The sequence below is a fragment of the Bartonella sp. CB10SXKL genome (genome assembly GCF_042195515.1).
GTDB lineage: Bacteria > Pseudomonadota > Alphaproteobacteria > Rhizobiales > Rhizobiaceae > Bartonella.
The window spans coordinates 57,672-115,342 of the sequence record NZ_JBHION010000004.1 but is presented as its reverse complement, the minus strand read 5'-3'; the positions used below and the strand labels follow the sequence as shown (position 1 = coordinate 115,342).

Genomic DNA, 57,671 nt, shown 5'->3' with positions numbered 1-57,671 from the left:
TGTATGCCTTTGAAGCAGTATGAATAGAGTTAATAGAGCGATTGTTAAATTTGTCTGTTTGGTCTCGCAATATTGAATCATTGTGTTAAACTCAGGCATTTCGTTACGATGGAAGAGGGTTATGGCTTATTTATTGAGCTCTTACTTACCAGTCTTGATTTTCATTATTGTGTCAGCGGTTATTGCTGGAGTTTTGTTGATTACACCTTACATTGTAGCATATCGTTCCCCCGATCCTGAAAAGTTATCGGCTTATGAATGTGGGTTTAATTCATTTAGTGATGCACGCATGAAGTTTGATATTCGTTTCTATTTGGTATCAATTTTATTTATTATTTTTGATCTTGAAGTTGCTTTTCTTTTTCCTTGGGCTGTTTCATTCGAATCAATAGGTATGTTTGGCTTTTGGTCGATGATTGTATTTTTAGCGATTTTGACTATTGGATTTATATATGAATGGAAAAAAGGAGCTCTTGAATGGAATTAAGATCTAATAATTCAACGATTACAGCTCCAAAACCAAAAGGAATCATTGATCTAAATACTGGTGGGCTGATAGGATCTGATGATAAGTTTTTTCGTGATATCAATGCTGAATTATCAGATAAGGGTTTTTTAGTTACCTCGGCAGATGCTTTGATTACTTGGGCACGTACCGGTTCTTTAATGTGGATGAGTTTTGGTTTGGCTTGTTGTGCTATCGAAATGATGCAATGCTCAATGCCTCATTATGATAATGAGCGTTTTGGATATGCACCACGAGCTTCACCCCGCCAGTCCGATGTGATGGTGGTTGCTGGTACGCTCACAAATAAGATGGCGCCTGCTTTAAGGAAGGTTTATGATCAGATGCCTGAGCCACGTTATGTGATTTCTATGGGGTCATGTGCAAACGGTGGGGGATATTATCATTATTCCTATTCAGTAGTGCGGGGATGTGATCGTATCGTGCCTGTCGATATATATGTTCCAGGGTGTCCACCTACAGCAGAGGCATTATTATACGGCATATTGTTGTTACAGAAAAAAATCCGTCGTACCGGATCCATAGAGCGATAGAGAGTTTTCTTGTCATGGTGGATGAAACATTGGTTGAACTTGCTGCTTATTTGGAAAACAAGTTAAAAAATAAGCTTGAAGAGACTGTTCTTGCTTTTGGTGAATTGACCATTGTGGCACGTCTTGATGCAATTATCGATGTCTTAATGTTTGTTCGAGATGATTCTCGCTGTCAATTTATTAATCTTACAGACATTAGTGGTGTGGATTATCCTTCTCGCGATAAGCGCTTTGATGTTTCTTACCAATTGTTATCTCCTCGTGAGAATTTACGCTTACGTGTAAAGGTTCGTACTGATGAAAATACTCCTGTTGCTTCAGCTTGTACGGTTTATCCTGGTGCAGAGTGGTATGAACGAGAAACGTATGATATGTATGGGATTTTATTTTCAGGACATCCGGATTTGAGACGGATTTTAACAGATTATGGGTTTGAAGGATATCCTTTACGCAAAGACTTTCCTGTGACAGGATTTGTTGAATGCCGTTATGATAATGAAGCAAAGAGGGTGATTTATGAGCCTGTTGTTTTGCGCCAAGAGATGCGTAATTTTGATTTTCTGTCTCCTTGGGAAGGAGGACAGTATACTTTGCCACGTGATGGAAAAGCAGATGAAAAAAAATAATATTGGTTTTGATAAGGCATTATATTAGAGTACTGTATTTCTTAAATAATTAAATATTTTTTAGCGTGATAGATTTTTTTGATATTTGATATGAAGTTTTTTAAAAAGCAAGGGGTTGATTGTGGCTGAGGTCAATGTTCGAAACTTTAATATCAATTTTGGTCCGCAGCATCCTGCCGCGCATGGGGTTTTGCGCATGGTTCTGGAGTTGGACGGTGAAGTTGTTGAGCGTGTAGATCCACATATTGGGTTGTTGCATCGCGGTACTGAAAAATTAATGGAAACAAAGACTTATCTTCAAGCGGGTCCTTATCTGGATCGTTTGGATTATGTTGCTCCTATGAATCAGGAACATGCCTTTGTTCTTGCTATTGAAAAGTTATTAGATATTAAAGTTCCTAAAAGAGGGCAATTAATACGTGTTTTGTTTTCTGAAATTGGGCGTATTCTTAATCATTTGCTTAATGTAACGACACAGGCAATGGATGTTGGCGCTTTAACACCACCGCTTTGGGGGTTTGAGCAACGTGAAAGGTTGATGATTTTTTATGAGCGTGCCTGTGGTGCTCGTCTTCATGCAAATTATTTTCGTCCCGGTGGCGTGCATCAAGATTTACCAGAATCTTTAGTTGAAGATATTGGTGATTTTATTGATCCATTTCTTGTTTCTCTCGGAAAACTTGATGCGCTTGTGACCCCAAATCGGATTTTTAAGCAGCGTAATGTGGATATTGGCGTTGTAAGTATTGATGAAGCTTGGGCACGCGGTTTTTCTGGGGTTATGATTCGTGGAGCTGGTGTTCCATGGGATTTGCGTAAAAGTCAGCCTTATGAATGTTACGATGAAATGGAATTCGATATTCCTGTAGGTAAAAATAGCGATTGTTATGATCGCTATCTTATTCGTATGGAAGAAATGCGTCAATCAGCGAAAATCATGCGCCAATGTGTGGAGCGTTTACTGAGTACTGAAAAAAATGGACCGATTTCGAGCTTGGATCGCAAAATCGTACCACCGACGCGGAGTGAAATGAAAAGCTCGATGGAAGCACTGATTCATCACTTTAAACTCTATACGGAAGGTTTTCATACACCTCCTGGAGAAGTATATGTTGCTGTGGAAGCTCCGAAGGGTGAGTTTGGTGTTTATCTTGTTTCTGATGGGACCAATAAGCCTTATCGTGTCAAGTTGCGTGCTCCTGGGTTTGCTCATCTCCAAGCTATGGATTTTTTAACCAGAGGTCATATGTTGGCAGATGCTACAGCTATTTTGGGTTCGATTGATATTGTTTTTGGGGAGGTTGATCGCTAATGTCCGTACGCCGTCTTGCAGATGATGTTTATCAGCCGGCTGAGTTTTCTTTTACAAAAGAAAATCAGATATGGGTACAAAATACCATAAAAAAATATCCTGTAGGGCGTCAGCAGTCTGCTGTAATTCCATTATTAATGCGCGCTCAAGAGCAAGATGGTTGGGTGACACGTGCTGCGATTGAGCATATTGCTCAGATTCTTTCCATGGCTTATATCCGTGTCTTAGAAGTTGCTACTTTTTATACTCAGTTTCAGCTTAAGCCTGTTGGAACAAAAGCGCATATTCAAGTTTGTGGTACAACGCCTTGTATGTTACGTGGTTCTGATGAATTGATTAAAGTTTGTCAGAAAAAAATTCATCATGAACCTTTTGCGACCAATCAGGATGGAACCTTATCATGGGAAGAGGTAGAGTGTCTTGGTGCTTGTGTTAATGCTCCGATGGTTATGATTTTTAAAGATACTTATGAAGATCTTACAGCTGAACGCCTTGAAGAAATTATTGATGCATTTGAAGCAGGTGAAAGTTCTGAGATAGCGGTTGGTCCACAAAATAGTCGTAAATCGTCGGAACCGATTAGTGGTTTAACTTCTCTTATTGATGATGAGAAAGAAAAAAAGATCTCTCAAGTCTTCACCAAAAAAGGATAAGGAAAGAATGGGAACATAATTAAGTATTTTTCTTGAAAAAATATTTTATTATTCTACCCATGATGGCAACATTTAACGAAAAGTAAGAAGTCTTGAAAAGATATTTAAAAATTGCATTTGAGGAAAAGCGGAAAATGCTATGGGTAATAGAAAAAAGGTGAGGTATGCTAGCTGATAAAGATCGTATCTTCACCAATATTTATGGCTTAAAAGACAAATCATTAAAGGCTGCGATGTTGCGTGGGCATTGGAATGGTCTGAAAGAGATGATTGACAAAGGTCGTGATTGGATCATTGACGAAGTGAAGGCATCGGGTTTACGCGGTCGTGGTGGTGCTGGTTTTCCTACTGGTATGAAGTGGTCCTTTATGCCAAAGCAGAATGATGGGCGTCCTCATTATTTGGTTGTCAATGCCGATGAATCTGAACCTGGAACTTGTAAAGACCGTGATATTTTACGTCATGACCCCCATACTTTGATTGAAGGATGTGTAATCGCTACTTTTGCTATGGGAGCCAATGTTGCTTTTATTTATATTCGTGGTGAATATATTCGTGAACGTGAAGCGCTTCAAGCTGCCGTTGATGAGTGCTATGATGCGGGGTTACTTGGCAAAAAAACGAAATATGGGCATGCTTGTGATATTGTTATTCATCATGGAGCTGGTGCTTATATTTGTGGTGAAGAAACGGCTCTTCTTGAAAGTCTTGAAGGAAAAAAGGGGCAACCTCGGCTTAAGCCACCATTTCCTGCCAATATGGGGGTTTATGGCTGTCCAACAACAGTAAATAATGTAGAGTCTATTGCCGTTGTTCCAACGATTTTGCGGCGGGGTGCTTCGTGGTTTTCATCAATTGGACGAGCAAATAATGTTGGAACGAAATTATTTATGGTTTCAGGGCATGTTAATGCACCTTGTACATTTGAAGACGCTCTTGGTGTTTCATTCCGTGAATTAATTGAAAAACATACGGGTGGTGTTCGTGGTGGATGGAATAATCTTTTAGCGGTTATTCCAGGGGGGGCTTCTTGTCCAGTCGTTCGTGGTGAGGATATGATCGATGCGATCATGGATTTTGATGGGATGAGAGATGTCGGGTCTTCTTTTGGCACAGGGGGAATGATTGTTATGGATAAATCAACCGATATTATCAAGGCAATTTGGCGTATAGCTGCTTTTTTCAAGCACGAGAGTTGTGGACAGTGTACACCGTGTCGTGAGGGGACGGGGTGGATGATGCGTCTTTTAGGGCGTATGGTTGAAGGAAGAGCGCAAAAACGCGAGATTGATCTTTTGTTTGAAGTGTCTAAACAGGTTGAAGGACACACTATTTGTGCGCTTGGTGATGCTGCCGCATGGCCTGTACAGGGGTTGATACGTAATTTTCGTCCGGAAATCGAGCGTAGAATTGATGAATACACGCGAAATGTAGTCCAAAGCAAAAATATTGCTTTAGGAGCGGTTTAATAACGGATTTTGTTCTAAGAGCAACCGAATGCAAATTTTAAGTGGGTTATCCGCAGGTTGGATGGGTGATGATAAATATCAAAGTTGATGGCAAAGAGATTGAAGTTCCTGATTACTACACGTTGCTTCAGGCTGCTGAGGCGGCGGGTGTTGAAGTGCCACGTTTTTGTTTTCATGAATCTTTATCAATTGCTGGAAATTGTCGTATGTGTTTAGTTGAGGTTAAGGGGGGTCCTCCAAAACCTCAGGCTTCTTGTGCTATGGGGGTTCGTGATTTACGAGTAGGGCCTAACGGTGAAGCACCTGAAATTTTTACCAATACGGCGATGGTAAAAAAAGCACGTGAAGGTGTTATGGAATTTCTTCTCATTAATCATCCTTTGGATTGTCCAGTGTGTGATCAAGGGGGAGAGTGTGATCTTCAAGATCAAGCAATGCTTTATGGACGAGATTGTTCTCGTTATACAGAAAATAAACGTGCTGTAGAAGATAAATATATTGGACCTCTTGTCAAAACTGTTATGACACGATGTATTCATTGTACACGGTGTGTTCGTTTTACAACGGAAGTTGCAGGTATTTCTGAGCTTGGTTTGATCGGTCGTGGTGAAGATGCTGAAATTACGACGTATCTTGAAAAAGCTATGACATCTGAGTTACAGGGAAATGTTATTGATCTTTGTCCAGTGGGAGCTTTAACTTCAAAACCTTATGCGTTTCATGCCCGTCCGTGGGAATTGGTAAAAACGGAATCGATTGATGTGATGGATGCGCTTGGTAGTGCTATCCGTATTGATAGCCGCGGCCGTGAAGTTATGCGGATTATGCCGCGTACGAATGAAGATGTAAATGAGGAATGGATCTCTGATAAAACGCGTTTTATTTGGGATGGATTACGGACTCAGCGGCTTGATAAGCCATATGTACGCAAAGATGGAAAGCTTCAACCTGTCAGTTGGACAGAAGCTTTTGCAAAAATTAAAATGGTGATCTCTAAAATTTTTCCAGAAAAAATTGGAGCCATTGCTGGAGATCTTGCTTCTGTTGAAGAAATGTATGCCCTTAAAACATTATTGAGCTCTTTGGGCTCAACGCTTTTTGATTGTCGTCAAAGAGGGGGGGCTTTATCGCCAGAGTTTGGACGCTCGAGTTATATTTTTAATCCTACAATTGTAGGTATTGAACAGGCTGATGCACTGCTTATTGTGGGATCTAATCCACGTCATGAAGCAGCTGTTTTAAATGCGCGTATTTTAAAGCGCCAACGGATGGGCAATTTTCCTATTGCATTAATTGGAGAGAAAGTCGATTTACGTTATCCTTATTCTTACCTTGGATCTGGGAGTGATACATTAACGACACTTATTCGTGGAGAGGATGTTTTTTTTAATGTCTTAAAAGAAGCGAAGAGGCCCCTTATTCTTATCGGAGAGGGGGCTGTTTCAGGAAATGAAGGTTTATCTGTTTTAAAAAGTCTTGCTAAATTAGCTGATAATATTGGTGCTCTTAGTGAGACATGGAATGGGTTTGGGGTTCTTCATAATGCAGCATCGATTGTTGGAGGGTTAGACATAGGTTTTACTTCTAAGCTTGGGGTTGCAAATATACTTAAAACCTGTGAAGTTCTATTTTTGCTTGGTGCTGATGAAGTAGAATTAGCCAATACAAAAGCTTTTACAGTTTATATTGGGAGCCATGGTGATAATGGTGCACATGCTGCTGATGTTATTTTGCCTGCATCTGCTTACACTGAAAAATCAGGGCTTTATGTGAATACAGAAGGACGTGTTCAAATGACAAATCGGGCTGGTTTTGCTCCAGGTGAAGCAAAAGAAGATTGGGCTATTTTGCGTGCTTTATCGGATATTTTAGGGCAAAAACTCCCTTTTGATTCTCTTCCTCAATTAAGGCAATGCTTGTTTAATGATTATCCACACCTTTGTGCTGTTGATGATATAGTGCCTTCTGATATAAGTGGTCTTAAGGCGCTTGGTTCAAAAATGGTTTCTCTCGAGAGTCAAACATTTACTTCTATGGTTAAAGACTTTTATTTAACAAATCCGATAGCACGTGCTTCTGCTGTTATGGCTAAATGTTCATCTCTTGCAAAAAATCGTTCTACGCAAACTGTACTGTAAAGTAAGGGCAAAGGAAAAAGAATAATGATGTATGATTTCTTTATGACTTGGCTGTTGCCATTACTCATTATAATCGGAAAAACACTTCTTCTTTTGGTCGTTCTTTTGGTCTTAGTTGCTTACCTTCTTTACGCAGATAGAAAAATTTGGGCTGCGGTACAATTGCGTCGTGGACCAAACGTTGTTGGTCCATGGGGATTGTTACAGTCTTTTGCAGATTTAATTAAATTTGTTGTGAAAGAACCTATTATCCCAGCAGGTGCAAATAAGGGGGTTTTTCTTTTGGCTCCTTTTGTTTCAGCGACACTTGCTTTATCAACTTGGGCTGTTATTCCTGTCAATGAGGGTTGGGAGGTTGCGAAGATTAATGTTGGCTTGCTTTATATTTTAGCTATTTCATCTCTTGAAGTTTATGGTGTTATTATGGGGGGATGGGCATCAAATTCAAAATATCCTTTCTTAGGAGCTCTTCGTTCGGCGGCACAAATGGTTTCTTATGAAGTTTCCATTGGTTTTGTGCTTGTGACCGTTATTTTAGTGAGTGGTTCGTTGGATCTTACAACAATTGTTCTTAAACAAAGTCATGGTTTTGGTACAACTCTTGGTCTTCCTTTTAACAGTTTTCTCGATTGGAATTGGTTGGTCCTTTTTCCAATGTTTATTATATTTTTTATTTCTGCGCTTGCAGAGACAAACCGTCCTCCATTCGATTTGGTGGAAGCAGAATCTGAACTTGTTGCTGGTCATATGGTAGAATATTCTTCAACGCCTTACATGCTCTTCTTTTTAGGTGAATATGTTGCGATTGTTTTAATGTGCGCATTAACAACCATTCTATTTTTAGGCGGTTGGCTGCCTCCTTTAGATGTTTGGTGGCTTAATTGGGTTCCTGGTATCATTTGGTTTGTTTTAAAAGTCTGTTTTGTATTTTTTTGGTTTGCTATGGTTAAAGCATTTGTTCCACGTTATCGCTATGATCAGCTCATGCGGCTTGGTTGGAAGGTTTTTCTTCCTCTCTCACTAGCAATGGTTGTGATAACTGCTGCTTTTTTAAAGTTTACGGATTTCGTTTAAGAGGAGATTTTACGATGTCAGGTTTCATTCAGGCGGCAAAGTCACTTCTTCTATTGGAATTTGTGAGTGCTTTTTTCTTAGCTATGCGCCAATTTTTTTCACCAAAGCCCACGATTAATTATCCTTATGAAAAAGGTTTTGTATCTCAGCGTTTTCGCGGTGAGCATGCATTGCGTCGCTATCCAAATGGTGAAGAACGGTGTATTGCTTGTAAATTATGTGAAGCGATTTGTCCTGCTCAAGCGATTACAATTGAAGCTGGGCCACGGCGCAATGATGGTACACGTAGAACTGTCCGTTATGATATCGATATGGTTAAATGTATTTACTGTGGTTTTTGTCAAGAAGCTTGTCCGGTTGAGGCTATTGTCGAAGGTCCAAATTTTGAGTTTGCGACGGAAACACGTGAAGAACTTTATTATGATAAAGAAAAGCTTTTATTGAATGGAGATCGCTGGGAGCGAGAAATTGCTCGAAATATATTGATGGATGCGCCTTATCGTTAAGTGTATCGTTAAATGAGGTGTCGGATATTTTTCCGATAAATTGTAATCTGGTATGAAGTTTATACCAATTGTTTGAATAATTAAGGAGAAGCCTATGCTAACAGATCTAGCGGCGGCATTTTTCTATTTGTTTGCTTTTATTATGCTAACAAGTGCAGTTATTGTTATTACAGCACGCAATCCAGTGCATTCTGTTTTATTTTTAATCCTCGCATTTTTTAATGCAGCAGCTTTGTTTTTACTTGCAGGGGCAGAGTTTTTAGGGCTTATTCTGCTTGTTGTGTATGTTGGAGCTGTCGCTGTTTTATTTTTATTTGTCGTTATGATGCTTGACGTTGATTTTGCTGAGTTAAAGAATGGAACTCTTCGGTATGCTCCTATTGGAGCTCTTATTGGTGTTATTATCGCTGTAGAATTGATTGTTGTTTTTATGAGTAGCTATTTTTCTCCAATCTTGAGAACGCATGTTACGCAACCAATGCCAGATTTAGCCCAGCGAACAAATACACAAGCATTAGGTGATATTCTCTATACGGATTATGTTTTCTATTTTCAAATTGCTGGAATGATTTTATTGGTTGCAATGATTGGAGCTATTGTTCTAACACTTCGTCATAAATTAGGAGTAAAGCGGCAATCTATTGCGGAGCAAGTTTCTAGAACGGTAGAAAGTGCTATTGAAATCAAACAAGTTGAATCAGGCAAAGGTATATAAGGGGGCTATGTAGATGTATATTGATATTACACATTATCTCACTGTTTCTGCTTTGATGTTTACAATTGGTATTGCTGGAATTTTTCTCAACAGAAAAAACGTGATTATTATCTTGATGTCCATTGAGCTTATATTGCTTTCAGTTAATCTCAATTTTGTTGCATTTTCAGCATTTCTTCATGATCTCGTTGGTCAGGTATTTGCTTTATTTGTCTTAACCGTAGCAGCTGCTGAAGCTGCCATTGGTTTAGCAATTCTGGTCGTTTTTTTCCGTAATCGTGGTTCCATTGCGGTTGAAGATGTTAATGTAATGAAAGGCTAACCAGTGATGTATTATACGATTGTCTTTCTTCCGCTTTTGGGTTTTTTAATTGCTGCACTAGGTGGAAAAACGATAGGAGATCGTGCGAGTGAATTGATAACATGTAGCTTTATGGTTGTTGTTGCCATATTATCGTGGATAGCATTTTTCAGTACTGCACTTGGTCATATTCCAGCGATTGATGTATCGGTATTACATTGGATGACTGTTGGTGACTTAAGCTTTAATTGGGCTTTACATGTTGATGCATTAACAGCTGTCATGCTTATTGTTGTAAACAGTGTTTCGGCATTGGTGCATATTTATTCAATTGGTTATATGCATCATGATCCTTCAAGGTCTCGTTTTTTTTCTTATCTTTCTTTATTTACATTTATGATGCTTATGTTGGTCACATCCAATAATTTGATTCAGATGTTTTTTGGATGGGAAGGTGTCGGACTTGCTTCTTATTTACTCATCGGTTTTTGGTTTCAGCGCGATTCTGCTAATAAGGCCGCAATGAAAGCTTTTGTAGTTAACCGTGTTGGAGACTTTGGTTTTCTCTTAGGAATCTTTAGTATTTTTGTTTTGTTCCAATCAGTTGATTTTGCCTCTATTTTTGCAAAAGCTGCCGACAAGAGCTTTATACAAAATGTGACATTTTTAGATTGGCAATTTGATGGGCAGACGGCAATTACCATTACATGTCTTTTATTATTTATTGGTGCGATGGGAAAATCCGCACAATTTCTTTTACATACTTGGCTGCCTGATGCAATGGAAGGGCCAACCCCTGTATCAGCGCTTATTCATGCCGCTACAATGGTAACGGCTGGTGTTTTTATGGTTGCGCGTATGTCGCCAATTTTTGAACTTTCTTCGACTGCTTTGACCGTGATTATTATTGTTGGTGCAACAACAGCGTTTTTTGCAGCAACTGTGGGGTTGGTGCAGAATGATATTAAGCGTGTTATTGCTTATTCTACATGCTCTCAACTTGGTTATATGTTTGTGGCATTAGGTGTTGGAGCTTATGGCGCTGCTGTCTTTCATCTTTTTACGCATGCTTTTTTTAAAGCCTTATTGTTTCTTGGTGCAGGTTCTGTGATTCATGCTGTATCTGATGAACAAGATATGCGAAAAATGGGTGGGTTACGCAAACATATAAAGGTCACCTATTGGATGATGATGGTCGGGACCATTGCCTTGACCGGTGTTGGAATTCCAGGAACACTTTTCGGGACTGCAGGTTTTTTCTCAAAAGATGCGATTATAGAGTCTGCTTTTGCATCTCATAATATTGCTTCAGGATATGCTTTTTATCTTCTTGTTTTTGCTGCCTTTTTAACAAGTTTCTATTCATGGCGGCTTATCTTTATGACATTCCATGGTAAACCACGGGCAACAGTTGATGTGATGCATCATGTTCATGAATCGCCTCCAGTTATGTTGATTCCACTCTTTCTTTTATCTATTGGAGCAATATTTTCTGGTGTCGTTTTCCAACCTTACTTTTTTGGTGAGTTGTATAATGCTTTTTGGAAGGGAGCATTATTTACAAGCAGCCATAATCACATTCTTCATGATGCCCACCATGTCTTTAATTGGGTAAAATGGTCGCCATTTATAGCGATGCTTCTTGGGTTTATCTTAGCTTATTTATTTTATGTTTCTATTCCATCTCTTCCTAAGAAAATGGTTCGTATTATGCCAAGAACATATAACTTTCTTTACCAAAAATGGTATTTCGATCAATTATATAACTTTTTGTTTGTTCGTCCTACCTTTAGAATTGGTTCTTTTCTTTGGAAAGTGGGAGACGGTAAGATTATTGATGGTCTAGGTCCTAATGGTATTGCAGCGCGTGTTGTTGATATTACAAATAGAGTTGTTCGAATGCAAACAGGCTATCTTTACCACTATGCATTTGCAATGCTTATCGGCGTTGCATTGCTCATTACATGGATGATGATCGGGGGCGTAAACTAATGACCGATTGGCCTATTCTTTCTACGGTTACATTTTTGCCGCTTGTTGGTGTGCTTCTGATTTTGTTTATCAAAGATGATAGTGAAGTAGCACGCCATAATATACGTAATGTCGCATTTTTTACGACTCTATTTGTTTTTATTATTTCTTTAATTATTTGGATAGGATTTGATTCTAGCAACCAAAATTTTCAAATGGTTGAAAAATCCAGTTGGTTAGGGGGGGGTATTAGCTATCATATGGGGGTTGATGGTATTTCTATTCTTTTTGTTGTTCTCTCGGCTTTTCTTTTGCCTTTCTGTATTTTAGCAAGTTGGGAGAATGTTAAAGAGAGATTAAAGGCTTATATGATTGCGTTTCTTCTTCTAGAAGTTGCGATTATTGGCGTTTTTTGTGCTCTTGATGCAATGCTATTCTATGTTTTTTTTGAAGGCAGCCTTATTCCAATGTTTATCATTATAGGTGTATGGGGAGGAGCACGTCGTGTTTATGCAAGTATAAAGTTTTTCTTATATACTTTACTTGGTTCAGTGCTTATGCTGGTTGCTCTTATGGTTATGTATTGGGAGGCTGGGACACTTGATATACCAACTTTACTCAATTATCAGTTTCCTGCTCATATGCAAATATGGCTATGGCTTGCATTTTTTGCTTCTTTCGCAGTTAAAATGCCAATGTGGCCAGTTCATACATGGCTCCCTGATGCTCACGTAGAAGCACCGACAGCGGGTTCCGTTATTTTAGCTGGTGTCTTACTCAAATTAGGTGGGTATGGTTTTCTTCGTTTTTCTTTGCCTATGTTTCCTATCGCTTCAGCAGATTTTGCGCCTTTTGTTTTCACATTATCGCTTATCGCTATTATTTATACATCACTGGTTGCACTTGTTCAAAGTGACATCAAAAAACTTATTGCTTATTCTTCAATAGCGCATATGGGGTATGTGACAATGGGTATTTTTGCTGCAAATGAACAGGGGATACAAGGGGCTATTTATCAGATGCTATCCCATGGAATTGTTTCAGCAGCATTGTTTCTTTGTGTTGGGGTTATCTATGATCGCTTGCATACACGTGAAATTTCAGCGTTTGGTGGTTTAGTGAATAATATGCCTAAATATGCTGTTGTTTTCTTAATTTTCACTATGGCAAATGTTGGTTTGCCTGGAAGCTCAGGATTTTTGGGTGAGTTTTTAACCTTAATAGGTGTTTTTCAAGTAAATAAATTGGTTGTTGTTTTAGCAACAACAGGTGTTATCTTATCGGCAGCCTATGCCCTTTATCTTTATCGGCGTGTGGTTTTTGGTTCCTTGGATAAAGAGAATTTAAAAGTATTAATAGATCTTTCTTTAAGAGAAAAATTCCTCCTTTATCCAATGGTTATTCTTACAATATTCTTTGGTATCTATCCAACGCCTATTCTTAAGGCAACGGCGTTTTCCGTAGAAACCCTCATCAATAAACTGCACTAGATAAGGGAAGAATGCACATGCAAACTGAAATAATAGCGCAATTAGTCTTAATTCTTCCGGAGCTTTTAATCGCATTAGGAGCTGTCGTGCTACTTATGATTGGTGTTTATTCCAGTACACGTGCTTCTTTAACAGTGACAGGTTTAGCCATGGCACTTCTTGTGGCAACCATTATTATTCTTATAGTTTTTCCGAAAAATGGTTCATTTCAAACCAATGCGCTCGTTATCGATTCCTTTAGTCGTTATATGAAAATTTTAATGCTTATTGGTGCACTCTTTTCTCTTATCATGTCTGTTGGTTTTGCCAATGCACAAAAGTTTAATATATTTGAGTTTCCAGTGCTTGTTCTTTTAGCAACCCTTGGAATGATGTTTATGATTTCAGCGGGTAATATGCTGTCGCTTTATATGGGGTTAGAATTGCAATCTTTAGCTTTATATGTTTTAGCAGCGATTAATCGTAATAATGTGAAATCTTCTGAAGCCGGTATAAAATACTTTGTTTTAGGAGCATTATCTTCAGGGTTGCTTCTTTATGGTATTTCTTTACTTTATGGTTTTACCGGTCAAATTGGTTTTCACGAAATTGCTCTTGCTTTAAAAGGTAAGAATGTACAATTGGGGGTCATTTTTGGAATTGTCTTTATTTTAGCTGGTTTGGCTTTCAAAATTTCTGCTGTTCCATTTCATATGTGGACACCTGATGTTTATGAAGGAGCGCCCACACCGATTACAGCATTTTTTGCTGGTGCCCCTAAAGTTGCTGCAATGGCTTTAATCATCCGTATTATTGTGATGACCTTTATTCCCCTAGGGCGTGTTGATAACGTGATGCCTGCATGGCAACAAATTTTGGTGTTCATGGCGATTGCATCAATGATACTGGGTGCTTTTGCTGCAATTGGTCAAAATAATATTAAGCGCTTAATGGCTTATTCCTCGATCAGTCATATGGGCTATGCACTTGTTGGTTTATCTGCTGGAGATATGCTAGGAGTAAAAAGTGTTATTCTTTATATGACGATTTATCTTGGAATGACGATTGGTTCATTTGCCTTTATTCTTGGAATGCGCTCTCAGAATGGCAATGTTGAAAATATTTATGATCTTTCAGGGTTAGCAAAGACGAATCCTTTTATGGCTGTTGTGATGACAATACAGCTTTTTTCTTTAGCAAGCATACCTCCTATGGCTGGTTTTTTTGGAAAGTGGTATACATTTTCTGCGGCTGTCCACGCTGGACTTACTCCACTTGCTGTCGTGGGGATGATAGCGTCTGTCGTTGGGGCTTTTTACTATTTGAGAGTCATTAAAATTATGTGGTTTGATGATGCAAAAGCGCATTTTGTTGCTTTATCGAATGAGCTTCAGTTTTGTCTTAGTCTTTCTGTATTCTTTATTTTATTTTACGCGCTTTTTGGAGTTTGGTTCGCTGAGCTAGCAGAAAAAGCAGCAACAGCATTGTTTTAATGAATATGGTTTATACTTTATCAGATTTTGCACAAAAACAGGGATACACTGTTGAAGCGTACGATAGTGTTGATTCAACAAATCTCATTGCGCAACGAAAAGCGAAAACTGGTCATCAAGGTAATCTTTGGATTGTTGCACAAGAACAATCACAGGGAAGAGCAAGAAGAGGGAGGACTTGGTCTAGTCCAAAAGGGAACCTTTATTCTAGTCTTTTATTAATTGATGATATTGTACATCAAACTGCGGCTCAACTTGGCTTTGTTGCTGGAGTAAGTGTGGCAGAGGCAATAAAACAATTGATAAAAGAGGAAAAGCAGACAAACAATATTGTGAGCTTAAAATGGCCAAACGATATTTTGCTCAAAGGAGAAAAAAGCTCTGGAGTTTTGCTTGAGATTTTAAAATTGTCATCACAACAATATGCCTTGGTTATTGGTATTGGAATAAATGTGAAATATAATTATGAAGATGCACCTTATTCCACTTCAAGCTTAAAGAATATCGGTTTGCATATTGATGCAGAACAATTATTTACGGTTTTGACGGAGTGTTTTTCTAAAAATTATCTTCTTTGGAAACAACCAAAAGGATGTGAAATAATCCGAAAAAAATGGCTTTTATATTCCGCTCACCTTGGAAAACATGTCAAAGTGGTGAATGATGAAAAAGTCATTGAGGGTATTTTTGATGGTCTTGATAGTGATTTTAACTGCATCATAAAGCAAAAAGACGGTCAGACAGCCATTATAACAGCTGGAGATGTTCATTTTGGTTCCGCTGATTCTATTAATGCAGGTCGTTATTGAAAAATTATTTTACCATCAGATACCTTAATGATTTGGGAGATGTTTATGGTTGCAGCCAATAAGAATGAATTTGTTTTTTTACCTCTGGGAGGTGTAGGTGAGATAGGGATGAATTTAGCTGCTTACGGATTTGGTCCCCAAAGTCTTCGTGAATGGCTGCTGGTTGATATGGGGGTTAGTTTTGCTGGTTCTGAATTACCAGGTGTCGATCTTGTTTTGCCTGATATTCGTTTCCTAGAAAGTGAAAAACATAATATACGGGGTCTTGTTTTAACACATGCACATGAAGATCATTATGGGGCCGTTCTTGATTTATGTCCAAAGTTACAAGTGCCAATTTACTGTACGCCTTTTACGGCAGGGTTATTGGAAACTAAAAAACAATTAGATTTTGAATCTCAAAAAATTTTACTCAATATTTTTCAAGCTGGTGATTGTTTTCAGGTAGGTTCCTTTGCTGTAGAGGCTATAGCCGTTAACCATTCAATACCAGAATCTGTATCTTTAGCAATTACAACCTCTTTGGGGACAGTGATTCATACTGGTGATTGGAAAATTGATCATACCCCTTCACTCGGGGCTGTAACCGATGAAAAAAGATTTCGTGCTTTAGGCAAAAAAGGTGTTTTAGCATTACTTTGTGATTCCACAAATGCATGTCGGGATGGTATATCTCCATCAGAACAGCAAGTTCAAGCCAGTCTTTCAGAGATTATTTCCAAAGCTGAAGGGCGCGTTGCGATAGCAACTTTTTCTTCTAATATTGGTCGGATACGTTCTATTGCTCTTGCAGCTGAAGCTGCTGGACGTAAGGTGCTTGTCATTGGGCGTTCCCTTAAGCGAAGTATTATGGTTGCACAAGAGCTTGGTTATATGAATGGTTTAGCGCCATTTGTAACGGAAGATGATTATGGCTATATCTCGCGAAAAGATCTTGTTTTAATTGTCACAGGGAGCCAAGGTGAGCCATGTGCAGCTTTGGCTAAACTGTCACGTGATGGAATGAAAAATATTGCACTTTCCGCTGGTGATACCGTTATTTATTCATCACGAAGTATTCCAGGAAACGAAAAAGCGATTATTGAGGTACAAAATCGTTTCATTGATTTGGGTATTGAAATTATTACGAATGAAGATGCGCTTGTTCATGTTTCAGGTCATCCACGTCGTTCAGAACTTTTACAGATGTATGATTGGATAAAGCCACAAATACTTGTCCCTGTACATGGGGAAGCAATGCATCTTAAGGCTCAGGCAACTTTAGCACGTCAAGCAGGTATTAAAACTGTTACGGATATCAGAAATGGACATATTTTACGTCTTGCACCAAAGCCTGTAGAAGTTATTGATCAAGTTCCTGTTGGCCGCATCTATAAGGATGGTTGCTTAATTGGAGATGAAGATGAATTAGGGATTCGTGAGCGCCGCAAACTAAGTTATGCTGGTCATGTTACTATTTCTCTCCATATAAATAGTAAGCATGAATTATTAGGGGATATAGGTCTAACAATATTAGGGTTACCTGAAAGTAATGGAAAGGGGAAAAGTTTAAAAGATATTCTTTTAGATATCGTAGAAAATACAGTTTATAATATCCCACGCATGAAACAGAAAAATAATGAACTTATTCGAGAGGCAACACGACGTGCAGTGAGAGCGGCTGTTCATGAAATTTGGCAAAAAAAACCTATCTGTACAGTTTTTTTACATCGGTCAAAATAAAGAACTTTCATATTACGTTATTTAAAAAGAGAAGAGCATTTTTATTTTATTGCTAAATAAGAAAAATAGAGAATAAAGCACAATAAATTTTTAAATGATAAGATCGTTATATTTGCAAGTATTCAGAATGCGGCTATAGATGAATAGAGGGTGTGATAAATTGTTCCGATATGATAGATCTGATTAGGAGTTAATTATTTCAATGCGTCTTTCTCAATATTTCCTTCCACTTTTAAAAGAGAATCCTAAAGAAGCAGAAATTGTTTCTCATCGCTTCATGTTGCGCGCTGGAATGATTCGACAACAAACATCAGGGATTTATTCTTGGCTTCCTTTGGGAAAAAAAGTGCTTGATAAAGTTTGTAAAATTATTCGTGAAGAGCAAGAACGTGCGGGTGCAATAGAAATATTGATGCCTACAATTCAGTCTGCTGATCTTTGGCGTGAAAGCGGTCGTTATGATGATTATGGTTTGGAAATGCTCCGCATTAAAGATCGTCAAAAGCGTGATTTACTTTATGGTCCAACCAATGAAGAGATGGTAACAGATATTTTTCGCTCTTATGTTCGTTCTTATAAAGATCTTCCGCTGAATTTATATCATATTCAATGGAAATTTCGTGATGAAATTCGTCCACGTTTTGGTGTGATGCGAGCACGAGAATTTTTAATGAAAGATGCTTATTCTTTTGATCTTGATTATGAAGGTTCTAAAACATCTTATAATCGTATGTTTGTTGCTTATTTACGCACTTTTTCTCGCCTGGGATTAAAAGCAATTCCTATGCGTGCAGATACAGGTCCAATAGGGGGGGAACTCAGTCATGAATTTATCATTTTGGCTGAAACAGGAGAGAGTGCTATCTTCTGTGATAAACAATTTCTTGAACTTACCGTTCCAGATAGTTCAATCGATTTTAGTGATAAAGCTGTTTTAGATGATATTGTTAAGCAATGGACATCTTTTTATGCAGCAACGGAAGAAATGCATAATGAAGAGGAGTGGGCTAAAGTTTCTGATCATAATCGTCTTTCAGCGCGTGGTATTGAAGTAGGTCATATTTTCCACTTTGGTACTAAATATTCTGCTCCAATGGGAGCAAAAGTTATGGGACAAGATGGAAAAGAGCATGTGGTCTCTATGGGATCTTATGGTATTGGGCCTTCGCGTCTTGTTGCAGCCGCTATTGAAGCTTCTCATGATGAAAATGGTATTATTTGGCCAAAGTCGATGGCACCGTTTGATTTTGGGATTATCAATATGAAACCCGATGATGAAAAATGCACACAGGCATGTGAGTTTCTCTATCAGGGATTAAAGGAGGTTGGTTTTGATCCGTTATTAGATGATAGAAATGAACGTCCTGGATCAAAATTTGCAACAATGGATTTGATTGGTTTGCCAATGCAAGTCATTGTTGGCCCTAACAGCATTGCACAAAATGAAGTTGAAATTAAAGATCGAAAAACAGGAATAAAAAAATCTCTAAAGGTTGAAGATGTGCTCAGCCAACTTTCTATAATTTAATAGGAAATGTTATGAAGAGGCTGAAAAACAAATGCTTTTCATCTTATGAGTGGATGATCGCTTTTCGTTATATGATTCCCAATAAAAAACATGTCGTTGCATCTGTTATTTCAATTATTTCTCTTATTGGGATTATGTTGGGCGTATTTGCTCTGGTTGTTGTTATGGCGGTGATGAATGGCTTTCGTACAGAACTTCTCAATCGTATTCTTGGTATGAATGGGCATCTTATTATTCAAACAGTTGATTCTGGTTTTTCTGATTATAAGACTCTTATTTCTTCTTTAGAAACTACAAATGGTGTGAAGTTTGCTTTACCTGTTATTGAAGGTCAAGCGCTTGTTCAAGGTGAAGTTCAAGGTGGCTCTGGCGCGTTAGTTCGTGGTATGCGCAAACAAGATCTAGAAAAGCTTAAAACAGTCTCTCAAAACATTAAATTAGGATCGATTTCTCGGTTTGATCAAGAAGAAGGTGTTGCAATTGGAAGTGGCTTAGCAGAAAAATTAGGACTGACAGTTGGAAGAGATATTCGTATTATTACTCCAGATGGTGATGAGACTCCTTTTGGCGTTACCCCACGTGTGAAAGCTTATAAAGTCGTTGCTATTTTTGAAGTTGGTATGTCTGAATATGATTCAATATTTATCTTTATGCCTCTCCATGAAGCACAAATGTTTTTTAATTTGGGAGATAAGGTTCAGTCTTTGGAATTATTTCTAAATGATCCTGATGCTGTTGATCAAATAAAACCTGTTGTAGAAAAAGCAGTTGAACAACAGGTCTATTTAATTGATTGGCGTACACGCAATCAGGCTTTTTTTTCAGCCTTACAGATTGAACGAAATGTTATGTTTTTCATTCTTTCTCTGATCGTTCTTGTTGCTGCTTTAAATATTATTTCAGGGCTGATTATGCTTGTAAAAGATAAAAGTCATGATATTGCAATTTTACGCACGATGGGGGCTCAACAGAGTGCGATTTTGCGTATATTTATCATTACAGGAATGATGATTGGTTTTATTGGAACTATATTGGGTTTAGTTTTAGGTGTTATCGCGACCGCGAATATTAATCATATCCAAGATTTTATATCTTGGTTATTTAATGTCGACGTTTTTAATCCTCAACTTTATTTTTTAACAAAATTGCCTGCACAAATTGAGTGGAAACAGACCATCTTGGTTGCTATGATGGCTTTATTCTTGTCGTTTCTTGCTGCTCTCATTCCGGCATGGCGTGCTGCTAAGCTAGACCCCGTACAAGCTTTGAGGTATGAATAATGACAGCTATTTTAGAGCTTGTAGAGATTGAAAGACACTTTTTCGAGAGCCATAAGCCGCTCATTGTTTTAGATAAAGCGAATTTTATTCTTAATCGTGGAGAGCTTGTCGCACTTGTTGCACCATCTGGTGCTGGAAAATCAACACTTCTTCATATTGCTGGATTATTAGAAAAACCAACAGCTGGTGATGTGATGTTACGGGGTGTTTCTTGTGCAAAGCGCTCTGATAGTGAGCGAACAGCTATAAGACGGAATGATATTGGTTTTGTTTATCAATTTCATCATTTACTTCCAGAGTTTACGGCGTTAGAAAATGTCATGATACCGCAAATGATAGCAGGATTAAAAAAATCTATAGCAGAAGATCGTGCGCGCAAATTATTGACGTATCTGCGTGTTTCTCATCGTGCGAACCATCGTCCCTCAGAGTTATCGGGAGGAGAACAACAACGTGTTGCTATTGCACGTGCAGTAGCAAATGGCCCTTCGGTTCTTTTGGCTGATGAACCTACAGGAAATCTTGATCCAGTAACTTCAGCTTATGTCTTTCAAGCTTTATCTATCCTTGTTCGTCAGTCTGGTCTTTCTGCTCTTATTGCAACACATAATTACGCTTTGGCTAAGCAAATGCATCGTCGAATTACACTTAAAGAACAAAAGATTATAGAACTTCCTTAAAGCAAGGTACAAATTTTATACGACTAATTGAATAGTTTATATTACTTTATTCAAGGAGATTTTTTATGACAGTTTTTGTCGTTGACAAAAATCAATTAGATGCTCGTCGTCGTCGATTGATTTTTCGTGCATGGCATCGCGGTATTCGTGAAATGGATCTCATTTTTGGACATTATGTCGATGCTCATATTACTGGGATGAATGATAGAACGCTCTCTGAGCTTGAGTATATTATGTCTTTTGATGATCGTGATTTACTGACATGGATTACTGGAGAAATTTTGCCCCCCTCTGAGGTTGATAGTCCACTTTTTCGTGATATTGCCAATTATCGTACTTGCTTAAGTTATTAATCCTGATGCCTATATTTAAAAAAATTGTTATTCCCAAAAATAATTCTGTTCGTATGATTTTAGATGGCGTTACTGATGGATTTGAAGCCTTTGCGCTTGCTAAATTAAGTTCAGAAATTGCACAAGGTAAACCGCTCCTCTATGTTGTCCGTGACGGAACAAAAATTGTGCATTTACAACAAGTTTTAAATTTTATTGAGCCCAATTTACCCGTACTTCAATTTCCTGCATGGGATTGTTTGCCTTATGATCGTGTGTCACCAGGAATTGCTGTTATGGCTCGTCGACTATCAGCATTGGCACACATAGCAAATTTACGTAAAGATCCACATCCTGCAATTATATTAACAACAGCAAATGCGATTATGCAAAAGCTACCTCCTCGTGAAATGATAGAAGCTCAGCTTATTCACGCACGTGTTGGCCAGCGCAATAACATGGGAAATCTTATTCAATTTCTAGAAACTAATGGTTTTGAACGCGTTACGGTTGTCCGTGATGTTGGTGAGTTTGCTGTAAGAGGAGGAATACTTGATATCTTTTCTCCGATGGATGTTGAACCTTTACGTCTTGATTTTTTTGGAGATACCCTAGAAAGTATCCGCGTATTTGATCCAGAAAATCAAAGGACAACAGGCCAAAAAACTGAACTTTTATTACAGGCAATGAGTGAGGTTGTTCTTACACCAGAACGCATCAATCGTTTTAAAAGCAATTATACCCGTACATTTGGTGTATCACAAAAAAATAACATGCTTTATGAAGCAATTTCTCAAGGTCGGCGTTTTGCCGGTATGGAACATTGGCTTCCATTTTTTTATGAAAACCTTGATAGCTTTTTTGACCATTGTGGCAACTTACCGATAGTTTTTGAGCATCTCATAGAAGAAGTCTTCATTGAGCGCTATCGTCTTATTGAAGACTATTATAATGCGCGCAAAGAGCGCGAAAGTGATGAAAAAAATTCTACTTCTTATCATCCAATAGATCCTAGTCTTTTTTATTTAACGCCAGAGTGTGTTTTGGAAGGTGCGCAACAATCTTCGCAGCGTATTGATTTTTCGCCTTTTAATGTTCCACAAAGTTTGGAACAAACTGTTATTCACACCAATGTTAAACAAGGATATGATTTTGTAAAAGAGCGTAATGCGCAGGAAAAAAATGTTTTTTCAAGTGTTATTGATCATATCGCATCTTTACGCACTGCTGGTAAAAAAGTGCTTTTAGCGTGTTGGAGTGAAGGATCTCTCAATCGTTTGCTACAAGTTCTCGACGAGCATGGATTGAAAAAAATAGATGTTGTAAAATCCTTGCAAACTGTCAAAGCAACCCCACGAGATCGCATATTAGCAGCTGTTATCATGATAGAACATGGTTTTGAGGCTGAAGATTTGGTTATTATAGCAGAGCAAGATATCCTTGGCGATCGTTTTATAAGATCACCAAAGCGGCGTAAGAATAATACAAATTTTATTTCTGAAATTTCTGCTTTAAATTCTGGTGATATTATTGTGCATATCGACCACGGTATTGGCCAATTTGTTGGTCTTAAAACCATCAGAACCACTGGAATTTTACGAGACTGCCTTGAAATTAGATATGCTGGAGGTGATTTACTCTTTTTACCTGTTGAAAATATTGAGCTTCTCTCACGTTATGGCTCAGAAGGAACAGAGGTAACTTTAGATAAATTAGGAGGTGTTGCTTGGCAAGCACGTAAAGCTCGGCTTAAAAAACATTTATTGGAAATGGCAGGGCAATTAATCCGTATAGCTGCAGAGCGTATGACTCGTGCTGCGCCTGCTTTACTTCCACCAATTGGACCATTTGATGAGTTTGTTGCTTGCTTTCCCTATGAAGAAACGGAAGATCAAATGAATGCAATTGATGCTGTTTTGGACGATCTAGCCTCAGGTAAGCCGATGGATCGCTTGATATGCGGTGATGTTGGTTTTGGAAAAACTGAAGTAGCTATTCGAAGTGCTTTTGTTGCAGCATTAAATGGATATCAGGTTGCTGTTGTTGTACCGACAACTTTGCTTTCACGTCAACATTACAAAACGTTTATTTCGCGTTTTCAAGGATTACCGGTTAAAATTGGACATGCTTCGAGGCTTGTAAAAGCGAAAGAACTTGCACGAGTAAAAAAAGGTGTTTCAGATGGTACAATCGATATTGTCATTGGAACCCATGCATTATTAAGTGGTGCAGTTAATTTTTTACGGTTAGGCCTTCTTATCATTGATGAGGAACAGCATTTTGGTGTCAAACACAAAGAGCGTTTAAAAGAGCTTAAAAGTGATATTCATGTTCTCACACTTTCAGCAACTCCCATACCACGCACTTTAGGGTTAGCTTTATCGGGTGTACGTGAACTTTCATTGATAACAACCCCTCCCATTGATAGAATGGCGGTTCGTACTTTTATTTCACCCTTTGATGCACTTGTTATACGAGAGACCCTGCTTCGAGAATATTATCGTGGTGGACAAAGTTTCTATGTTTGTCCTCGTATTTCTGATCTGGCTTTTGTAGAAGAATATCTCAAAACACATGTGCCAGAACTGAAATTCGTTGTGGCTCATGGACAAATGCCGGCTGGACAACTTGATGATATCATGAATGCATTTTATGATGGACAATATGATGTGCTGCTCTCAACAACCATTATTGAATCAGGTCTTGATATTCCAACAGCTAATACCCTAATTGTGCATCGTGCTGAGATGTTTGGTCTTTCTGCCCTTTATCAGTTACGTGGTAGGGTAGGACGTTCAAAACAACGTGCGTATGCTCTCTTTACATTTCCTGCTGGTAAAGTTTTAACAACTGCTGCTGATCGTCGTCTTAAAGTGTTACAATCTCTTGACACCTTAGGGGCCGGTTTTCAATTGGCAAGCCATGACATGGATATCCGCGGTTCGGGCAATTTTTTAGGTGAAGAGCAATCGGGGCATATCAAAGAAGTTGGATTTGAACTCTATCAAAAAATGCTTGAAGAAGCTGTTGCTGAATTAAAAGATGGAGAGCTAAATGAAGATAAGCAATGGTCACCTCAAATTTCCCTTGGTACAACAGTGATGATACCAGAAAGTTTCGTGCCTGACTTATCATTACGTATGGGACTTTATCGTCGTTTAACAGAACTTGATGGTTTAGAACAAATTGATGAATTTGCAGCGGAGTTAATTGATCGCTTTGGTCCTTTGCCCCTTGAGGTTCAACATCTTCTTAAAGTCTTTCATATTAAAACATTGTGTCGAAAAGCACATGTAGAAAAACTAGATGTTGGACCAAAGGGGATTGTCATACAGTTTCGTAATAACTATTTCGCAAATAGTGTTGCTCTTGTTCAGTGGGTGGGAAAACAAGGTTCAATGGCAAAAATTCGACCAGATCAAAGTATTGCTCTTATTCGTGATTGGTCCTCAGCGGATGAAAGGCTTGTTGGAGCAGCGAATATTATGACACAGCTTGTCGAAATGGCAGAACAACATTCTGTTTAAAAAATTTCTTTATTGTTTCAGAACTGTTACTCATTTTTATAAAATCATTCTATAAAAACAAACAGTTATTGATTTTGTATAAGAATAAAATTTAAGTTTATAATAAAGAACCCTTTATATATTTATTTGGTTTTTATTATATACGTATTGATATAATGAAGAAAATAGATTAGACGGTTGGACCGCATTAAATAGCACTTGCATATAATAAGCTAATAAGCTCCTGTAAATTTTTTAGAAAGAAAAAATTTAGGTAAAGATAACATGCTTTCTTCATTACAAAAGTTGCTAACGATAGTTTTTTTATTACTCACTTTAATATATGGCGTAAAAAACGCTTATGCTGAGTTTAGCTTAACCGAATTATCTCTTTCTGGTTTAACGCTTGATGAGAAATATAAGCGTATTAAAGAAAGACTACAAGTTATTGAAAAGAGGATGAAATTTATTGAAAAGACATTTGCTGATTTAACACTTTCGCAAATACGTTCTCATAATATAGAACATGATAAGCTGCTACAAGAACACGGAGACCTTAATGAAGAGCGTTATAAGCTTTCTTCAAAACTAAGTGATTTAGCGCAAGAAATGGAGAATTTAGCATATAGAGCGCATAGGGCAAGAGAGTATAGAGTAGGAGAGTATGAAAGAAAATTAAGTAAAGCAACAGAATATCTAAGGTCTCGAAGCGCTTCTGAATTAGGAATGAGTGATGATACAGCAAATGTAGAAACTCTTAACGATAGAGCGATTGATGAAACGATACGACTCTATCCCTTTATGGTTCTTTCTTGTAAAATTCAAGAGAGTCTGTTGGACAGTGATATAGGGGATTTATTACGGAAAGATTTTGGTTGGAGGAAAAAAGATTTTAGATGGGCAAAAGATGCAATCAATTCAATAGATCCTGAATTAATAAAGCACTTTGAAGAACGAATGGTGATTAGTGTCTCAGATTTTGAAGAAGAGATAATTAGTGGTATAAAGGATATGGTGATGCGCAATCCTTCGAATGTAAAATCTGCTCCTTTATTATGTAGAAGCACGAGAGAAATATATAATATAATGCTGCCAGAAAAGAGAAAGAGTATTATGAATCGTATGCGTTCCCATGTTGAAGAGTTATTCAATTAAAAATTTACTCATATAAATACAGAGAAATTAAGCTGATATACTAAACAATAGTTAAAACATATTAGTAATAATATATTTTATTTTTTGAGTTATTACTTATTATTTATAATAAAGTAATATTATACACGTAATATATTATATGTTATTCTTATCATATAAGATTTAATATATATATTAAATAATAAACTCATATATCTTTTTTATGTTTTCTTTTTATGCATAATTTTTTGTGCTTGTAGTTTTTTATTTTTATCTGATTAATTGTTTTAATGACGATACATCTCATATCATAAATATTGTTTCATTAATACGATAAGAGAAATATTTTATAGCTCTAAATTGTGTTATATAGGGAAACAAAATGATACTTTGAATTCATTTTTTCTTAAAACTTAAATCATTAACGATTTATATCTTTGATGTTGTGAAAGCTGAAAAGAATTTATCATTTTAGAAGCTTCTTTTATTTGAGAAATAACTTAAAATAAATTGATAAAAGCTACATTTTTTATTCACGTTATAAAGCTGAGAGATGATATTTGTACAGAGATGCAATAATAGATGTATAATATATGAGCATAAATTTATTATGGCTTTAGGCACGTGAGATGATTCATAGGGGGGGCCTTTGTTCAGTAGTTTTATCTATAAAACTAACTCCGCTTGTGATGTACAAGTGGATAAATTTTATTGATTCAATATAAGAGAGGTTTGCGCTATTAGGATCTTTCATACAATATAGAAATAGAAAAAAGATAAATTATTATTATAAATTAATATGTTATTATATTTTAAGAAAGTTTATTATAAATAAAATATTTTCAGCAGTTATAGATTTTCTCTCTAAGAAAATGTGTTGTTTAATTAAGAAAAAAGCACTTCTTTAGTAACGTATTTTTAAACTAAACTTTTTATTTAAACGCTATAGAATATAAAATTTTTATTACAAAAGCGTATCACCATTGTTTTGTAAACAAGGGCAGAAGATTGTTCATTAGCAAAAAGTTCTCTTACAATTATGCAGAAATTTTAGACAATCAGTGGTTTTAATTCATTCAATGTTTCAATAATATCGTAGATGATTTTGTTTTTGTGTATCACACGAGGCACATAAGGAAAACAGTAAAATTTATCTGATATTTTGGAGCTTCATGCATTGCAACAACCTGTTGCTAAGGCTCTATAAGCTTAACATGAAGAGTAATAAATGTAAAAAGTTTAATTAGTAAGTTTTTTAGAGTAGTATTAGACTTTATTTTAATTAATATTGCAATATTGATTCGTTTGTGTAATCTTAGTTTAAATGCACAGAGGTATTTTATAGATAGATTATATCAAATACCAATGTGATGAAGAGGGGAATTATATGGGTGTATAAAAATAGAATGGCTCATCGTATTTTTTCTCTAAATTTGACTTTTTTTTTTATATTGAAGTAAAAATAGTAAAATTAATTGTTATTTCATTATAATTTAATAAATTTAAGTTGGAATTACATTTAATATTTTTTTTAAAGTTACTTAAGAGCGCGTTGAAAGGATTAACTTAATCATGTCGCATAAAAATGTTTATTCTGCTGTTTCAGTATTAGTTGGAGCCGCTGCCCTTTTTCTTATAGCTGGTATTTCTGCAAATGCGCAAACTTTATCACAAGGTTGGTACAAAGTTTGCAGTAAGCAGCATGATGTTGATATTTGTAATACAATGAATACTGTATTATCGAATACGGGACAACCTTTAACGGCTTTTAATCTTGTTGAAATAAAAGGGAAGCAAAATGAAAAACGTATAGGTATTCAAGTACCTACTGGGCGTTTTTTGCCAGAAGGTGTTCACATTAAAATCGGTGACGAGTTCTCTAAAAAAATTCCTTATATTATTTGTAATGGACCAAGTTGTATTGCTAATGATGTCTTAGATGATAAGCTTATAGCAGCTATGAAAAGTGGAACAAAAATGGTTGTAACCACAGTTAATTTTCGTGGTTCAGCTAATCCTATTGAATTTTCTCTTAATGGGTTTACAGCAGCCTATACCGGTCCTGGTATGGAGGAAAAAGATTTCCAACAAGAACAAATAAAGCTGCAGCAAGCCATTCAATCAAAGCAAAAAGAAATTGAAGAGCGTATGCGGGCTGAGCAAGAAAAAGCAAAACAAAAGTAATAAACCCACACTATAGAATTGGTTGAAACGTTTTCTATAATTGTTTATTTGAACCGCCACAGTTTTCTGTGGCGGTTTTTTTAATCCTTAATTTTTCGAAAGAATTCTGCGTTTCCACCAACCAATACGTTCAGTTTTGGAAGAATCATTAGGCGTTGATGAAATAACAACGGATTGATTAATTGTTTCTTCAATTTGGGAAGGAGAGGTTTCTACAACTTCCTCCATCTCGATTACAGTTTCTTGCTCTAATATTTTTTGTATTTGCGTCTCTTTAGAAGATGATTTTTTACGTGTTCCACGTGTTGATTTTTTACTCTTTTCAAGAGCTTTATCTTCTACCTCATGAATAGATTTGTCTGCTTTTTTTGTTTTAGCTTTACGCATCGAACTGGTTGTAGGTTTTTCTTCAAGAGATTTTTGTTCTGCAACATTTTGATCATTCTCTAAAGAAAGCTGATTTTCTACTACTTTTGAAGAACGTGTTTTACGTTTTTTAGGTTTAATACTTGTATCAATTTTTTCAGATTCACCCTGTTGTTGTATATCTAGAGCTTGTGTATTATTTGTTGTTTCTTCAAGTTCAAAAGATTTAGTAGGCGAAATACGACGTTTGCGATGCGCTGCTTTAATTTCTGCCAAAGCTTTCTTAGCAAAATCTCCCACTGGTTCTGCGTAAGGAACGCGAATCTGATGAAAACTATTATCTTGATTGCGTCGACCACCACGACGTCCTCGACGACGTCCTCGACGATAAGAATCATCATTCAAAGTATCTTCTTTTTTATGAACGTTGGAGAGAGAATGATCAGTAATTTCACCGTGACGATTTTTGCGCCTACGCTTTTGGTTTGTTTCAATGGGAGAAGGATTTTCAATAGATTCACTCTTTATGAAAACAGAATCTTCAATTTCTTGCTCATTGGCATCTTCCAATGAAGATCGAGAAATGCTCTCTGCTATTGAGCCTTTAGAAATAACAAGATGTTGCGTTCCAATACTATCATCTGCTTCAATACTAATATTAAGCTTAAAACGAGCTTCTAAATTAACAAGAATGTTGCGTTTATGATTTAATACATAAAGCGCTGTTGCTACGGGTGTGCGCACGATAATATTATATTGCGAATTATGAAGAAGATATTCTTCAATTGAGCGCATGACATGTAACGCAATGGATGATTCAGAACGTATATTTCCTGTTCCTGCGCAATGCGGGCAGGGCTGTGTTGTACTTTCTAAAACCGATATGCGAATACGTTGACGACTCATTTCTAAAAGGCCGAAGTGTGAAATATGACCTACTTGAATACGAGCACGATCGTTTTTTAAACAATCTTTTAATTTTTTTTCGACCAGCTTCACATTGCGTTCTTCAAGCATATCAATAAAATCAATCACAATTAAACCAGCAAGGTCACGCAAGCGTAATTGCCGCGCTACTTCTTCAGCAGCTTCAAGGTTAGTTTGTAAGGCTGTCTTTTCGACAGAGAATTCTTTCGTGGAGCGGCCAGAATTTACGTCAATAGCAACAAGTGCTTCTGTTTGATTAATAACAAGATAACCACCAGATTTTAAAGAAACTTGTGGTTGCAACATTTTATCAAGTTGAATTTCAATATTATTTCTTGCGAAAATGGGTGTAGGATCACGGTAAGGTTGCACAACTTTTGCATGACTTGGCATGAGCATACGCATAAAGTCTTTCGCTTCACGATATCCTTGGTCTCCAGAAACAAGAATTTCACTAATGTTCTTATTGTAAAGATCTCGTATAGAACGCTTGATGAGATTGCTTTCTTCATGGACAAGGCATGGCGCCGTTGACTCGAGTGTCAAAGTGCGAATAGTATCCCATAACCGCATAAGATATTCATAATCACGTTTAATTTCAGCTTTTGTTCTATTGGCACCAGCAGTTCGTAAGATAACGCCCATACCTTTTGGAACAGCTAATTCTTTTACGATTTCTTTAAGACGCTTACGGTCTTGTACGTTCGTAATTTTTCGTGAAATACCACCACCACGTGCTGTGTTGGGCATTAGAACAGAGTAACGACCTGCTAGAGATAAATATGTTGTAAGGGCAGCACCTTTATTACCACGCTCTTCTTTGATAACTTGTACCAACAAAATTTGACGTCGTTTAATGACTTCTTGAATTTTATACTGGCGCCCTTGTTTTCTTTGATAAATTGGGAGCTCTTCACGGATGTCCTCAGCACCGACCATTTCGATCTCATCATCAGAGATATCGGCATTTAATGCTTCTTCTGTATTATCAATTATTGTCGCTTCAGATGTGATGTCACTTTCAATATCTGCTGCTATGACATTGTTTTTTCCATTTTTTTTTGTTCTTCTGGAGCGTTTTTTATTTTTAGTTGCTTCTTCCGTAAAGGTATCTACAGAATTTTCTCCTATAGCTGCTTTTTCCTCTTCTTCAAGAAGAGCAAGTCGATCAGCAATAGGAATTTGATAATAATCAGGATGAATTTCAGAAAATGTTAAAAAACCATGTCGGTTTCCACCATATTCAACAAAAGCTGCTTGGAGAGACGGTTCTACACGCGTAATCCGTGCGAGATAAATATTCCCCTTGAGCTGTTTTCTATGTTCTGATTCAAAATCAAGTTCTTCAATTTTGTTGCCGTGAACAACAACAACACGAGTTTCCTCCGGATGGGAGGCATCTATAAGCATTTTGTTTGACATAAGTTAATATCCTGAAGGCGACATGCACAATTTTATTCAAACGAACGCTATAACTATTCGTAAACATAAAAGGCTGTCTGCCATAAAAGGGAGGTACCAGAAAAACAGGACGGAACACCACGTGCAGAGGCATGACTGCATTTACACCATTTCTCATCATTATTTCCATCTGTTTTTTATGACTCATATTTCTTAAAAGTCTCCGGTAAAATAATCTTTAAAACAGTTCGGATATCCGAACCAACGAATCTTAAGTAATGCAATCCTAATATTATAACATAGAAATTTTTCATCCATAAAAAAGTCTCAACGCATAATAGGCAAAAAACCTCTAAAGACAACTTAATATGAGTTACAGATAATTTAGATGACTATTATCAGCTAGGAAGCATAAATATTCTTTTATGTTGATATCATGCGTTTGGCAAGTAACAATGTAAATCATGTATAATTATAATATCTTTATGACCTTAATTTCGTTTTTGGGTGTTTATTTAGCTTTTATTGAAAAATAGAGAATAAATTGGTGTATCATTTTATATAACCAAGATAAATTATTACAAAGGTAATGTAGAGTATTTTGCTTATGATAAGAGTTTTTTTTACCAAAAAGCTGAAAACAGCTTATGGGGATGTTATTGTGCTCGTCACATACTTTTTATTATCTTTTTTTCTACTCCAAACCAGTGTTCAAGCCGCAGATCCTCTGAGACTTATTAATTTTCGAACCATTGGTGATAGTGTTCATACGCGTATTATTGCGGTTTTTAATTCAAAACCAAATGTTCGTTTACAGATTTTGGACAGGCCAGCACGTTTGGTTATCAATTTACCTACAATTGACTTTTCGATGCAAAATACGCCTTTAAAGAAACGGAATACATTATCCGTTATGCTTTCAGATGTACGTTATGCTTTCTCTGATATACAGACTTCACGCATTATTTTGACAAGTAAAACGGCTTTTGTGGTTGAAAAAAATGTCGTAAAAAAATTAAATAATGGTTTATGGCAGTTGCTGATTGATATTCGTAAAAGTACACAAGAAAAATTTGATGAGACATTAAAAAAACAGCAAAGAAGCAATTTTGATACACAAACACAGTTAATGCCAGCATATAATTTCCGTGTTGTTCTTGATCCTGGTCATGGTGGTATTGATGGTGGTGCACGGGGTGTTACTGGAATTTTAGAAAAAGATGTGACTTTAGACTTTGCGCGTGCATTGCGAGACGAATTACAAAAGGATTCTCATATTACCGTTGCTTTAACACGAGATTCCAATATTTTTTTAAGACTAAGTGAAAGAGTTAAAAAAGCGCAAGAGTTTGATGCTGATCTTTTTATATCTATTCACGCGGATACGATTGATTTACATTCTCTTCGCGGTGCTACAGTGTATACCATATCAGAAAAAGCATCTGATGCCATTGCAAAATCTTTAGCTGAAAATGAAAATAAAGTTGATTTGCTTGATGGTTTGCCTGCAGATGAAACGCTCGAAGTTACAGATATTTTGATGGATCTTACACGACGTGAAACACATACATTTTCGGTTAATTTTGCAAATAGTGTTATTTCAAGTTTATCAAAGAATCATATTAACTTGATTAATAACCCACATCGGTATGCTAATTTTCAAGTTTTAAGAGCTTCAGATATACCCTCAGTCTTGATAGAGATAGGTTATTTATCCAATAAAGAGGATGAAAAGTTACTAAATGATCCTCATTGGAGAAAACAAATGGCAGCCTCTATTGCTCATTCTATTCGTCAATTTGCTGATTATAGGCAGAAAATGATACAGCCTCTTTAAATTTGTGAGAAAATAGAGTATCAATATGGGCTTCTAGTGTACCCTAGTATAAATAAAAGATAGAAAACAATTTCTCTTGATCTCAATCTTGTGGTGATATCCACTTGGTGTGTTTGAAGTAACGTATTTTTTCTTTAATTAATTCTTAAGAAAGCGATAGCCGTTTTTATGATAATTTTTTTAAGATATCTTCTTCGTTTTTTTATTGCTATTGGACTTTGTGGTGCAATAACGTGGGGTGTTATGACCAGTGGTCAAGCAAATGCACTCCCTGATTATGAAGTTCTTTCACTTTATGAGCCGCCGGTAATGACCCGCGTCCATGCTTCTGATGGCCGTCTTATGGCAGAGTTTGCAACAAAACATCGCCTCTATTTACCGATTCAATCAATACCAAAGCTTGTTATAAATGCTTTTATTTCGGCTGAAGACAAAAACTTTTATCATCATTTTGGTTTAGATCCTGAAGGACTTTCTCGAGCTTTGATCAATAATATTCGTAATATTGGTTCTGGAAGACGTCCAGAGGGGGCATCAACTATAACGCAACAAGTCGCTAAAAACTTCCTTTTAAGTTCAGAAACAACGTTAGAACGTAAATTTAAGGAAGCTATTTTAGCAATGCGTATTGAGAAAACTTATTCAAAAGATCATATTCTCGAACTTTATCTCAATGAAATTTATCTGGGTCGTGGCACTTATGGTATAGCAGCTGCTTCTTTGACTTATTTCAATAAATCCGTCAATGACCTGACGCTAGAACAATGTGCTTATTTGGCTGCTCTTCCAAAAGGACCAGCAAATTATGATCCATTTAAGAATACAAAACGTGCTATTGATCGGCGTAATTGGGTTATAGACCGGATGATTGCAAATGGATATGTAACGCGTGAACAAGGTGAAAAAGCAAAAGCTAAACCTTTAGGAGCGACAATACGTGGGAGTGATAGCTATGTTTTTGCGGCTGATTATTTTACTGAAGAAGTGCGGCGTCGTTTAATACATCGCTATGGGGCTAAAACACTTTATGAAGGCGGGCTTTCCATTCGTACAACGCTTGATCCGCATTTACAACTTATTGCGCGACGTGCTTTGCACGATGGATTAATTAGATTTGATCATGCGCAAGGATGGCGTGGAGCTTATGCGCATATTGATGAGAAAAGTGATTGGGGGACAGAACTTGCAAATATCACAGGGCTAAGTGATGTTCCTGAATGGCGTTTAGCTGTTGTTCTTTCTACTAATCCCAACAAAGTAGAGATTGGTTTACAGCCACAGCGCGAAGCTTCAGGTATATTATCAAAAAAACGGGAAATTGCTGTTTTATCTGAAGCTGATTCAAAATGGGCACTCCATGTTGTAAAAGAAAATGGTTATCAAAAAACTGTTCAGAGCTTATCTCATGTTCTGCAAGTTGGGGATGTCATTTTTGTTGAAAAACTACCCAATACAAACAATACTTATCGTTTACAACAAATTCCAAAGGTTGAAGGTGCAATTGTTGCTATGGAACCTCATACAGGGCGCGTTCTTGCTATGGTGGGAGGATTTTCTTTTGCCGCATCTGAATTCAATCGTGCAACCCAAGCTTATCGCCAACCGGGGTCTGCTTTTAAGCCTTTTGTTTATGCAGCAGCTCTTGATAACGGATATACACCAGCATCCGTTGTTTTAGATGGCCCCATTGAAGTTCGTCAATATAATGGTGAAGTTTGGCAACCCAAAAATTATGGAGGTACCTTTGCAGGACCTTCAACGTTGCGTTATGGTATTGAGCGTTCTCGTAATCTTATGACAATACGGCTTGCCAATGATATGGGAATGCCTCTTGTCGCTGAATATGCAGAACGCTTTGGGATCGTAGATAAATTGCAGCCTTATCTTCCCATGGCTTTAGGGGCTGGCGAAACAACAGTATTACGAATGGTTACAGCTTATTCAGTTATTGCCAATGGGGGACGCTCTATTAAACCTTCTCTGATAGACAGAATTCAAGATCGTTATGGGAAGACAATTTATCGTCATGATGATCGTATTTGCGAAAATTGTAATACGCATTCATGGAATAATCAAAGTGAGCCCACATTGATTGATGAAAGAGATCAAGTTCTTGACCCTATGACGGCTTATCAGATTACATCGATGATGGAAGGGGTTGTTCAGCGTGGTACTGCGGCACGTTTACGTTATCTTAATCGACATATTGCTGCTAAAACAGGAACAACCAATGACTCTAAGGATGTCTGGTTTATGGGATTTACTCCTGATATTGTCGTTGGTATTTTTGTCGGTTATGATCAACCAGCTCCGTTAGGATATAATGGAACAGGAAGTTCATTAGCTGCGCCTATTTTTGGTGATTTTATGGCAGATGCTCTTAAAGGGAAGCCAGATGTTCCCTTTAAGATGCCAAAGGGCATGATTTTAATGCCAATTAATCGAAAAACAGGAATGCTTGCCGAAAGAGGAGATCAAGATGTTATTATAGAAGCATTTAAACCAGGGACTGGTCCTGCTGATATATATCAAGTTATTGGGAGTACAAATTCTTTTCAAGAAGGTGTTCCTGCAGTAACGACTTCTCCACAAGTCAACAAAGCACTTGAAAGTGGGACAGGTGGGCTGTATTAATCGAAAAAATCTCCTTTTGCCATGAGTCATGGTTTTTATCTCTTTTTTACAATGTCTGTTCTGTAAATAGAGTGATAGAATTGTACCATTTTCTGATAGCAGCTATTAAATTTGTATAAAATGCTAAGAGACACAACCAAAAAGAGTTTTTAAAAATACGGTGTTAAATTATGCGAGCAGAAATAGAAACATTAGTTGATGAAATCCAGAAAGCAATACAATTGCTAAGGGGGCATCTTTGACTGGGATCAATCACTAAAGCGTCTCGAATATCTTAATCAAAAAGCAGAAGATCCATCATTATGGGATGATGCACAACGAGCACAGGATATGATGCGTGAGCGTCAACGTCTTGATGATTCAATCAATGGTCTTTTATCATTTACAAAAACACTTGAAGAATGCATTGAGCTTATTGCGATGGGCGAAGAAGAAAGTGATGTTGAAATTATCGCTGATGCAGAAAGATCAATACGTAATCTTAAAAATGAGATAGATAAAAGGCAAATTGATGTACTTCTTTCAGGAGAAGCAGATCCGAATGATACCTATTTAGAAGTTCATGCTGGAGCAGGGGGAACAGAAAGCCAAGATTGGGCTTCTATGCTCTTACGTATGTATATGCGCTGGGCTGAACAGCATGAAATGAAGGTTGAAATTTTAGAAATTCATGATGGAGAAGAAGCAGGAATAAAGTCAGCGACTATTCTTGTAAAAGGGCATAATGCTTATGGAATGTTAAAAACAGAATCAGGCGTTCATCGTTTAGTGCGGATTTCTCCATTTGATTCGAATGCAAAGCGCCATACCTCTTTTGCAAGCATTTGGGTTTATCCAGTTATTGATGACAATATTGAAGTTGATGTTTCAGAGGCAGATGTGCGTATTGATACATATCGTGCATCGGGAGCAGGAGGACAACATGTTAACACGACAGATTCTGCTGTTCGCATCACGCATATAAAAACGGGTATTGTTGTTCAATGTCAAACAGAGCGCTCTCAACATAAAAATCGCGCTACGGCTTGGTCGATGTTGCGTGCACGGCTTTATGAAGAAGAGCTTAAAAAAAGAGAAGAAGAAACCAATGCTGCTGAATCTTCTAAAACAGAAATCGGATGGGGACATCAAATTAGATCTTATGTTCTTCAACCCTATCAGCTTGTCAAAGATTTGCGTACAGGAATTGAAAATACGGATCCACAATCCGTACTTAATGGTAATTTAGATGCATTTATAGAGGCAGCACTCGCACGGCGCATTTATAGACAAGACAAAAAAATTGAGGATATTCGTTAATTATATATCCTTCCTTCAAGCCATGTAGATTTTTTCTTAAGCTGTTCGTTTTATTGATGTTGTGATGTTACGATAATCCTTGATACTTTAAAGGTTTAAAGAGGGATTTTTTTGTTTCTTTCTTCATTTTTTTCTCACACGCCAATTCTGCTTATGATATTGCAAGTGATAGGAAGAATCTGAAATAAGAAAAATTTTGGATATTCGGGGGACTAATATAAATGTAAAACAATTCATTATCCTTATAAATCAATATATTGTAAAAATTGAATCCGTTGAAAAACTAAAATCAATTAAGGAGGATAACTTTTGCTTTTTAAACACTCAATTTACAAGTTACCATTATGATATAAAAGTGTTGCAGTAGCTAAAACATTTTCAGCATGCCCAGATACGCTTACTTTACGCCATTCTTCTGCTATTATTCCATTTGCATCAATTAAAAAAGTGCTCCGTTCAACTCCCATATATTTGCGTCCATACATGCTTTTCTCAACCCAAACACCATAAGCTTCGAGGGTTGTTTTTTCTTCATCAGAAACCAAGATGACATCAAGTTCATGTTTTACTTTAAATTTATCATGTTTTTTTACATTATCTGGAGAGATTCCAATAACAGAAACACCGATTTCATCAAATTTCATCTTTAATTTTGTGAAATCAAGTGCTTCGCTTGTGCAACCACTGGTGTCATCTTTTGGATAAAAATATAAAACAACAGACTTTCCTTTAAAGTCAGAAAGACATACCATCTCTCCTCCATCGCGCGGCAAATTAAAATCAGGAGCAAGAGCACCTTTCATTGGTCTTGTCATTATTTTCATCTTTCTTTCTTGTGTAACAGGTATAAGATATCAGAGTACACAGAAGAAAAGAACTATTCAACTCTCTAGAATATTATTATTTTGAAGAGACCTTTATTTCCTAACAAAACTCGCCCTATCACAACAATTGAATTGAAAGAACAAGGTCGACAACATAAACAAAACAGCAAAAGATTATACTGGTTTCATCACAACATGTTTTTTCTTACCAAAAGAAAGTTTAACGGTTCCTTCTGCACTGACATCCCCTTCAATAATAAGATGTGTTTCATCCTCAATAATTTGATCATTTACACGGACCCCCCCACCTTGAACGTGTCGGCGTGCCTCACTATTAGATCTAGCGAGTCCTGCTTGTACTAAAAGAGTGAGCAATCCAACACCTTTTTTTAATTCTGAGGCATTAATTTCAACAGTTGGAAGATTTTCTCCTAGAGTTTTTTCTTCAAACGTCTTGCGAGCTGTTTCTGCTGCTGCATCAGCAAGAACACGTCCATGCAACATTGCTGTAATTTCTGTTGCAAGAATTTTTTTTGCTTCGTTAATTTCTGTCCCTTGTAATAGAGAAAGTTTAAGAATCTCATCCATTGGCAATGGAGTATAGAGCTTTAGAAATCGTGTTACATCAGCATCTTCTGTATTGCGCCAGTATTGCCAAAATTGATAAGGTGAAAGCTTATCCGCATTCAGCCATACAGCCCCATTCAATGATTTACCCATTTTGGCACCGGAAGAGGTTGTCAGCAATGGTGATGTTAACGCATATAATTGCGGTGTTCCTAAACGATGCCCTAATTCGATTCCGTTAATAATGTTGCCCCACTGATCAGAGCCCCCCATTTGCATACGCAATCCATAACGTTTATAAAGTTCAACAAAATCATAAGCTTGCAGAATCATATAATTAAACTCTAAGAATGACAAAGAGTGCTCACGCTCAAGTCTGAGTCTAACGGAATCAAATGACAACATACGATTGACAGAAAAATGTTTTCCTACATCACGCAAAAATTCTAAGTAGTTTAAATTGCATAACCATTCCGCGTTATTCACAATACAAGCATCGGTTTCTCGGTCACCGAATGTCAAATAGTTAGCAAATACCTTTTTAATACCATCAATATTTTCAGCAATATCATTTTGTGTCAAAAGGCGTCGCGCTTCATCTTTGAAAGAAGGATCACCAATCAATCCGGTTCCTCCACCCATTAAAGCAATGGGGCGATGACCTGTTTTTTGTAACCAATAAAGCATCATAATCTGAAGAAGACTTCCAGCATGTAAACTCGATGCTGTTGGGTCAAATCCAGTATAAGCGCTTACAGTTTCTTTTGAAAAAAGATCATCTAAGCCTTTTTCATCTGAAATTTGGTGGATAAAACCACGTTCGCTCATAATGTGTAAAAAATCAGATTTAAAGGCAAACACAGATTTAATTTCCTAATTTAAGAGTGCATTATTTTATAGAATAGGCGATTATATAATGAGTTATTAATGCGTTATCTATCATAACTGACACACACCTCACAAGAGAAAGAGACATATTGGTAACATAAAGATAATAATACAGGTATTATTTCCTTTTTACGCTAAAAAAGAGACTTATCAGTGATAGAAAACAGGTATGCTGTTATTCTCATTTCTATCCTGAAATAAAATTTAGAAAAATTTTAAATGCAAACGGAAAAAATTACTTTGTTATGATCAGAAACGACTTTTACTAATTTTTTATAAATCTATCGTATTTTCCTAAGTTAGTGAAAGTATTTCAGGAGGAGGAGCGAGAAGTTCATTGGAGATATGGTTATCCAAATAGTGGGCACATCGCTCAATAAGTTCTTCATGACATCCACTGAAAAAGTGATTAGCCTCTTCTAATATTTCTTGTGTGATGATGATACCTTTTTGTGTTTTTAATTTATCGACAAGTATTTGAACATCTTTTGGAGGGGAAACTTTATCGATACCGCCATGAATGATAAGCCCAGAGGAGGGACAAGGTGCAAGAAATGAAAAGTCATAAACATTAGGCTGAGGGGCAACTGAGATAAATCCCTCAATTTCCGGTCGGCGCATTAAAAGCTGCATACCAATCCATGCTCCAAATGAATATCCTGCTACCCAACAATTTTTAGAGTCTGGATGTTGTGTTTGCACCCAATCGAGAGCAGCAGCAGCATCTGAAAGTTCTCCTATTCCATAATCAAATTCACCCTGACTACGACCAATACCACGAAAGTTAAAACGTAAAGTTGTAAAGCCACGTTGTTGGAACATATAAAAGAGGTCATAGACAATTTTATGATTCATAGTTCCACCAAATTGGGGATGAGGATGCAAAATAATCGCAATGGGTGCATTTTTTTGTTGTGAAGGTTGATAACGTCCTTCGAGCCGACCCGCAGGACCGTTAAAAATAATTTCTGGCATAAAATGCTCCTTAAATGCAATAAAAGGCTTTCATTGATCTTGGTCGACTTTTACCATAGAATCTCTTAAATAATTATTAGATATTCTTTTTTTAGTGCACTTTTCAAGAAAATTGCGCTATTTTTTTAATCAATTCATAAGATTAATGATTGCGATGTAAAATGGTTATAAAACGCCGATATTTTGATCATAACGCAACAACACCACTCAAAAAAGTGGCACGAATAGCGTTACTGGAATCTTTAGAAATATTTGGTAATCCATCATCTGTTCATAAGGAAGGGCGTGCGGCTAAAACTTTGTTGCAAAAGGCTCGTCGGCAAATCGCTGAAAATCTTAAAACAGATCCAGATCACGTGGTATTTACCTCTGGTGCGAGTGAAGCCGCAATGACTTTGTTAACACCCTTTTACAATATGGGGAATGCAAAAGTTAAATTTTCTCGTCTTTACCTTGGAGCGACTGAACATCCCTCTGTGGCAGAGGGAGGACGTTTTTCTAAAGAGTTGATAAGCGTCATTGCTGTTGATCAAGATGGGCTCATACAACAAGATAAATTAACATCACTCTTAACGGTTCATGATAAAACAAAAGGTTTACCTCTTGTTGCTATTCAAGCTGCAAATAGTGAAACGGGTGTTATTCAACCATTAACAGAAATCGCCGCTATTGTTCGGGATTTAGGAGGCACTCTTATTGTTGATTTGACACAATATGTAGATAAAAATTTTGTGGATATTAATCAGCTAGGAGGAGACTTTTTTATATTGTCTGCACATAAAGTTGGCGGTCCGAAAGGAATCGGTGCTTTTGTTTCATGTGGTAATCTTCTCATGCCACATCCTCTTATTATTGGGGGAGGACAAGAAAAAGGTCTCCGTGGAGGAACAGAAGCATTGCCCCTTATTGCTGCTTTTGGGGCAGCAATGACTGATTGCTTCACACAGGAGGAAATAAAACAGTTAATATATTTACGCAATAAATTAGAAGATGGACTACAAAGAATAAGTAAAAATGTTGAAATTTTTGGCAAAAGAGTTCAACGTTTGCCAAATACAACTTACTTTACCGTGAAAAATATAAAAGCTGAAACGATGCAAATTGCTTTTGATTTAGAAGGGTTTTCTTTATCATCCGGCTCTGCTTGTTCTTCGGGAAAAGTAAAACAAAGCAAAGTGTTGGAGGCAATGGGGTATCATGTTCCAAATGGTGCCATTCGCATTTCGCTAGGGCGTGGCACAACTTCTGAAGATATTGATGATTTTCTGTCGTTTTTTTCTCAAATTATAAGCAGGAAAAAAGGGGAAGGTTTATCATCAGAAAGTTATAAAAATTAGAATTATTTTAAAAATAAAATAAGTTTGATTGAAATTTTTGCACTTTACCTATAGCCTAGAGATAACTTGCTTACTTTAATCTTGTAAAAAACAAGACTTTAGTTACCGGTTTTTGACGCCAAAAAATGGAGAAAATTTATGCCGGCAGTACAAGAAACGATACGCCAAGTACGTGAAATAGATGTTGACCAATATAAATATGGTTTTGAAACCAATATTGAAACCGATAAAGCTCCAAAAGGCTTAAATGAGGATATTATCAAATTTATTTCCGCTAAAAAACATGAGCCTGAATGGATGCTAACATGGCGCTTAAAGGCTTACCGACGTTGGCTGACAATGCAAGAGCCTCATTGGGCGCGTCTTGAATATCCTAAAATTGATTTTCAGGAGCTTTATTATTATGCTGCTCCAAAAAATCATACAGGACCAAAATCTTTGGATGAAGTGGATCCTGAGTTATTAGCAACGTACGAGAAACTTGGCATTCCCCTTAAAGAACAAGAGATTTTGGCAGGAGTAAGAAAACAGTCTGATCCCTCCACTTTTGATGACAGTATGTCTGTATCGGGGCAGGTGGCTGTTGATGCAGTCTTTGATTCTGTTTCTGTTGTAACAACATTCAAAAAAGAGCTGGCACGTGCCGGTGTGATTTTTTGTTCTATTTCAGAGGCGATTATTGAACATTCTGAGCTTATTAAAGAATATTTAGGAACAGTTGTACCTATAAGTGATAATTATTATGCGGCCTTAAATGCAGCTGTCTTTACAGATGGTTCATTTGTTTATATTCCCAAAGGGGTTCGTTGTCCTATGGAGCTTTCAACTTATTTTAGGATTAATGAACGCAACACTGGCCAATTTGAACGAACATTGATTATCGCCGCTGAAGATTCCTATGTTTCTTATCTTGAAGGGTGTACAGCACCCCAACGTGATGAAAACCAACTTCATGCTGCTGTTGTTGAGCTTATTGCCCTTGAAAATGCAGAGATTAAATATTCTACAGTACAAAATTGGTATCCTGGCGATAAAGATGGAAAGGGTGGTATTTATAATTTTGTGACGAAGCGTGGAGATTGTCGAGGTGATAGCTCTAAAATTTCATGGACACAAGTTGAGACTGGTTCTGCGATTACTTGGAAATATCCATCTTGCTTACTCCGTGGTAATAATGCGCGTGGAGAATTTTATTCTATTGCCGTTGCAAACGGTCATCAACAAATTGATTCCGGTACAAAAATGATTCATTTGGGAAAAAATACTTCCAGTCGCATTATTTCCAAAGGTATTTCTGCAGGTTTTTCAAATAACACGTATCGAGGACAAGTCACAGCTCATCGAAAAGCACAAAATGCGCGTAACTTTACGCAATGTGATAGTTTGTTAATCGGGAATGATTGTGGTGCACATACAGTTCCTTATATTGAAGCAAAAAATGCAACAGCTCAGTTTGAACATGAAGCCACAACATCAAAAATTTCTGATGACCAACTTTTTTATGTTATGCAGAGAGGAATTCCCGAAGAAGAAGCTATCGCATTAATTGTAAATGGTTTTGTAAAAGAGGTCATTCAAAAACTTCCCATGGAATTTGCTGTCGAAGCACAAAAGCTTATTGGTATTAGCCTTGAAGGTAGTGTTGGATAATTTTATTTAATTAGATAAATAGAAGACTTTATGTAAAAAGGCTGTAACAGTAGCATATAATGCTAAAAATGACCTCTATGCTAATTACAAAAGTAGATGAATGCTAAGGCAAAATAATCCGCATCTGTATCTGAAAAAACAGCCAAAACAGGATTAAATTATGTTAGAGATAAAAAATTTGCACGCCCGTATTGCTGAGACCGATACAAAAGTTATTCGTGGTTTAAACTTGACAGTTCAAGATGGAGAAGTTGCCGCTATCATGGGACAAAATGGAGCCGGAAAATCAACTTTGTCTTATTTACTTGCTGGTCGTGATGATTATGAAATAACAGAAGGAGATATTCTCTATAATGGGCAATCACTTTTAGAAATGGATCCAGCAGAACGTGCTGCATATGGTGTTTTTCTTGCATTTCAATATCCAATGGAAATACCAGGGGTAGCAACAATGGAATTTTTAAAAGTTGCGATGAACTCTCAACGCAAAGCACGAGGTCACGAAGAACTTAAAATTCCTGAATTTATAAAATATGTTAAAGAAGTTTCAGCCAAACTTGAAATAGATATGGATATGCTAAAGCGTCCATTAAATGTAGGTTTTTCAGGTGGAGAAAAAAAACGCGCTGAAATTTTACAAATGGCACTTCTTGAACCTAAACTTTGCATTTTAGATGAAACGGATTCTGGTTTAGATATTGATGCACTAAAAATTGTTGCAGATGGTGTTAATAAACTTCGGGATTCAAAACGTTCATTTTTGGTGATTACCCATTATCAACGGCTACTTAATTATATTATTCCTGATACGGTACATGTTCTTTATAAAGGACAAATTATCAAAAGCGGTGATAAATCCTTAGCGCTTTATTTAGAGGAAAATGGGTATGCTGATCTTATCAGGGAAGCGGTTTGAGGTTATTAAATATGAATGCACAGCAAAACTTGTTAGCGGTTGAAGAAAATATCCTCAGTAATTTTAATCAGTATGTAAACGACTTACCTGGTGATAAAGCTGTACAGGAAATCCGCAAGAAAACTATTGAGCAGTTTCAAATGACACGGCTTCCTTCCCGTAAAATCGAAAGATGGCATTATACCAATCTGCGTACCTTACTGAAGTCTATTAGCAATTTTTCAAAAGTTCAAGACAATCAATTGGTTGATGCATTGCTTTCAGAAAGTGCTGTTTTCTCCATAAACAATGGGAAAACATCGATAGAGTCAAAGGTAGACAATATTACAGTAAAACGCCTTTCAGACGCATTAGAAGATAATTCTGTGCAGATAAATCAAAACATTTCTGATGAAGATTTTATTGGACAGTTAAATACAGCTTTTGTTACAGATGGTTGGCTTTTTCACATCCCTGAAAATACAAAGTTAAATATACCCATTGAATTACAAAATATACAAATGGGGGGACAATCTCATATTTTTTCGGATATAAAAGTTGATAAAAATAGTCAAGTTATGTTTATTGAACATCAGGTTGGCAATGATAAAGATACCTTTGTCAGTTCAATATTTTCATTAAGTATTGCTGCTGATAGTGATGTTACGTGGATTCTCATTCGCAATCGTGATTTTAATTCTACACAATTTGGTCGATTTTGTGCTGTTCTTGATCAAAGAGCGAAGTTATCACTTTATGTCATTAATATAGGGAGCCAATTAAATCGCCAAGAAATCGATATTGAATTACAGGGAGAAGAATCTAATTTTCACTTACGCGTCATAAATTTATTATCAGGACAAACACATAGTGATCTTACAATGACTGTTCGTCATGTGGAAGAAAAGTCAACATCAACCGAAATTATACGCAATGTGGTTACAGATAAGGCTGTTGGTGTTTTCCAAGGAATAATACGTGTTTCTCAAAAAGCGCAAAAAACAGATGCACGCATGGCTTGTAATAGCCTTATTCTTTCAGATGATGCAGAATTTAATGCAAAGCCTGAACTGGAGATTTTTGCTGATGATGTTGCGTGCGGTCATGGTGCAACAGTTGCTAATATTAATCATGATTATCTTTTTTATCTTATGGCGCGTGGTATCCCATTTAAAACGGCTCGTGCACTTTTGATTAAAGGATTTATCTCTGAGCTCATTGATGACATCAAGCAGGATAAGATTCAAATCATTTTGGAGAATATCATTAGTAAATGGCTTGAAAAAAATGTTTAAGGTAGAAAAAATGGAAAATAACGTACAAACATTTACTTATAATGTCGAAGAAATTCGGCGTGATTTTCCTATTTTACACCATCAAGTTTATGGAAAGCGATTAGCATATCTTGATAGTAGTGCTTCTGCCCAAAAACCAATGTCAGTACTCAATGCAATGAATAATTATTATCACTATAGTTATGCTAATGTGCATAGGGGAATGTATTTTTTAGCCAATATAGCAACACAATCTTATGAAAATTCTCGTGAAACCGTTCGTGTTTTTCTAAATGCTCAAAAAGCTGAAGAAATTGTTTTTACGAAAAATGCAACAGAAGCTATTAATACTGTTGCTTATGGTTGGGCGATGCCAAAACTCAAAGAAGGTGATGAGATTGTTCTAACGATCATGGAACATCATTCAAATATTATTCCTTGGCATTTTCTCCGTGAACAAAAAGGTGTTAAACTTATTTTTGTTCCTGTCGATGAAAATGGTGTTCTGCACATTGAAGATTTCCAAAAGGCTTTAAGCGAAAAAACGCGGCTTGTTGCTATAACGCATATGTCCAATATATTAGGAACTGTGCCTCCTGTTAAAGAGATTATTAAACTAGCACATCAAAATTCTATTCCGGTTCTTGTTGATGGTTCTCAAGGAGCAGTACATTTAACCGTTGATGTGCAAGATCTCGATTGTGATTGGTATGTCTTTACAGGTCATAAGCTTTATGGTCCCACTGGTATTGGTGTTTTGTATGGTAAAGAAGATAGATTAGAAGAAATGCGTCCTTTTCAAGGGGGAGGGGAAATGATCGAGGAGGTAACAACCGATAAGGTGTTTTATAATGCTTCTCCTTACCGTTTTGAAGCAGGTACCCCTCCTATCGTTGAAGCTATTGGATTAACTGCGGCTATTGATTATATACAAGAGAAAGGTCGTAGCACGATTCATGCCCATGAGAGGTCCCTTTTAGCTTATGCGCAGGAAAAACTTAAAATGGTTGAGTCATTGCGTATTTATGGTCATTCTCCCAATAAAGGAGCTATTATATCATTTACAATTGAAGGAATTCACGCCCATGATATCGCTATGTTTATTGATAGAAAAGGGGTTGCAATACGTGCGGGAACTCATTGTGCACAGCCTTTATTACAGCGCTTTGGTCTAACATCTATTTGCCGCGCATCGTTAGCCATGTATAACACTAAAGAAGATATAGATCAATTGGTAGAAGCATTGCAAGAAACAAGGACATTTTTTAATGGCTGAATTAATTGAAGAGCGTCATTCTACAGAATCTGTTGAAACTGTAAGTGAAAATAAAAAATCTTACATATCAGCAATTCCAGCAGATGAAATTGATCGTATGACGAATGATATTATTGCTGCTCTTAAAACAGTTTATGACCCAGAGATTCCTGCTGATATTTATGAGCTAGGACTGATTTATCGTATTGATATTGAAGATGATCGTTCAGTAAAAATTGAAATGACTCTTACAGCACCGGGATGCCCTGTTGCTGGTGAAATGCCGGGGTGGGTAGAAAATGCAGTCAGTGCAGTTGAAGGGGTTTCGTATGTTGAAGTCACTATGACTTTTGATCCACCATGGACACCTGATTGTATGTCAGAAGAAGCTCAAATTGCTGTCGGATGGTACTAAAAGTATTGTTAAGAGACTCTAATTTAGCCATTCATGAATAAGCTGTTTACTTTTCACAAGCGTTTGAATTTAAGGACGATAGCATGAGTTATAATAAACAAAAACTAGAACTCACTTGGATTGGAAAAGAAAAACGCCCAAAACTAGAGCCTCGTATCTTATTAGAGGATCTTGAAAAATCTTATCACGCTTCGCATCAAATATCATCCCAAGATATTTTTGATAATAAACTTATTTTTGGTGACAATTTGCTCGCACTCAAAGCGCTTGAACAAGAATATATGGGGAAGATAAAATGTATCTATATCGATCCGCCTTATAATACAGGCAATGCCTTTGAACATTATGAAGATGGTTTAGAGCATTCCATATGGCTCAGCCTTATGAGAGACAGGCTAGAATTGTTACATCATTTACTGGCGGATGATGGAAGTATCTGGATATCAATTGATGATGATGAACAAGCCTATCTTAAAGTGATGATGGATGAAATTTTTGGTCGCCAAAATTTCATCAACAATATTATTTGGCAAAAGAAATATGCTCCACAAAATGATACAAAATGGCTTTCCGATAACCATGATTTTATCATGGTTTATGCCAAAGATAAAACGATTTGGCGCCCTCAATTGCTTCCTCGTTCAAACAATATGGATGCGCGCTATAAAAATCCTGATAATGATCCTCGCGGTCCTTGGAAATCTGGAGATTTATCCGTAAAAAGAGTAACACCTAAGGATATTTATGAAATCATCACACCTTCTGGACGCAAGGTAATGCCTCCTAATGGTAGAAGTTGGGCTATGAATAAAAAAAAATTCTTTGAATTATTGAACGATAATCGTATTTGGTTTGGTCCAACAGGAAGTAATGTTCCTTCTATGAAACGTTTTTTATCAGAAGTAAAAAATGGTATGGTTTCAATGACGATTTGGCTCTATACAGAAGTGGGACACAACCAAGATGCCAAAAGAGAAGTCAAAGTTTTTAATTCTGATAATGTCTTTACAACTCCCAAACCTGAGCGGTTAATGGAACGCATCATTCAACTTGCCACTAATCCCGGTGATCTTGTATTGGATTCTTTTGCGGGTTCCGGCACAACCGGTGCTGTTGCCCATAAAATGGGAAGAAAGTGGATTATGATTGAACTTGGTGAGCATTGTCACACCCACATTATCCCTCGTTTAAAACAAGTCATTGATGGAACTGATCAAGGGGGAATTTCCAAAAGTGTCAATTGGCAAGGTGGCGGTGGATTTCGCTATTATCGCCTTGCACCTTCTCTGTTACAAAAAGATCCATGGGGACAATGGATTATTAGTCGCGAATATAATGCTGCGATGCTTTCAGAAGCAATGTGCAAACATATGGGATTTACCTACGCACCTGATGAAAATCATTATTGGATGCAAGGGTATTCAACCGAAACAGATTATATTTATGTCACAACAAGCGCTATGACCCATGAACAACTCCGTATAATGAGTGAAGAGGTAGGCTCTCATCGCACGTTGCTGGTTTGTGGTACAGCCTTTGATACAAAATCAGCATCCTTTGAAAATCTGACACTCACTAAAATCCCCCGTGCAATATTAGAAAAATGCGAATGGGGAAGGGACGATTACAGTTTAAATGTAGCCAATCTTGAACCAGTGATTGTGGTAAAAGAAAACAACAAAAATAAAGATATTGCGCAAGCAGAATTAGATCTATTTGAATAATATATAAAAAGCGGAGTTTTTCATGAACACTGTTGAAAAAAGGATTTCTGCTCGCTTATCGTTACGTGATCCTCAACGTGAATCTTTAAATATTTTGGTAAAAATCTTAGAAAATATAGAGCTTTCTAAAAATGCTGATTTGGTTGCAGAGTTAGAAGTGATAAAAAATCTTTATCCTTCTGTGCAAGATTTTGAACGAAACTTTCCCTCTTTTTGTTTTGCCTTAGCAACAGGTGTTGGGAAAACGCGACTTATGGGGGCTTTTATTAGCTATCTTTATTTAACAGGTCGTAGCCGCCATTTTTTTGTTTTAGCGCCAAATTTGACTATTTATGAAAAGTTAAAACAGGATTTTAGTCCCCAAAGTCCAAAGTATGTTTTCAGTGGAATGAGTGAATTTATTGCCAATAGACCCGTTATTATTACAGGTGAAGATTATGAAAGTGGTAAAGGTATTCGCGTTGATGAACACCATTTTGAAGGACAAAAGCGTTTGTTTGAGAATAGAGATACGGCCTTTATCAATATTTTTAATATTTCTAAAATTAATACAACAGATAATAAAAAAGGCGCACTAAAATCTAGTATTCCGAGAATTAAACGCTTACAAGAAACGATTGGTGAAAGTTATTTTGATTATCTCGCAAATCTTCCTGATTTAGTTTTGTTAATGGATGAAGCACATCGTTATCGAGCTTCTGCTGGTGCGGCAGCAATTAATGAGTTAAAACCTGTTTTAGGAATAGAGCTTACAGCGACACCAAAAACAATAGGTGCAAAACCCGTAGATTTTAAAAATGTTGTCTATAGTTATTCACTTGCAGAGGCTATGAGGGATGGTTTTGTAAAAGAGCCTGCTGTTGCTACACGTAAAGATTTTCAACCTCAAAATTATACATCTGAACAATTAGAACATATCAAATTACAAGATGCAATTCATGCCCATGAAAACGTGAAAGCAGATTTAATTGTCTATGCAAAAGATTATAACAAAAATTTCGTTAAGCCTTTTATTTTAGTTGTCGCTCAAGATACAAATCATGCACAGAAATTGCGTGATTTATTGGAATCAGATGATTTTTTTGCAGGAGCTTATAAGGGAAAAGTTATAGAGATTCATACAAAACAGTCGAATATAGAAGAAGATCAAAATATTCAAAAGCTGATTGCAATTGAAAATTCTTATGACCCAACAGAAATTGTTATTCACGTTAATAAATTAAAGGAGGGGTGGGATGTTACGAATCTCTATACTATTGTACCGTTGCGTGCATCGGCTTCAGAAATTTTAACAGAGCAAACAATTGGGCGTGGATTGCGTTTGCCTTATGGGTATAGAACAGGCGTGGAAGTTATTGATCGTTTAACAATTATTGCGCATGATCGTTTTCAAGATATTATTGATCGTGCAAACGATCCAAACTCAATTATAAAAAAGCATATTGAGATTGGAACAGGGGGTGATATATCCTCTGAAAAGACAGATATAGTGACAGTTCCAAGTCAAGTAGAAGCTTTATTGATGCAAACGATGGTAACACGTAATTCCGATATAAATGGAGCATCTTCTGATTTACAAGGTATCATATTACGTAATACAGATTCCCCTACATTAACGCCTGAGGAGCAAGAAATTGTAGCGATCGCGTGGGATCTTATCAAAGAGAATGATAAATTGCCAAGTTCTCAAATGCTTTGTTCTGCACAGATACAAGAAAAAATTGCTAATAAAGTTATGAATATTAAGCCTTCATCACAAAAGTCTCTTGTATCAAAAGTGGTGACAATTCTGACAAAACAATTAACAGAACTGATAATAGATATTCCAAATATTATACTCATACCTTCGCGTGATGTTACTTATGGTTTTTATGATTTTGATTTAAAAAATCTAGAAAGCTTAAATTTTCAACCTGTTAGTAAAGAACTTTTAATTCGAGAATTGCGTACCCATAAAAGCATTTTTCTTACTTCTAAGAATGAATATGTAAAAGAGCCTTATCTTGAAAACTACATCATTCGTGGTTTGATTGATAATGACTTTGTCGATTATGATAACCATACGCTCTTATTACGAAAATTAGCTAGTCAGATAGTAGAACATTTCCGATCTTATTTACCCAATGATACAGCTGTTGAGAACGTATTAATTCACTATCAGCACAAGCTTACTAGTTTTATTGTTGCGCAATTAAGAGAACATCAATGGGAAACGCAAAAAGATTATGCGGTTAAAGTTACACGAGGTTTTACAACTTTATCACCTATCCATTATGTGTTACCGCAAGGGACGTCTCCTCTTGATTTTCGTAATATTCCTGCCATTAAAAGTGATATTAAAAAACTTGTATTCAGCGGCTTTAGAAAATGCTGTTATCCTTTACAAAAGTTTGATTCAGTAGAAGGGGAATTACGATTTGCTCAAATATTAGAGGATGATGCACAAGTCTTGAAATGGATGAAACCCGCTCGAGGTTTTTTCAGAATAGAATATGATAAAGGATCGACTTATGAACCGGACTTTGTTGTAGAAACGAAGGATGCCAAATATCTTTGTGAGCCTAAAAAAGCCTCTGAAATGCAAAATCCTATTGTTTTAAAAAAGAGAGAAGCTGCAGTTCAATGGTGTTGTCATGCAACGCGCTATGCGGCGACTTATGGCGATAAAAAATGGTATTATGTTCTTATTCCCCATGATGCTATTAAAGCAAATAGTAGTTTTGAAGGTTTGTGTGCAGAGTTTACCATTTCAGAATCTATACTTGAGAGCTCGTAACTTTTTGCTTCAAAAATAAAACACATAAGTTTTTTAATTGACGGGTGTGAGGTTCAATCAAATGTTTGAATAATTATTTTTAACTTTTTTCTAACGACGTTAAAATAAAAAGAAAAATGTATAGAAAAGTTATACAAGATTATGCTTTTGTATGGGGATTTGTAGCACATTTACAATTTTTTATAAAAGTACAATCTTATTTTCGTTATGTGAAAAGATCTTTGAGTTATAGTCATAAATTAAAAAAATATTTTGATTTTATTGAGTAATTTGATAAATGTTCTTTTTTTTAAAAACTTAAACAGTTTATTGTTCTTTCATTTAAAACGCTTGAATATAATGAAATACCCAGAGGATAAAAGGGGGAGTTTTTCATATGACTTTAAATTTAACAAACACTGTTTTTAATTTTTTAAAGAAAAACCCGACAAAAAAGTTTACAGCTCGAGAAATTGCTCAATGGATATTTGAAAATTACCCAGAGAAATGCCGCCAAAAACAAAAGCATTCAACGGCGATAATCAATCCCCTTAATAGTGATGCAGCTCTTATTCAGCAAATTGTTGCTGAAATAGGATCGCAGCGCCCTCAATTACAAAAGCGTTATTCAGAAATTAAAACCACTGAAGGACGACCGCGACAATATTATTTTACTAAACAAACAGATAGTGCTGAAATTGACGCAATAGAGGACAATGCAAAGAGTAGAACAGAAGGTGGCTCTGTTAAAGAGCATGATCTTTATCCGTTATTATCTAAATTTTTATGGTCAGAGCTTGCAGTTTATAGCAAGCGCATTAATGAGAAATGTTCTCGTAATAAACATGGTGCAGGCGGAAATAAATGGCTTTATCCAGATCTCGTAGGGATGCAAGATTTAAGCAAGGAATGGAATCGTGAAATCAAAGACTGTGTTTTGCAATATTTTGATAAAAAGACAAAGCTTTGGTCTTTTGAAGTAAAAATTCTCATCAATCGTTCAAATTTACGAAAAGCATTTTTTCAAACAGTTAGTAATTCTTCATGGGCTAATTTGAGTTATTTAGTAGCTAGTGAAATTGAAGGAGTTGATACATTAAAAGAGCTTCGGATGCTTTCAAGTTTGCATGGAATTGGATTTATAAGACTTAATAAGGAAAACTCTTCCGAGAGTGAGATCTTAATTCCTGCCAAAGAACGTAGTGATATTGACTGGGATACTGCTAATAGATTAGTGGAGGAAAACAAAGATTTTCTTGATTATATTAAGCTTATTCGTCAATTTTATCAAACTGGTGAGATGCGTTCTCTAGATTGGGATCATATGTATCTATGAGGGGTATTTTTAAAAAGACTCCATTGTTTAAAAGCCCTTTTTTCAGAGTGATGAAAAATTACTCTAACTATTTTGTTTGACTTATTATATTGATATTGTATCAATTAAATTTTTTTCGCGTACCTCATGAGTGGGGTTGAGTCGGGGAAGAGTAAAAATTCTGTTTTAGGCCTGTTCTATTTTGTGCATTGGGCATGATTCCATTAGATACTAGACTTAATGACTATAATTTATTACAAATTTGCTACTTTAGAGAGTGAAATTCGACTTTTTTGCTTTGTTTATATCAAGCATTAAAAATATTACTTTCTCATATTGAAGTCTTCTTACGGAGAATTTACACTACTATTTCTTTAATTTCTACTGCTGTTCATTTTGATTATTATTAAGTTTTTTATTATCCGAAGTAAACATTCAAAAATATTAATTTTATAAAATATTCACACAGTTTACTCAATTTCTTGAAATAGATTTAAAAAATAAATTTTTCTCACATCTTATAGTAAAGGGGTGTACTATCACAGTTTGCCACAATACTCTCTTTATTTTTCAATAATACCGCACGCTAAACGTGCACCACCTCCGCCAAGCGGTAATGGTTTATCTGATTGATTATCAGCCCCTAAATGAATGACTAAAGAGCGCCCTTTAATTTCAGAGATTTTTTTTAATCGTGGAGCAAGAACGCTCATTATGGCATATCCGTGCTTATCAACATAAAGTGCTGGTAAATCACCAAGATGACCATTGACATTATAAGGTCCTAAATGTTTTCCGGTATGTTCCGGATCATAATGTCCACCTGCGCTTCCACCAATTATGCCATCTTTTGTATCACATGAAGGATTCACATGTACATGAAAACCATGCATCCCTTCTGATAAAGTAGATAAATTAGGGATGAAAATCAAACCGTATGTGTTTTCTTCAATTTTAATGCTACCAATAGCCTTTTTGAAATTGTTATCTTCTAATTTATAAATATTTACTTGTGTTGATAGTGCTAATACAGAATTTTTATGAATTAAAAATGCCATAAAAAACAATAATGATAATAATATTTTTTTCATAAAATACCTTTATACTTATTTTTAAATAGATTATTATCTATAATTAATAATCTATATTAATAATATATTATATAAATGTCTTAAATTGAACTTTAACAAAAATAATTTAAATAGAAATATTAGTTATTAGAAAGAGCAAATAAATTAAAGTATGTTTATATATATATATTTCTAAACATAACTTTCATTTTTTGATCTATAAAAAATGTAGCTTCCATAGACTGATAATTATATCTCGCTTACATTTCTTCAAGAGATGCTTTAAAAAATCTACTTTTTTGATGTATAATAAAGAATTAAGCAAACAGTTTTAATAAGTTAGATGTTATTTCATTTATAATATGATAATCGTTTCATCAAAAAAAAGAACATATAATTTGTTGATGATTTAATTGTTTTTCATAGAAAAAATGACGAGAAATTTCTATTCATTATGAAATTTATAAGAGAAAGAATTATTATGATTCATATAAATTTCCCATAACATACAGCATATACCGACACTTCCTCCCATTCCTGATCCTATCAGTGCTCCTATTATTATTCCGGCAGAAAGTGCTACTCCTATACCCATTGCGATAACTGGACCAAATCCTGGAAGAGCAATATAACCATAAGCTGAAAGAGTTGCCGCGATAGCTCCTGATATGCTTCCATTTAAAACGCCAATGAAAGAAAATTCTTTAATAGAATGGCAGCACTTTTTTAAGTTTTTTTTCTTACGGCTGTAAAAAGAAATGTTGCTGTAAGTTTTAAAATCAATCATATTCTTTTCTTTCATTTTGAATGCTAACTGTTCCTGAATAGTCAACGGATACGAAAAAATGGGACTTTTTAAATTTTACTAAAGCACGCCAGATGCCATTGTCATCTAAACGCAATCGTTTAATATTCTCAAAACCATTTTGCATAAGACAATTTTTAACTTGTGAAGCAGTAAATGAGTTCTGACCTATTTTAGTGACATTTTGAGTAGAGCTATAGGTAAAGGTTTGACAATAAGGAAGGTGAAAAACTTCACTTATTGAAGTAGTGACTATCAACGAGACACATACAATCATTATAAAAAAAGTACTTAATTTCAAAAATTTATTTAGTGTCATCTTGTTACCATTTGTTAAAACAACACTTCATTAACCTCTGTGTTACTAACAGGTTCCAAAGATGATTTTATTTTTAATATTATACTTAATAATAAAAAGATTTTAAAATCTATTGATTAAATAAAACTGTTTTTTATTATTTATTTTCTTATTAAAATTAATATTATAAAATAACTCTTTAAAAACGGTATTATTTTTCATTTTCTTTATAGTGCAAAATTTAACAGATGTGATTTAGCAAGATATCTTTACAATTTAAGTTTTAGACTATAATTAAGTTTTATCTTATTTCATATCAATATGCTAAATATATATAATAATTTTTTCTTTCCTAGAAAGAACAAAGATATTTTTTGCATCAGTAATATGATATGATTGCAAAATGCAATTTATTATTTTTTTATTTTACGTTATTATCCATTATTGTTCAGTAGGGCTGTTTTGATGATTTTGTTGGAGATATTTGCATAATTTCCTTGAATCCATAACCCGGATACATTCCTTCGCGCATAAATAAATTACGTAATGGTGGGAAACTATGTAACAAACCAAGCCCAATGCTTCGTATGATATGAACAGGCAACATATGAGAAAGTAGAGCAGAGTTCAGTGTATGAACAGCTCCACTTCGGATTAATATATCTGGTTTGCGACATTTGTTATAATGTGCAACAATCATTTCAGAGTTAGAATTGGATATTTTATTAGGTAAAATATCAATTAAAGTTTGGACATCACGGAATCCTAAATTCAATCCTTGTGCCCCAATAGGGGGGAAAACATGAGCGGCTTCACCGACTAAAATTGTTCGATTAGCAGCAAAATGACGAGAAAGAAGTCCGAAAAGCGGCCATGCTTGAATTGATGTTTCTAAGCTTAGCTTTCCAAGCATTGATTGCATTTTGTTTTCGATCATTTTTGCAATTGTTTTTGGTTCTGTATTCAATAATTCTTCAGCACGGGAAGGATGAACAACCCATACAAGACTAGATCTTCGTCCTGGTAGTGGAACCTGTGTAAATGGACCGTGTTCTGTATGAAATTCGGTTGATGTATTTTGATGAGAAAACTCATGAGAAAAGTTGAGAACAAGTGCTTTTTGTGGATAATTCCACTGTTTGACACTTATCCCTGCTGCGGCACGTGTAAGAGAGTGACGTCCATCAGCTGCAATAACAAGTGGTGCTTGAATGACTCTACAATCAGCAAGAGTAATACATACATGTTTTTTTGTGTGATGAACAGATTTGGCTGCAGAAACAAATCTTGTAATATTAGGCGTATGTGTAACAGCATCGACTAAAGCACTGTTCAATTTTACATTAGGTATATTATAGCCAAAAGCTTTTTCACCAATTTCAGCAGAAGAAAAATGCACCGTAGGAGCATGCACAATTCTAGAAGTTATATCTATAATTCTCATGGAAGATAAAGCTGCTGCATGTTTTTGAAGATTATCCCAAATATTGAGTTTTTGAAGCATGCGTATTGCAGGCATCATAAGAGCAGTTGTCCGTAACTCATCTGTATGAGCAGGGGGCCCAACAAGAAAAACAGAAAGCCCCTCATGTGCAAGACTCAGCGCCGCTAACATTCCGACAGGGCCTGCACCAATAACAGCAATATCTTTATGCTCTTCCTTTTCAAATATCACAATGACTTGAACCTTTCTCCATTGAGAAAATATTTTAACATTTCCAAATGATCGCTCTCTTTTTATTATATGAAGCTCTTCTATTATAGTATGTAATAAATAATGCGATATAAAAAAGTAACCTTTTTATGATTTTTTAAAATGCTGAGTTATATCATCGGTAAAAAATGGCGTATTGATAGATGGTTGAAGACTTTAAAAACGAGGATAAGAAAAACTTGAAACGTAAACTAACAAAGAAAATCAAAACAAATGCTAAATTATTACGCCATAAAAAAGTAACAATGCCACAAGCAAAGGCCTTTTCTGTTCATTTACTAACAGCTTCGGGATCATTTTTAGCGTTTCTTTCTCTTATATCAGCCTCTCAAAAAGAATGGACAGCTATGTTCTGTTGGCTTGGGCTTGCTCTTCTCGTTGATGGTATAGATGGACCAATTGCACGTAAACTTGATGTTAAATACGTTCTTCCAACATGGTCTGGAGAGCTGTTAGATAATATTATTGATTACGTGACTTATGTCTTAATTCCTGCCTTTGCACTCTATCAAAGTGGTTTTATGGGGGTAGGGTTATCATTTTCATTGAGTGCAATTATTGTTATTTCATCTGCTATTTATTATGCAGATACTAGTATGAAAACCAAAGAAAATTTTTTTAAAGGATTTCCTGTTGTTTGGAATATGATGATTTTTACGCTTTTTGTCGTCAGACCAGGAGAGTGGATTACTTTTATCATTATTGTTTTATCGGCGATTATATCTTTTTTGCCAATTTATTTTATTCATCCAGTAAGAGTCCTTCGTTTACGTAGGGTTAATTTTCCCATTTTTCTCTTATGGTGTTTTTTTGGTATTTCTGCCTTCTTTTATCAACTAGAGGCTCCCTATTGGGTTAAAATAGGAATTTCGGTAACAGGAATTTATATATATTGTATTGGTGCAATCATGCAAATATTTCCTCAACTTGGGGCAAAAAATATAAAAAAAACAATGAAATAGTTGTTTTAAGAAGGGTGTGAGATGCAAATTAATTTTGGAGCAGATGATGATATTTCTTTTACGAAAGAAGGGCGGGCTGGTATTATAAAGCTCACACGTCCTTCAGCATTAAACGCTCTTAATCAACGAATGGTTTCAGCTTTAAAAAAAGCTCTCAGAACATGGGAAACAGATGATAATGTTTCTTGTGTCTTAATTGAAGGGGAGGGGCGTGCTTTTTGTGCTGGTGGAGATATTGTAGAAATCTATCATATGGGGAAAAGTGTTGCTGCTTGTCAATACTTTAGGGATGAATATAGCTTAAATGCTTATATCAAACATTTTTCAAAGCCCTACATTGCTTTCTTAAACGGTATTTGGATGGGAGGAGGGGTCGGTATTTCTCTCTATGGTTCGCATCGAATTGTTACAGAAAATACAGTTTTTGCTATGCCAGAAGGTGCGATTGGATTTTTCCCAGATGTAGGTGCAAGTTTTTTCTTACCATCTCTTCCCAATCATTTTGGCATCTATCTTGCATTAA

General features: G+C 36.1%; 44 protein-coding genes and 1 pseudogene (1 of these 45 only partly in view). 37 read left to right on the top strand and 8 right to left on the bottom strand.

Going from position 1 to position 57,671, the window contains the following annotated elements:
• Positions 1–121: 121 nt before the first annotated feature.
• The 23 genes and pseudogenes from ACFIK3_RS03720 (at position 122) to ACFIK3_RS03610 (ending at position 27,961) form a co-directional block, all read left to right on the top strand.
• Positions 122–487 carry an NADH-quinone oxidoreductase subunit A gene (locus ACFIK3_RS03720; RefSeq protein ID WP_005773599.1) on the top strand — a complete coding sequence of 122 codons (366 nt, stop codon included), beginning with the start codon at positions 122–124 and terminating at the stop codon, positions 485–487.
• Complete coding sequence (locus ACFIK3_RS03715; protein ID WP_375676272.1) at positions 478–1,059, top strand: NuoB/complex I 20 kDa subunit family protein; 582 nt, start codon at positions 478–480, stop codon at positions 1,057–1,059. Before ACFIK3_RS03720 ends, ACFIK3_RS03715 begins: the two co-directional genes overlap by 10 nt.
• A 14-nt stretch (positions 1,060–1,073) precedes the next feature.
• The gene (locus ACFIK3_RS03710; protein ID WP_273791281.1) at positions 1,074–1,685 is read left to right on the top strand and encodes an NADH-quinone oxidoreductase subunit C; all 612 of its coding nucleotides are present in this window, start codon (positions 1,074–1,076) and stop codon (positions 1,683–1,685) included.
• 121 nt (positions 1,686–1,806) lie between these two features.
• Positions 1,807–2,997 (top strand): NADH-quinone oxidoreductase subunit D, encoded by a 1,191-nt coding sequence (locus ACFIK3_RS03705; protein ID WP_273791280.1) that lies wholly within the window; start codon positions 1,807–1,809, stop codon positions 2,995–2,997.
• A pseudogene (gene nuoE, locus ACFIK3_RS03700) lies at positions 2,997–3,669 on the top strand (NADH-quinone oxidoreductase subunit NuoE). The gene ACFIK3_RS03705 and the pseudogene nuoE overlap by 1 nt, the downstream one beginning before the upstream one ends.
• Positions 3,670–3,814: 145 nt before the next feature.
• On the top strand, positions 3,815–5,119 hold the full coding sequence (gene nuoF, locus ACFIK3_RS03695) for an NADH-quinone oxidoreductase subunit NuoF (protein WP_375676271.1): 1,305 nt from the start codon (positions 3,815–3,817) through the stop codon (positions 5,117–5,119).
• Positions 5,120–5,187: 68 nt separating this feature from the next.
• Positions 5,188–7,257: an NADH-quinone oxidoreductase subunit NuoG gene (nuoG, locus tag ACFIK3_RS03690; RefSeq protein WP_273791277.1), complete on the top strand. Its 2,070-nt coding sequence runs from the start codon at positions 5,188–5,190 to the stop codon at positions 7,255–7,257.
• A gap of 27 nt (positions 7,258–7,284) precedes the next feature.
• Positions 7,285–8,331 carry an NADH-quinone oxidoreductase subunit NuoH gene (nuoH, locus tag ACFIK3_RS03685; protein ID WP_375637643.1) on the top strand — a complete coding sequence of 349 codons (1,047 nt, stop codon included), beginning with the start codon at positions 7,285–7,287 and terminating at the stop codon, positions 8,329–8,331.
• A 14-nt stretch (positions 8,332–8,345) separates the two neighbouring features.
• Complete coding sequence (gene nuoI, locus ACFIK3_RS03680; protein ID WP_273723184.1) at positions 8,346–8,837, top strand: NADH-quinone oxidoreductase subunit NuoI; 492 nt, start codon at positions 8,346–8,348, stop codon at positions 8,835–8,837.
• A 94-nt stretch (positions 8,838–8,931) separates the two neighbouring features.
• Complete coding sequence (locus ACFIK3_RS03675; protein ID WP_375676270.1) at positions 8,932–9,552, top strand: NADH-quinone oxidoreductase subunit J; 621 nt, start codon at positions 8,932–8,934, stop codon at positions 9,550–9,552.
• A gap of 13 nt (positions 9,553–9,565) precedes the next feature.
• Positions 9,566–9,874 (top strand): NADH-quinone oxidoreductase subunit NuoK, encoded by a 309-nt coding sequence (gene nuoK, locus ACFIK3_RS03670; RefSeq protein ID WP_273791275.1) that lies wholly within the window; start codon positions 9,566–9,568, stop codon positions 9,872–9,874.
• A 6-nt stretch (positions 9,875–9,880) separates the two neighbouring features.
• Positions 9,881–11,845, top strand: coding sequence for an NADH-quinone oxidoreductase subunit L (gene nuoL / locus ACFIK3_RS03665; RefSeq protein ID WP_375631157.1), 1,965 nt, complete (start codon positions 9,881–9,883; stop codon positions 11,843–11,845).
• Positions 11,845–13,314 (top strand): NADH-quinone oxidoreductase subunit M, encoded by a 1,470-nt coding sequence (locus ACFIK3_RS03660; RefSeq protein WP_273791287.1) that lies wholly within the window; start codon positions 11,845–11,847, stop codon positions 13,312–13,314. The genes nuoL and ACFIK3_RS03660 overlap by 1 nt, the downstream gene beginning before the upstream one ends.
• Positions 13,315–13,331: 17 nt before the next feature.
• Positions 13,332–14,786 (top strand): NADH-quinone oxidoreductase subunit NuoN, encoded by a 1,455-nt coding sequence (gene nuoN / locus ACFIK3_RS03655; RefSeq protein WP_375676269.1) that lies wholly within the window; start codon positions 13,332–13,334, stop codon positions 14,784–14,786.
• Positions 14,786–15,595: a biotin--[acetyl-CoA-carboxylase] ligase gene (locus ACFIK3_RS03650; protein ID WP_375631153.1), complete on the top strand. Its 810-nt coding sequence runs from the start codon at positions 14,786–14,788 to the stop codon at positions 15,593–15,595. The genes nuoN and ACFIK3_RS03650 overlap by 1 nt, the downstream gene beginning before the upstream one ends.
• 45 nt (positions 15,596–15,640) lie before the next feature.
• Entirely contained in the window at positions 15,641–17,317 is a 1,677-nt protein-coding gene (locus ACFIK3_RS03645; RefSeq protein ID WP_273791272.1) for a ribonuclease J, read from the top strand.
• Positions 17,318–17,519: 202 nt separating this feature from the next.
• On the top strand, positions 17,520–18,845 hold the full coding sequence (gene proS / locus ACFIK3_RS03640) for a proline--tRNA ligase (protein ID WP_375657769.1): 1,326 nt from the start codon (positions 17,520–17,522) through the stop codon (positions 18,843–18,845).
• An 11-nt stretch (positions 18,846–18,856) separates the two neighbouring features.
• Positions 18,857–20,125: a lipoprotein-releasing ABC transporter permease subunit gene (locus ACFIK3_RS03635; RefSeq protein ID WP_273791270.1), complete on the top strand. Its 1,269-nt coding sequence runs from the start codon at positions 18,857–18,859 to the stop codon at positions 20,123–20,125.
• Positions 20,125–20,805, top strand: a complete 681-nt coding sequence (locus tag ACFIK3_RS03630) for an ABC transporter ATP-binding protein (protein WP_273791269.1) — start codon at positions 20,125–20,127, stop codon at positions 20,803–20,805. The genes ACFIK3_RS03635 and ACFIK3_RS03630 overlap by 1 nt, the downstream gene beginning before the upstream one ends.
• Before the next feature lie 65 nt (positions 20,806–20,870).
• Positions 20,871–21,158, top strand: a complete 288-nt coding sequence (locus ACFIK3_RS03625) for a succinate dehydrogenase assembly factor 2 (RefSeq protein WP_273791268.1) — start codon at positions 20,871–20,873, stop codon at positions 21,156–21,158.
• Positions 21,159–21,163: 5 nt separating this feature from the next.
• Complete coding sequence (mfd, locus tag ACFIK3_RS03620) at positions 21,164–24,664, top strand: transcription-repair coupling factor (RefSeq protein ID WP_375676268.1); 3,501 nt, start codon at positions 21,164–21,166, stop codon at positions 24,662–24,664.
• A gap of 264 nt (positions 24,665–24,928) precedes the next feature.
• A complete protein-coding gene (locus ACFIK3_RS03615) occupies positions 24,929–25,798 on the top strand; it encodes a hypothetical protein (RefSeq protein WP_375676267.1) in 870 nt (289 codons plus the stop codon).
• 1,551 nt (positions 25,799–27,349) lie between these two features.
• Complete coding sequence (locus ACFIK3_RS03610) at positions 27,350–27,961, top strand: invasion associated locus B family protein (protein WP_273791265.1); 612 nt, start codon at positions 27,350–27,352, stop codon at positions 27,959–27,961.
• Between the two features lie 87 nt (positions 27,962–28,048).
• On the opposite strand, the gene ACFIK3_RS03605 is transcribed toward ACFIK3_RS03610, so the two are convergent.
• Positions 28,049–30,676 carry an Rne/Rng family ribonuclease gene (locus tag ACFIK3_RS03605; protein WP_375631149.1) on the bottom strand — a complete coding sequence of 876 codons (2,628 nt, stop codon included), beginning with the start codon at positions 30,674–30,676 and terminating at the stop codon, positions 28,049–28,051.
• A 586-nt stretch (positions 30,677–31,262) separates the two neighbouring features.
• Here ACFIK3_RS03605 and ACFIK3_RS03600 point away from each other — a divergent pair.
• The 3 genes from ACFIK3_RS03600 to prfB all read left to right on the top strand — a co-directional run bounded on the left by ACFIK3_RS03600 (position 31,263) and on the right by prfB (position 36,425).
• Positions 31,263–32,492, top strand: a complete 1,230-nt coding sequence (locus ACFIK3_RS03600; protein ID WP_273791263.1) for an N-acetylmuramoyl-L-alanine amidase — start codon at positions 31,263–31,265, stop codon at positions 32,490–32,492.
• 168 nt (positions 32,493–32,660) lie between these two features.
• Positions 32,661–35,126 carry a penicillin-binding protein 1A gene (locus tag ACFIK3_RS03595; RefSeq protein WP_375676266.1) on the top strand — a complete coding sequence of 822 codons (2,466 nt, stop codon included), beginning with the start codon at positions 32,661–32,663 and terminating at the stop codon, positions 35,124–35,126.
• A 170-nt stretch (positions 35,127–35,296) separates the two neighbouring features.
• Positions 35,297–36,425, top strand: a protein-coding gene (gene prfB / locus ACFIK3_RS03590; protein WP_375637636.1) for a peptide chain release factor 2 whose coding sequence is annotated in 2 segments (ribosomal slippage) — positions 35,297–35,365 and positions 35,367–36,425 — 1,128 coding nt in all. Because the reading frame shifts where the segments join, the coding sequence is not laid out codon by codon here.
• 329 nt (positions 36,426–36,754) lie between these two features.
• On the opposite strand, the gene ACFIK3_RS03585 is transcribed toward prfB, so the two are convergent.
• The 3 genes from ACFIK3_RS03585 to ACFIK3_RS03575 all read right to left on the bottom strand — a co-directional run bounded on the left by ACFIK3_RS03585 (position 36,755) and on the right by ACFIK3_RS03575 (position 39,679).
• The gene (locus ACFIK3_RS03585; protein WP_273791260.1) at positions 36,755–37,240 is read right to left on the bottom strand and encodes a peroxiredoxin; all 486 of its coding nucleotides are present in this window, start codon (positions 37,238–37,240) and stop codon (positions 36,755–36,757) included.
• A gap of 183 nt (positions 37,241–37,423) precedes the next feature.
• Complete coding sequence (gene tyrS, locus ACFIK3_RS03580) at positions 37,424–38,677, bottom strand: tyrosine--tRNA ligase (RefSeq protein WP_375631146.1); 1,254 nt, start codon at positions 38,675–38,677, stop codon at positions 37,424–37,426.
• Positions 38,678–38,998: 321 nt separating this feature from the next.
• Complete coding sequence (locus ACFIK3_RS03575) at positions 38,999–39,679, bottom strand: alpha/beta hydrolase (RefSeq protein WP_273791258.1); 681 nt, start codon at positions 39,677–39,679, stop codon at positions 38,999–39,001.
• Between the two features lie 161 nt (positions 39,680–39,840).
• On the opposite strand from ACFIK3_RS03575, the gene ACFIK3_RS03570 reads away from it, so the two are divergent.
• From ACFIK3_RS03570 to ACFIK3_RS03530, 9 genes are all read left to right on the top strand, one after another.
• A complete protein-coding gene (locus ACFIK3_RS03570) occupies positions 39,841–41,016 on the top strand; it encodes a cysteine desulfurase family protein (RefSeq protein WP_375676265.1) in 1,176 nt (391 codons plus the stop codon).
• 138 nt (positions 41,017–41,154) lie between these two features.
• Positions 41,155–42,666, top strand: coding sequence for a Fe-S cluster assembly protein SufB (gene sufB, locus ACFIK3_RS03565; protein WP_375676264.1), 1,512 nt, complete (start codon positions 41,155–41,157; stop codon positions 42,664–42,666).
• Between the two features lie 160 nt (positions 42,667–42,826).
• Complete coding sequence (gene sufC, locus ACFIK3_RS03560) at positions 42,827–43,582, top strand: Fe-S cluster assembly ATPase SufC (protein WP_273791255.1); 756 nt, start codon at positions 42,827–42,829, stop codon at positions 43,580–43,582.
• A gap of 11 nt (positions 43,583–43,593) precedes the next feature.
• Positions 43,594–44,856, top strand: coding sequence for a Fe-S cluster assembly protein SufD (sufD, locus tag ACFIK3_RS03555; RefSeq protein WP_375676263.1), 1,263 nt, complete (start codon positions 43,594–43,596; stop codon positions 44,854–44,856).
• Between the two features lie 10 nt (positions 44,857–44,866).
• A complete protein-coding gene (locus tag ACFIK3_RS03550; RefSeq protein ID WP_375676262.1) occupies positions 44,867–46,111 on the top strand; it encodes a cysteine desulfurase in 1,245 nt (414 codons plus the stop codon).
• A complete protein-coding gene (locus ACFIK3_RS03545) occupies positions 46,104–46,505 on the top strand; it encodes an SUF system Fe-S cluster assembly protein (RefSeq protein ID WP_273791253.1) in 402 nt (133 codons plus the stop codon). The genes ACFIK3_RS03550 and ACFIK3_RS03545 overlap by 8 nt, the downstream gene beginning before the upstream one ends.
• 83 nt (positions 46,506–46,588) lie before the next feature.
• Positions 46,589–48,229, top strand: a complete 1,641-nt coding sequence (locus tag ACFIK3_RS03540) for a site-specific DNA-methyltransferase (RefSeq protein WP_375676261.1) — start codon at positions 46,589–46,591, stop codon at positions 48,227–48,229.
• A 22-nt stretch (positions 48,230–48,251) separates the two neighbouring features.
• Complete coding sequence (locus ACFIK3_RS03535; RefSeq protein ID WP_375676260.1) at positions 48,252–51,005, top strand: DEAD/DEAH box helicase; 2,754 nt, start codon at positions 48,252–48,254, stop codon at positions 51,003–51,005.
• 376 nt (positions 51,006–51,381) lie between these two features.
• Entirely contained in the window at positions 51,382–52,320 is a 939-nt protein-coding gene (locus ACFIK3_RS03530) for a COG2958 family protein (RefSeq protein ID WP_375643431.1), read from the top strand.
• Positions 52,321–52,862: 542 nt separating this feature from the next.
• Here the strand turns inward: ACFIK3_RS03530 and sodC are convergent.
• The 4 genes from sodC to ACFIK3_RS03510 form a co-directional block, all read right to left on the bottom strand.
• A complete protein-coding gene (sodC, locus tag ACFIK3_RS03525; protein ID WP_273791249.1) occupies positions 52,863–53,390 on the bottom strand; it encodes a superoxide dismutase [Cu-Zn] SodC in 528 nt (175 codons plus the stop codon).
• A gap of 424 nt (positions 53,391–53,814) precedes the next feature.
• Positions 53,815–54,171: a hypothetical protein gene (locus ACFIK3_RS03520; RefSeq protein WP_375676259.1), complete on the bottom strand. Its 357-nt coding sequence runs from the start codon at positions 54,169–54,171 to the stop codon at positions 53,815–53,817.
• Positions 54,149–54,493 carry a hypothetical protein gene (locus tag ACFIK3_RS03515; RefSeq protein ID WP_273791056.1) on the bottom strand — a complete coding sequence of 115 codons (345 nt, stop codon included), beginning with the start codon at positions 54,491–54,493 and terminating at the stop codon, positions 54,149–54,151. Before ACFIK3_RS03515 ends, ACFIK3_RS03520 begins: the two co-directional genes overlap by 23 nt.
• 427 nt (positions 54,494–54,920) lie before the next feature.
• Positions 54,921–56,147, bottom strand: coding sequence for a UbiH/UbiF family hydroxylase (locus ACFIK3_RS03510; RefSeq protein ID WP_375637628.1), 1,227 nt, complete (start codon positions 56,145–56,147; stop codon positions 54,921–54,923).
• 182 nt (positions 56,148–56,329) lie between these two features.
• Between ACFIK3_RS03510 and pcsA the strand changes: the two genes are divergently transcribed.
• Positions 56,330–57,148 (top strand): phosphatidylcholine synthase, encoded by an 819-nt coding sequence (gene pcsA / locus ACFIK3_RS03505; protein ID WP_273791054.1) that lies wholly within the window; start codon positions 56,330–56,332, stop codon positions 57,146–57,148.
• Between the two features lie 21 nt (positions 57,149–57,169).
• On the top strand, positions 57,170–57,671 hold the 5' portion of the coding sequence (locus ACFIK3_RS03500) for an enoyl-CoA hydratase/isomerase family protein (RefSeq protein ID WP_375676258.1). The gene runs 545 nt beyond the window's last position; 502 of the gene's 1,047 nt are visible here — the first part of the coding sequence; its start codon is at positions 57,170–57,172; the stop codon falls past the right edge of the window.

Excerpts from the sequence above, each read along its gene's own strand:
- ACFIK3_RS03645 (WP_273791272.1), top strand. The coding sequence starts at position 15,641 with ATGGTTGCAGCCAATAAGAATGAATTTGTTTTTTTACCTCTGGGAGGT.
- ACFIK3_RS03660 (WP_273791287.1), top strand. The coding sequence starts at position 11,845 with ATGACCGATTGGCCTATTCTTTCTACGGTTACATTTTTGCCGCTTGTT.
- nuoH (WP_375637643.1), top strand. The coding sequence starts at position 7,285 with ATGTATGATTTCTTTATGACTTGGCTGTTGCCATTACTCATTATAATC.
- ACFIK3_RS03635 (WP_273791270.1), top strand. The coding sequence starts at position 18,857 with ATGAAGAGGCTGAAAAACAAATGCTTTTCATCTTATGAGTGGATGATC.
- ACFIK3_RS03520 (WP_375676259.1), bottom strand. The coding sequence starts at position 54,171 with ATGAAAGAAAAGAATATGATTGATTTTAAAACTTACAGCAACATTTCT.
- ACFIK3_RS03630 (WP_273791269.1), top strand. The coding sequence starts at position 20,125 with ATGACAGCTATTTTAGAGCTTGTAGAGATTGAAAGACACTTTTTCGAG.
- nuoG (WP_273791277.1), top strand. The coding sequence starts at position 5,188 with ATGATAAATATCAAAGTTGATGGCAAAGAGATTGAAGTTCCTGATTAC.
- ACFIK3_RS03545 (WP_273791253.1), top strand. The coding sequence starts at position 46,104 with ATGGCTGAATTAATTGAAGAGCGTCATTCTACAGAATCTGTTGAAACT.
- mfd (WP_375676268.1), top strand. The coding sequence starts at position 21,164 with ATGCCTATATTTAAAAAAATTGTTATTCCCAAAAATAATTCTGTTCGT.
- ACFIK3_RS03575 (WP_273791258.1), bottom strand. The coding sequence starts at position 39,679 with ATGCCAGAAATTATTTTTAACGGTCCTGCGGGTCGGCTCGAAGGACGT.
- ACFIK3_RS03615 (WP_375676267.1), top strand. The coding sequence starts at position 24,929 with ATGCTTTCTTCATTACAAAAGTTGCTAACGATAGTTTTTTTATTACTC.
- ACFIK3_RS03650 (WP_375631153.1), top strand. The coding sequence starts at position 14,786 with ATGAATATGGTTTATACTTTATCAGATTTTGCACAAAAACAGGGATAC.
- ACFIK3_RS03535 (WP_375676260.1), top strand. The coding sequence starts at position 48,252 with ATGAACACTGTTGAAAAAAGGATTTCTGCTCGCTTATCGTTACGTGAT.
- ACFIK3_RS03530 (WP_375643431.1), top strand. The coding sequence starts at position 51,382 with ATGACTTTAAATTTAACAAACACTGTTTTTAATTTTTTAAAGAAAAAC.
- pcsA (WP_273791054.1), top strand. The coding sequence starts at position 56,330 with ATGGTTGAAGACTTTAAAAACGAGGATAAGAAAAACTTGAAACGTAAA.
- ACFIK3_RS03550 (WP_375676262.1), top strand. The coding sequence starts at position 44,867 with ATGGAAAATAACGTACAAACATTTACTTATAATGTCGAAGAAATTCGG.
- nuoF (WP_375676271.1), top strand. The coding sequence starts at position 3,815 with ATGCTAGCTGATAAAGATCGTATCTTCACCAATATTTATGGCTTAAAA.
- ACFIK3_RS03600 (WP_273791263.1), top strand. The coding sequence starts at position 31,263 with ATGATAAGAGTTTTTTTTACCAAAAAGCTGAAAACAGCTTATGGGGAT.
- proS (WP_375657769.1), top strand. The coding sequence starts at position 17,520 with ATGCGTCTTTCTCAATATTTCCTTCCACTTTTAAAAGAGAATCCTAAA.
- sodC (WP_273791249.1), bottom strand. The coding sequence starts at position 53,390 with ATGAAAAAAATATTATTATCATTATTGTTTTTTATGGCATTTTTAATT.
- nuoI (WP_273723184.1), top strand. The coding sequence starts at position 8,346 with ATGTCAGGTTTCATTCAGGCGGCAAAGTCACTTCTTCTATTGGAATTT.
- ACFIK3_RS03720 (WP_005773599.1), top strand. The coding sequence starts at position 122 with ATGGCTTATTTATTGAGCTCTTACTTACCAGTCTTGATTTTCATTATT.
- ACFIK3_RS03605 (WP_375631149.1), bottom strand. The coding sequence starts at position 30,676 with ATGTCAAACAAAATGCTTATAGATGCCTCCCATCCGGAGGAAACTCGT.
- ACFIK3_RS03710 (WP_273791281.1), top strand. The coding sequence starts at position 1,074 with ATGGTGGATGAAACATTGGTTGAACTTGCTGCTTATTTGGAAAACAAG.
- ACFIK3_RS03515 (WP_273791056.1), bottom strand. The coding sequence starts at position 54,493 with ATGACACTAAATAAATTTTTGAAATTAAGTACTTTTTTTATAATGATT.
- sufB (WP_375676264.1), top strand. The coding sequence starts at position 41,155 with ATGCCGGCAGTACAAGAAACGATACGCCAAGTACGTGAAATAGATGTT.
- ACFIK3_RS03540 (WP_375676261.1), top strand. The coding sequence starts at position 46,589 with ATGAGTTATAATAAACAAAAACTAGAACTCACTTGGATTGGAAAAGAA.
- ACFIK3_RS03625 (WP_273791268.1), top strand. The coding sequence starts at position 20,871 with ATGACAGTTTTTGTCGTTGACAAAAATCAATTAGATGCTCGTCGTCGT.
- ACFIK3_RS03570 (WP_375676265.1), top strand. The coding sequence starts at position 39,841 with ATGGTTATAAAACGCCGATATTTTGATCATAACGCAACAACACCACTC.
- ACFIK3_RS03595 (WP_375676266.1), top strand. The coding sequence starts at position 32,661 with ATGATAATTTTTTTAAGATATCTTCTTCGTTTTTTTATTGCTATTGGA.
- ACFIK3_RS03675 (WP_375676270.1), top strand. The coding sequence starts at position 8,932 with ATGCTAACAGATCTAGCGGCGGCATTTTTCTATTTGTTTGCTTTTATT.
- nuoN (WP_375676269.1), top strand. The coding sequence starts at position 13,332 with ATGCAAACTGAAATAATAGCGCAATTAGTCTTAATTCTTCCGGAGCTT.
- sufC (WP_273791255.1), top strand. The coding sequence starts at position 42,827 with ATGTTAGAGATAAAAAATTTGCACGCCCGTATTGCTGAGACCGATACA.
- nuoL (WP_375631157.1), top strand. The coding sequence starts at position 9,881 with ATGTATTATACGATTGTCTTTCTTCCGCTTTTGGGTTTTTTAATTGCT.
- ACFIK3_RS03610 (WP_273791265.1), top strand. The coding sequence starts at position 27,350 with ATGTCGCATAAAAATGTTTATTCTGCTGTTTCAGTATTAGTTGGAGCC.
- sufD (WP_375676263.1), top strand. The coding sequence starts at position 43,594 with ATGAATGCACAGCAAAACTTGTTAGCGGTTGAAGAAAATATCCTCAGT.
- ACFIK3_RS03585 (WP_273791260.1), bottom strand. The coding sequence starts at position 37,240 with ATGACAAGACCAATGAAAGGTGCTCTTGCTCCTGATTTTAATTTGCCG.
- nuoK (WP_273791275.1), top strand. The coding sequence starts at position 9,566 with ATGTATATTGATATTACACATTATCTCACTGTTTCTGCTTTGATGTTT.
- ACFIK3_RS03715 (WP_375676272.1), top strand. The coding sequence starts at position 478 with ATGGAATTAAGATCTAATAATTCAACGATTACAGCTCCAAAACCAAAA.